This is a genomic window from Aquibium carbonis (assembly GCF_003970795.1).
Taxonomy (GTDB): Bacteria; Pseudomonadota; Alphaproteobacteria; order Rhizobiales; family Rhizobiaceae; genus Aquibium; species Aquibium carbonis.
Genome location: NZ_RWKW01000046.1, coordinates 1 through 49,070, shown reverse-complemented (window position 1 = coordinate 49,070; position 49,070 = coordinate 1). Strand labels below are relative to the sequence as shown.

At 64.1% G+C, this 49,070-nt stretch carries 49 protein-coding genes; 20 read left to right on the top strand and 29 right to left on the bottom strand.

All coding sequences use genetic code 11. From position 1 onward, the window contains the following. The 5 genes from EJC49_RS25670 to pssA all read left to right on the top strand — a co-directional run. Positions 1-521 (top strand): LysM peptidoglycan-binding domain-containing protein (locus tag EJC49_RS25670; protein WP_170314709.1); only part of this gene is annotated, 521 nt, incomplete at its 5' end. Between the two features lie 173 nt (positions 522-694). Continuing rightward, the gene (locus EJC49_RS13415) at positions 695-1,024 is read left to right on the top strand and encodes an ArsR/SmtB family transcription factor (protein ID WP_126700439.1); all 330 of its coding nucleotides are present in this window, start codon (positions 695-697) and stop codon (positions 1,022-1,024) included. A 36-nt stretch (positions 1,025-1,060) separates the two neighbouring features. Beyond that, complete coding sequence (locus EJC49_RS13410; protein ID WP_126700438.1) at positions 1,061-2,950, top strand: ABCB family ABC transporter ATP-binding protein/permease; 1,890 nt, start codon at positions 1,061-1,063, stop codon at positions 2,948-2,950. Positions 2,951-3,302: 352 nt separating this feature from the next. Beyond that, positions 3,303-3,998, top strand: coding sequence for a phosphatidylserine decarboxylase (locus EJC49_RS13405; RefSeq protein WP_126700437.1), 696 nt, complete (start codon positions 3,303-3,305; stop codon positions 3,996-3,998). 3 nt (positions 3,999-4,001) lie between these two features. Next, entirely contained in the window at positions 4,002-4,829 is an 828-nt protein-coding gene (pssA, locus tag EJC49_RS13400; RefSeq protein ID WP_126700436.1) for a CDP-diacylglycerol--serine O-phosphatidyltransferase, read from the top strand. Between the two features lie 17 nt (positions 4,830-4,846). Here pssA and EJC49_RS13395 read toward each other — a convergent pair whose 3' ends face one another. After that, entirely contained in the window at positions 4,847-5,728 is an 882-nt protein-coding gene (locus tag EJC49_RS13395; RefSeq protein ID WP_126700435.1) for a DMT family transporter, read from the bottom strand. A gap of 206 nt (positions 5,729-5,934) precedes the next feature. Here EJC49_RS13395 and EJC49_RS13390 point away from each other — a divergent pair, with 206 nt between their 5' ends. Continuing rightward, positions 5,935-6,279, top strand: coding sequence for a RidA family protein (locus EJC49_RS13390; protein ID WP_126700434.1), 345 nt, complete (start codon positions 5,935-5,937; stop codon positions 6,277-6,279). Between the two features lie 94 nt (positions 6,280-6,373). Here the strand turns inward: EJC49_RS13390 and EJC49_RS13385 are convergent, their stop codons facing one another. Together EJC49_RS13385 and EJC49_RS13380 are read right to left on the bottom strand one after the other, a co-directional pair. Further along, entirely contained in the window at positions 6,374-6,604 is a 231-nt protein-coding gene (locus EJC49_RS13385) for a hypothetical protein (protein ID WP_126700433.1), read from the bottom strand. Between the two features lie 107 nt (positions 6,605-6,711). Further along, positions 6,712-7,473: an SDR family NAD(P)-dependent oxidoreductase gene (locus EJC49_RS13380; RefSeq protein WP_126700432.1), complete on the bottom strand. Its 762-nt coding sequence runs from the start codon at positions 7,471-7,473 to the stop codon at positions 6,712-6,714. Positions 7,474-7,660: 187 nt separating this feature from the next. Here EJC49_RS13380 and sugE point away from each other — a divergent pair, with 187 nt between their 5' ends. Beyond that, on the top strand, positions 7,661-7,978 hold the full coding sequence (gene sugE / locus EJC49_RS13375; protein ID WP_126700431.1) for a quaternary ammonium compound efflux SMR transporter SugE: 318 nt from the start codon (positions 7,661-7,663) through the stop codon (positions 7,976-7,978). Between the two features lie 12 nt (positions 7,979-7,990). On the opposite strand, the gene purF is transcribed toward sugE, so the two are convergent. The 9 genes from purF to EJC49_RS13330 form a co-directional block, all read right to left on the bottom strand. Further along, a complete protein-coding gene (gene purF, locus EJC49_RS13370; RefSeq protein ID WP_126700430.1) occupies positions 7,991-9,490 on the bottom strand; it encodes an amidophosphoribosyltransferase in 1,500 nt (499 codons plus the stop codon). Between the two features lie 54 nt (positions 9,491-9,544). Further along, entirely contained in the window at positions 9,545-10,078 is a 534-nt protein-coding gene (locus tag EJC49_RS13365; protein WP_126700429.1) for a CvpA family protein, read from the bottom strand. A 29-nt stretch (positions 10,079-10,107) separates the two neighbouring features. Then, a complete protein-coding gene (gene radA / locus EJC49_RS13360; protein WP_126700428.1) occupies positions 10,108-11,505 on the bottom strand; it encodes a DNA repair protein RadA in 1,398 nt (465 codons plus the stop codon). 49 nt (positions 11,506-11,554) lie between these two features. After that, positions 11,555-12,730, bottom strand: a complete 1,176-nt coding sequence (gene alr / locus EJC49_RS13355; protein WP_245453393.1) for an alanine racemase — start codon at positions 12,728-12,730, stop codon at positions 11,555-11,557. A gap of 4 nt (positions 12,731-12,734) precedes the next feature. After that, positions 12,735-14,222, bottom strand: a complete 1,488-nt coding sequence (locus EJC49_RS13350; protein ID WP_126700427.1) for a replicative DNA helicase — start codon at positions 14,220-14,222, stop codon at positions 12,735-12,737. A gap of 325 nt (positions 14,223-14,547) precedes the next feature. Continuing rightward, on the bottom strand, positions 14,548-15,123 hold the full coding sequence (gene rplI, locus EJC49_RS13345) for a 50S ribosomal protein L9 (RefSeq protein ID WP_126700426.1): 576 nt from the start codon (positions 15,121-15,123) through the stop codon (positions 14,548-14,550). A gap of 202 nt (positions 15,124-15,325) precedes the next feature. After that, on the bottom strand, positions 15,326-15,574 hold the full coding sequence (rpsR, locus tag EJC49_RS13340) for a 30S ribosomal protein S18 (RefSeq protein ID WP_019170551.1): 249 nt from the start codon (positions 15,572-15,574) through the stop codon (positions 15,326-15,328). After that, positions 15,574-16,059 carry a 30S ribosomal protein S6 gene (gene rpsF, locus EJC49_RS13335; protein ID WP_126700446.1) on the bottom strand — a complete coding sequence of 162 codons (486 nt, stop codon included), beginning with the start codon at positions 16,057-16,059 and terminating at the stop codon, positions 15,574-15,576. The genes rpsR and rpsF overlap by 1 nt, the downstream gene beginning before the upstream one ends. Positions 16,060-16,331: 272 nt before the next feature. Further along, the gene (locus EJC49_RS13330) at positions 16,332-17,246 is read right to left on the bottom strand and encodes a calcium/sodium antiporter (RefSeq protein WP_245453392.1); all 915 of its coding nucleotides are present in this window, start codon (positions 17,244-17,246) and stop codon (positions 16,332-16,334) included. 208 nt (positions 17,247-17,454) lie between these two features. Here EJC49_RS13330 and fabD point away from each other — a divergent pair, with 208 nt between their 5' ends. The 7 genes from fabD to gmk all read left to right on the top strand — a co-directional run bounded on the left by fabD (position 17,455) and on the right by gmk (position 23,930). Continuing rightward, on the top strand, positions 17,455-18,399 hold the full coding sequence (fabD, locus tag EJC49_RS13325; protein WP_126700425.1) for an ACP S-malonyltransferase: 945 nt from the start codon (positions 17,455-17,457) through the stop codon (positions 18,397-18,399). Positions 18,400-18,448: 49 nt separating this feature from the next. Beyond that, positions 18,449-19,186: a 3-oxoacyl-[acyl-carrier-protein] reductase gene (gene fabG, locus EJC49_RS13320; protein WP_126700424.1), complete on the top strand. Its 738-nt coding sequence runs from the start codon at positions 18,449-18,451 to the stop codon at positions 19,184-19,186. A gap of 266 nt (positions 19,187-19,452) precedes the next feature. Continuing rightward, positions 19,453-19,689: an acyl carrier protein gene (locus EJC49_RS13315; RefSeq protein ID WP_126700444.1), complete on the top strand. Its 237-nt coding sequence runs from the start codon at positions 19,453-19,455 to the stop codon at positions 19,687-19,689. A 37-nt stretch (positions 19,690-19,726) separates the two neighbouring features. Beyond that, positions 19,727-20,989: a beta-ketoacyl-ACP synthase II gene (gene fabF, locus EJC49_RS13310; RefSeq protein WP_126700423.1), complete on the top strand. Its 1,263-nt coding sequence runs from the start codon at positions 19,727-19,729 to the stop codon at positions 20,987-20,989. 187 nt (positions 20,990-21,176) lie between these two features. Then, the gene (gene mltG / locus EJC49_RS13305; protein WP_126700422.1) at positions 21,177-22,349 is read left to right on the top strand and encodes an endolytic transglycosylase MltG; all 1,173 of its coding nucleotides are present in this window, start codon (positions 21,177-21,179) and stop codon (positions 22,347-22,349) included. 29 nt (positions 22,350-22,378) lie between these two features. Continuing rightward, on the top strand, positions 22,379-23,269 hold the full coding sequence (locus EJC49_RS13300) for a YicC/YloC family endoribonuclease (protein ID WP_126700421.1): 891 nt from the start codon (positions 22,379-22,381) through the stop codon (positions 23,267-23,269). A 4-nt stretch (positions 23,270-23,273) separates the two neighbouring features. Next, positions 23,274-23,930 carry a guanylate kinase gene (gene gmk / locus EJC49_RS13295; protein ID WP_245453391.1) on the top strand — a complete coding sequence of 219 codons (657 nt, stop codon included), beginning with the start codon at positions 23,274-23,276 and terminating at the stop codon, positions 23,928-23,930. A 12-nt stretch (positions 23,931-23,942) separates the two neighbouring features. Here gmk and rsmA read toward each other — a convergent pair whose 3' ends face one another. From rsmA to EJC49_RS13265, 6 genes are all read right to left on the bottom strand, one after another. Next, positions 23,943-24,779: a 16S rRNA (adenine(1518)-N(6)/adenine(1519)-N(6))-dimethyltransferase RsmA gene (gene rsmA, locus EJC49_RS13290; RefSeq protein WP_126700420.1), complete on the bottom strand. Its 837-nt coding sequence runs from the start codon at positions 24,777-24,779 to the stop codon at positions 23,943-23,945. Continuing rightward, entirely contained in the window at positions 24,776-25,825 is a 1,050-nt protein-coding gene (pdxA, locus tag EJC49_RS13285; protein WP_126700419.1) for a 4-hydroxythreonine-4-phosphate dehydrogenase PdxA, read from the bottom strand. Before pdxA ends, rsmA begins: the two co-directional genes overlap by 4 nt. Next, positions 25,803-26,726 (bottom strand): peptidylprolyl isomerase, encoded by a 924-nt coding sequence (locus tag EJC49_RS13280; protein WP_126700442.1) that lies wholly within the window; start codon positions 26,724-26,726, stop codon positions 25,803-25,805. Before EJC49_RS13280 ends, pdxA begins: the two co-directional genes overlap by 23 nt. Before the next feature lie 95 nt (positions 26,727-26,821). After that, complete coding sequence (locus tag EJC49_RS13275; protein WP_245453395.1) at positions 26,822-29,092, bottom strand: LPS-assembly protein LptD; 2,271 nt, start codon at positions 29,090-29,092, stop codon at positions 26,822-26,824. Positions 29,093-29,241: 149 nt separating this feature from the next. Next, positions 29,242-30,330 carry an LPS export ABC transporter permease LptG gene (gene lptG / locus EJC49_RS13270; RefSeq protein WP_126700418.1) on the bottom strand — a complete coding sequence of 363 codons (1,089 nt, stop codon included), beginning with the start codon at positions 30,328-30,330 and terminating at the stop codon, positions 29,242-29,244. Beyond that, on the bottom strand, positions 30,327-31,523 hold the full coding sequence (locus EJC49_RS13265; RefSeq protein ID WP_126700417.1) for an LptF/LptG family permease: 1,197 nt from the start codon (positions 31,521-31,523) through the stop codon (positions 30,327-30,329). Before EJC49_RS13265 ends, lptG begins: the two co-directional genes overlap by 4 nt. 300 nt (positions 31,524-31,823) lie before the next feature. On the opposite strand from EJC49_RS13265, the gene EJC49_RS13260 reads away from it, so the two are divergent. From EJC49_RS13260 to EJC49_RS13250, 3 genes are all read left to right on the top strand, one after another. Continuing rightward, on the top strand, positions 31,824-33,335 hold the full coding sequence (locus EJC49_RS13260; protein ID WP_126700416.1) for a leucyl aminopeptidase: 1,512 nt from the start codon (positions 31,824-31,826) through the stop codon (positions 33,333-33,335). After that, positions 33,332-33,781 carry a DNA polymerase III subunit chi gene (locus EJC49_RS13255; RefSeq protein WP_126700415.1) on the top strand — a complete coding sequence of 150 codons (450 nt, stop codon included), beginning with the start codon at positions 33,332-33,334 and terminating at the stop codon, positions 33,779-33,781. The genes EJC49_RS13260 and EJC49_RS13255 overlap by 4 nt, the downstream gene beginning before the upstream one ends. Positions 33,782-33,905: 124 nt before the next feature. Continuing rightward, positions 33,906-34,514, top strand: coding sequence for a hypothetical protein (locus EJC49_RS13250; protein ID WP_126700414.1), 609 nt, complete (start codon positions 33,906-33,908; stop codon positions 34,512-34,514). A gap of 18 nt (positions 34,515-34,532) precedes the next feature. Here EJC49_RS13250 and EJC49_RS13245 read toward each other — a convergent pair whose 3' ends face one another. The 3 genes from EJC49_RS13245 to EJC49_RS13230 form a co-directional block, all read right to left on the bottom strand. Next, the gene (locus tag EJC49_RS13245; protein WP_126700413.1) at positions 34,533-35,339 is read right to left on the bottom strand and encodes a crotonase/enoyl-CoA hydratase family protein; all 807 of its coding nucleotides are present in this window, start codon (positions 35,337-35,339) and stop codon (positions 34,533-34,535) included. Beyond that, positions 35,336-37,213, bottom strand: coding sequence for an ABC-F family ATP-binding cassette domain-containing protein (locus tag EJC49_RS13240; RefSeq protein ID WP_126700412.1), 1,878 nt, complete (start codon positions 37,211-37,213; stop codon positions 35,336-35,338). The genes EJC49_RS13245 and EJC49_RS13240 overlap by 4 nt, the downstream gene beginning before the upstream one ends. 929 nt (positions 37,214-38,142) lie before the next feature. Continuing rightward, the gene (locus tag EJC49_RS13230; RefSeq protein ID WP_126700440.1) at positions 38,143-38,655 is read right to left on the bottom strand and encodes a DinB family protein; all 513 of its coding nucleotides are present in this window, start codon (positions 38,653-38,655) and stop codon (positions 38,143-38,145) included. A 70-nt stretch (positions 38,656-38,725) separates the two neighbouring features. Between EJC49_RS13230 and EJC49_RS13225 the strand changes: the two genes are divergently transcribed. Continuing rightward, positions 38,726-39,418 (top strand): glutathione S-transferase family protein, encoded by a 693-nt coding sequence (locus EJC49_RS13225; protein WP_126700410.1) that lies wholly within the window; start codon positions 38,726-38,728, stop codon positions 39,416-39,418. Positions 39,419-39,524: 106 nt separating this feature from the next. After that, positions 39,525-39,947: a nucleoside-diphosphate kinase gene (ndk, locus tag EJC49_RS13220; RefSeq protein ID WP_126700409.1), complete on the top strand. Its 423-nt coding sequence runs from the start codon at positions 39,525-39,527 to the stop codon at positions 39,945-39,947. Between the two features lie 87 nt (positions 39,948-40,034). Here the strand turns inward: ndk and EJC49_RS13215 are convergent, their stop codons facing one another. The 6 genes from EJC49_RS13215 to EJC49_RS13190 all read right to left on the bottom strand — a co-directional run bounded on the left by EJC49_RS13215 (position 40,035) and on the right by EJC49_RS13190 (position 46,652). Further along, a complete protein-coding gene (locus EJC49_RS13215; RefSeq protein WP_126700408.1) occupies positions 40,035-42,278 on the bottom strand; it encodes a putative bifunctional diguanylate cyclase/phosphodiesterase in 2,244 nt (747 codons plus the stop codon). A gap of 93 nt (positions 42,279-42,371) precedes the next feature. Then, a complete protein-coding gene (locus EJC49_RS13210) occupies positions 42,372-42,854 on the bottom strand; it encodes a molybdenum cofactor biosynthesis protein MoaE (RefSeq protein WP_126700407.1) in 483 nt (160 codons plus the stop codon). 2 nt (positions 42,855-42,856) lie between these two features. Continuing rightward, positions 42,857-43,108, bottom strand: coding sequence for a molybdopterin converting factor subunit 1 (moaD, locus tag EJC49_RS13205; RefSeq protein ID WP_126700406.1), 252 nt, complete (start codon positions 43,106-43,108; stop codon positions 42,857-42,859). Positions 43,109-43,119: 11 nt separating this feature from the next. Further along, the gene (pgsA, locus tag EJC49_RS13200) at positions 43,120-43,704 is read right to left on the bottom strand and encodes a CDP-diacylglycerol--glycerol-3-phosphate 3-phosphatidyltransferase (RefSeq protein WP_126700405.1); all 585 of its coding nucleotides are present in this window, start codon (positions 43,702-43,704) and stop codon (positions 43,120-43,122) included. A gap of 96 nt (positions 43,705-43,800) precedes the next feature. Then, the gene (uvrC, locus tag EJC49_RS13195; protein ID WP_126700404.1) at positions 43,801-45,891 is read right to left on the bottom strand and encodes an excinuclease ABC subunit UvrC; all 2,091 of its coding nucleotides are present in this window, start codon (positions 45,889-45,891) and stop codon (positions 43,801-43,803) included. Further along, positions 45,888-46,652, bottom strand: coding sequence for an SDR family oxidoreductase (locus tag EJC49_RS13190; RefSeq protein ID WP_126700403.1), 765 nt, complete (start codon positions 46,650-46,652; stop codon positions 45,888-45,890). Before EJC49_RS13190 ends, uvrC begins: the two co-directional genes overlap by 4 nt. Before the next feature lie 376 nt (positions 46,653-47,028). On the opposite strand from EJC49_RS13190, the gene EJC49_RS13185 reads away from it, so the two are divergent. After that, positions 47,029-47,703 (top strand): outer membrane protein, encoded by a 675-nt coding sequence (locus tag EJC49_RS13185; RefSeq protein WP_126700402.1) that lies wholly within the window; start codon positions 47,029-47,031, stop codon positions 47,701-47,703. Between the two features lie 108 nt (positions 47,704-47,811). Here EJC49_RS13185 and EJC49_RS13180 read toward each other — a convergent pair whose 3' ends face one another. Continuing rightward, positions 47,812-48,408, bottom strand: coding sequence for a glutathione S-transferase family protein (locus EJC49_RS13180; protein ID WP_126700401.1), 597 nt, complete (start codon positions 48,406-48,408; stop codon positions 47,812-47,814). 69 nt (positions 48,409-48,477) lie between these two features. After that, on the bottom strand, positions 48,478-48,918 hold the full coding sequence (locus EJC49_RS13175) for a hypothetical protein (protein ID WP_126700400.1): 441 nt from the start codon (positions 48,916-48,918) through the stop codon (positions 48,478-48,480). Between the last annotated feature and the right edge of the window lie 152 nt (positions 48,919-49,070).

The window sequence follows — 49,070 nt, the reverse complement described above, 5'->3', positions numbered from 1 at the left end:
AGGCCGCCGCCGCCAGCGAACCCGCGCCCCAGCCGGCCGAAGCTCAACCCGAAACGCCGGCCGTCGCGGAACAGCCCAACACGGACGCCGCCGCGCCGCAGGTCGCGGCCTCGGAGAGAGCCGCGCAACCGACCGCCGAAAAGCCCGCCGCGCCTGCCGAGCAGATCGTCGCCGCCGCGCCGGCATCCACCCAGCCGACCGCCGGGCAGGCGGACAGCGACATGGCGGCCGACGACGACGGCATCGTCACGGTTACGGCGTCTCCCCTCCAGTCGGTCGACAGTGCGGTCATCATCCGTCGCGGCGATACGTTGTGGCGCATCTCGCGACGCGTCTATGGTCGCGGCGTCCGTTACTCCACCCTCTATCTGGCTAACCAGGAGCAGATCGAGGATCCCGACCGCATCTGGCCGGGGCAGGTGTTCCGCGTCCCCGACAAGACCAACGAGGGCGAGACCGCCGATCTCGACCCCATTCGAGCGCAGGTCACCACCATCGATCCGGCCGCCACCGCGCAGTAGGCGAGGCGCCGCGCCGCTCGCCGTCCCCGGCTAAATTCACCGTCGCCCCCGGTCCTCCCCCGATTTCGGGGGAGGGGGACCACGCGAAGCGTGGTGGAGGGGGCGTCGCGCTGCCCGTGTGCGTCCGCTTTCCCCTTGCGCCTCGGCAATCCATCGTATATCGACGATCTACGATGAACATCTCGACCAACATCCTTGCCGCTTCGGACACGCGCGACGCCGATCTGGCGGCGGCGCTCGGCGCGCTGGCCCATCCGGCGCGCATCTCGATCCTTCGCCATCTGGCCCAGCATGAGGCCTGCTGCTGCCGCGACGTGGTCGAGCGCATCGATCTCGCCCAGTCCACCGTCTCGCAGCATCTCAAGGTGCTGGTGTCGGCCGGGCTGGTGCTCTACGAGCCACAGAACCGCCGCTCGCGCTATTCGGTGAACCGGCCCGTGCTCGACCGGCTGTCGCGTCAGGTGGGCGCTCTGCTCACCTCCTGCTGCGCGACGCCGGCATAAAAAGACTGAACTCGAGGAAGAAACCAGGGAGCCATCGTGGCTGACAAGACCGTTTCCGCCGATTCCGGCTCGATGTTCTCGACGCTCGCGAACCTGTGGCCCTACATGTGGCCGGCCGACCGCGCCGACCTCAAGCTGCGCGTCGTCTGGGCGACGGCCTTTCTCGTCGTCGCCAAACTGGTGCTGGTGCTGGTGCCCTATTTCTTCAAATGGGCAACGGACGCGCTTTCGGGAGAGGGGGGCGCGCCCGGCTGGATGCCTGCCATTCTCGCTGGCCCGGTGATGCTGGTCGTAGCCTACAACGTCGTGCGGGTGGTCCAGCTCGGCTTCAACCAGTTGCGCGACGCACTGTTTGCGCGCGTTGGCCAGCACGCCGTGCGGCAACTGGCTTTCCGCACCTTTGTGCACCTGCACGCGCTATCGCTGCGCTTCCATCTCGAGCGCCGCACGGGCGGCCTGTCGCGCGTCATCGAACGCGGCGTCAAGGGCATCGAGACCATCGTCCGCTTCACCATTCTCAACACGCTGCCCACCGTCATCGAGTTCGCGCTGGTGGCCGTCATCTTCGCGGTCGCCTATGGCTGGATCTACGTCGGGGTCATCGCGGTCACCGTCTGGCTCTACACCTGGTTCACGGTCAAGGCGAGCGACTGGCGCATCTCCATCCGCCGCGAGATGAACGACAGCGACACCGACGCCAACACCAAGGCGGTCGATTCGCTTCTGAACTTCGAGACGGTGAAATACTTCAACAACGAGGATATGGAGGCGCGCCGCTTCGATCGCTCCATGGAGCGCTATGAGGACGCCGCCACGAAGACCTGGACCTCGCTCGGCTGGCTCAATTTCGGCCAGGGCGTCATCTTCGGCGTCGGCATGGCGATCGTCATGGCGCTATCGGCCTGGGAGGTCACGCAGGGCACCCAGACCATTGGCGACTTCGTCTTCGTCAACGCCATGCTGATGCAACTCTCTGTCCCGCTCAACTTCATCGGTTTCATCTACCGCGAGATCCGGCAGGGCCTCACCGACATCGAAAACATGTTCGACCTGCTCGACGTCGATCAAGAGGTCAAGGACAAGCCCGGCGCCACCGCGCTCCAGGTCGCCGAAGGTGCAATCCGCTTCCACGACGTGCACTTTTCCTACGATCCGGCGCGGCCCATCCTCAAGGGCATCTCCTTCGAGGTCCCGGCGGGCAAGACGGTGGCCATCGTCGGCCCCTCGGGGGCGGGCAAGTCCACACTGTCGCGTCTGCTGTTCCGCTTCTACGACATCCAGTCGGGCGCAATCACCATCGACGGGCAGGATGTCCGCGACGTCACCCAGAAGAGCCTGCGCGGCGCCATCGGCATGGTGCCGCAGGACACGGTGCTCTTCAACGACACCATCTTCTACAACATCCGCTACGGCCGCTTCGACGCGAGCGAGGACGAGATCCGCAAGGCCGCCGAACTAGCTCAGATCGGCCCCTTCATCGAGGCGCTTCCAGAGGGTTACCGCTCCATGGTGGGTGAGCGCGGGTTGAAGCTCTCAGGCGGCGAAAAGCAGCGCGTGGCAATCGCCCGCACCATCCTCAAGGCGCCGCCGATCCTCATCCTCGACGAGGCCACCTCGGCGCTCGACACCCACACCGAGCAGGAGATCCAGGCAGCGCTCGATCTCGTCAGCCGTGGACGCACGACGCTGGTCATCGCCCACCGCCTGTCCACCGTCATTTCCGCCGACGAGATCATCGTGCTGAAGGACGGCCGCATCGCCGAGAAGGGCACACACCGCGATCTGCTGGATGCGAAGGGCCTCTACGCCGACATGTGGGACCGCCAGCGCGAGGCCACCGAGGCGGAGGAGCGCTTGCGGATTGCCCGCGAGACCGACGAACTCGGCGTCGTCACCCGCCGCCGCACGCCGGAGGTGGGGGTGTAGGCGGGCCACGTCTGCTTCCCGCAAAAACCGGCCACAAGCCGATGAGGCGCGGACATCGGCATGCGTCCGTCGGGACCTGGCCGCCCTCGTCTGCGCCCATGTCGACCGCCGGAGGTCTGGCAGTCGGGATCAGGACCGCGAGCGGGTTCTACAGCGCAAGCCGACCCTGGATATGGCGGGGGAGGAAGGGGCGATCGGCTTTCCGCATCGGGATTGGCGGCCCGGGAGCAACCTCGTCATCCCCCACGAAGGATAACCCGCGTTCCGGAACACCCTCCACCACCCGCGCGTTGCGGCCACGACCCCTTTCCGATAATCATCGGCCGCACCATCACAGGATCAGCCGCCCCGCATGAGTATTCAGGATTCGATCAGAAACGCCTTCGTGCCCGTGCACCGGGAAGGATGGCCTTTCATCGCCGCCTTTGCCGGCGCCTCCATCATCCTCGGCGTCTTTTCCACCAGCCTGTTCTGGATCGGCGCGATCCTGACCATGTGGTGCGCCTACTTCTTCCGCGATCCCGAGCGCGTCACGCCGGTCGACGACCGGTTGGTGATCAGCCCGGCCGACGGCATCGTCTCGGCCGTCGGACTGGCCGTGCCACCACGCGAGCTGAACCTCGGCGAGGCCGAGATGCTGCGCATCTCGGTTTTCATGAACGTCTTCTCCTGCCACGTGAACCGGGCGCCGGTGCGCGGCCGCATTGCCCGCATCGAGCACCGCGCTGGCAAGTTCCTGAATGCCGAACTCGACAAGGCCAGCCAGGAGAACGAGCGCAATGGCCTCGTCATCGACAGTCCGCATGGTCCTGTCGCCACCGTGCAGATTGCCGGTCTCGTGGCGCGCCGCATCCTGTGTTTCGTCGAGGAGGCGACCAACATCTCGGTCGGCGACCGCATTGGCCTCATCCGTTTCGGATCGCGCGTCGACGTGTTCCTGCCTGCGGGCGCCGTCGCCAAGGTGTTCCATGGTCAGACCGCGGTGGCCGGCGAAACGATCCTGGCCGAGTTCGGCGGCGTCGCAACGCCGCTGATGCGGGTCACCTGAGCGATGGTCGACAATCTCCAGCCCGGCCATCCCGTCCGCCCGCCCGACCCACGCGGGCCGCGCATCCGCGAGATTCCGTTGCGCATGGTATTGCCCAACCTCGTCACGGTGCTGGCCATCTGCGCCGGCCTGACCGGCATCCGGCTCGCCTTCGAAGGCCGCATCGAACTTGCAGTGGCCATGGTACTGCTGGCGGCCTTCCTCGACGGGCTCGACGGTCGCGTGGCGCGAGCGCTGAAGGCGACGTCGCGATTCGGCGCCGAGATGGATTCGCTGGCCGACATCGTCAATTTCGGCGTCGCCCCCGGTCTCGTGCTCTATGCCTACCTGCTCGACGGTGCAGGGGATCCGGGCTGGATCGCGGCGCTTCTCTTCGCCATTGCCTGCGGCTTGAGGCTCGCCCGCTTCAACGTGATGTCCCATGATCCCGAGCGCGACAACTGGCGCTCCGGTTTTTTCACAGGCGTACCGGCCCCGGCCGGCGCGATGCTGGTGCTTCTGCCGGCCTATCTCGGCTTTCTCGGCTTTCAGCAGGGTCCGGGCTTCGCCTGGTTCTCCACCATCTTCACCGTGCTCGTCGCCTTCCTGCTGGTCAGCCGCATTCCGATCTGGTCTGGCAAGAACATGGGCCGCATCCGCAGCGATCTGATGCTGCCGCTGATGCTGGTGATCGTCCTCTACGTCCTCTTGCTCATCAACTATCCCTGGCACACCATGACGGTGACGGCGCTCGGCTACCTCGCCTTCATTCCGCTGAGCTGGATTGCCTATCGCCGCCGTGAAAGGGCGGAGGAAGCGGACTTGCCGGAGCAAGAGCCTGCGTCGGACTGATCGCCGCTTCGTTCGCTTTACTGGCGGCGCCTCTCGGCCAGGATGATCATCAGCCCGGCTGAAAAGATCAGCACCGCCCCGATCACCACGCCCGGCCTGGGAACGTCGCCCCAGATCAGGAAGCCCAGGGCGAAGGACCAGACCAGCGACGTATACTCGAACGGCGCGACGACGGAGGCTTCGGCCTTGCGCATGCCCTCGAACAGGCAGAACTGCGCCAGTCCCCCGCAGATGCCGGTGCCGATCAAGAGTGCCAGCTGAGACCCGCTCGGTGTCTGCCACAAAAAGAATGTCGGCACTCCGGCGATGACCAGGAAGAACCCGTTATTGAGCAGGAGTTGTACTAAGGTCCGCTCGCCGAGCGCGATCTTGCGGATCAGGACGATCGAGAAACCCCACAGCGCCGCAGCTGCCAGGACCATCAGAACCGGCAGCGACAGGCCGATGGCTAGCGGGTTGCAGGCGATGAACACGCCGACGAAGCCGGTGAACACCGCCACCCACCGGACCGGCGGAACGACCTCCTTGAGCAGCCACACCGACAGGACCGTCACGATGATGGGAGCGGCGAAGTAGATCGTCGTCAGCTCGGCCAACTGCAGGTCCCTTGCGGCGGTATAGAAGCACAGCCACGCCGCCAGGATCACGAAGCTGCGCAGGAACATCGCGCCCAGCACAGGGGAGTTTGCGGCATCGTTCACCGCCTTTCGACCGCCGATGGCAAGCGCGATCGCAACGATCGTGGCAGATCTGAACAGCAGAATCTGCCACACGGAGAAGCCCACCACCATCAGCTTGATGGCGGCGTCCTGGAGCGAGAACAGGAAGTAGCCGACGCTGGTCAGCAGGATGCCAGCGAAGACCTGCTCGCGCGTGCTGACGGCTGCCGTGACGGCCATGCCTGTATGTCCTCCGCTGCTCCCCTGCTGTAGAGACAGCGCCGAAAACGGCCCTGCGCCACGGCGCGCCATGCATGGGGCCAGCAGGCGCCTTGCCGTGTTCCGGAGGGGGCGCAAGGGCAAGGGCGATCGGCTTGGGGCCTGTCATCGCGCCGCCCGATCCGCTATGCAGCCGGCGGATCCATTTGCAACAAGGAGAACCGACCATGACCATCCGCCGCATCGAGCCAGGCAAGCGCATGAGCCAGGCCGTCGTCCATGGCAACACCGTCTATCTCGCCGGCCAGGTGGGAACGCCCGGCAAGACCGTGAAGGAGCAGACGCAGGAGGTGCTGGATTCCATCGATCGACTGCTCGCGGAAGCTGGTTCGGACAAGTCGAAGCTGCTCTCGGCCACCATCTGGCTGGGCGACATGCGCGACTTCGCCGACATGAATTCGGTCTGGGACGCCTGGGTCGATCCGGCAAACCCGCCGGCCCGCGCGACCGGCGAGGCGCGGCTCGCAACGGCCCAGCATCTCGTCGAGATCATCGTGGTCGCTGCGATCTGATCCGGACGAGGGAATTGGCATGGTGGGCGAATGCGCCTGCCATACTCGTCCGATCACGGACAGCCGGAGGCAAGGCTTCGTTGTGCGGCAGCGCCTACTCCGACGCCGGCGGAACGGCCTGCATGCCGGGGTCGGAATCGTCTGAATAGAAGGCCGCCCCGGACGGAACGCATTGCAGCTGCCAGCCGGCGCCAGGCTGCTTCTGGTACTCGACGATGGCCTCCTGGCATTGCTCCCGCGTGTCGAAGCCGCTCGGCATGACGACCAGGCCGCCTTGCGGTCCCGAGACGACGAGGTACCAGACGAACGCAGAGAAGAGTTGCATGATGAGCCTCGACGACGGCGCATGCCGGTTTCGCAGACCATACAGTTGCGCGGTGCGATCGGGAAGCGTGCCTTTCAGGCTGGCGGCTCCGTCTCGAGGGAAACTGGTCAGTCAGGCATGCGATATCGTTGAAATGCATCGGCGCGAGCGTCGAAGATGAGACCGGTGTGGGCGAGCGCAGCTCCGGCCAAGGGTACGATTCGCGTCGCGATCTCGGACGGATGGGGCAAGGTCGCCGGATCCTCTCCTGGCATCGCCTGGGCGCGCATGGCTGTCCGCGTCGCACCGGGATTGACGATTGCGATCTTCAGCGATGTATTTTTCGTCTCGTCGGCCCAGGAGCGTGCCATGGCTTCGACAGCGGCCTTGGAGGCGGCGTAGGGCCCCCAATAGGCGCGCGCCGAATGGGCCGCACCCGACGACATGATGATCGCGCGACCGGCCTCGGAAAGCCTCAGAAGCGGGTCGACGGTGCGGATCAGCCGCCAGGTGCCGGTGACGTTCACCGCCATCACCTTGTCGAATACCTTCGCCTCGATATGGGCGAGAGGACCGATGACGCCCAGAACGCCGGCATTGGCCACGAGCACGTCGAGCTTGCCCCAGCGCTCGTGGATCGCCCCGCCCAGGCGGTCTATGCCGGTCATGTCGGTCAGGTCGAGCGGAACCAGCGTCGCCTCACCTTTGCCCGTCCTCGCCCGTTCGGCCTTGATCTCGTCATCCAGTTCTTCGAGCCCGCCCACGGTCCGGGCAACGGCAATGACATGGGCGCCGGCCGCCGCCATCTGCCTGGCGATGAAATAGCCGATGCCGCGAGAAGCGCCGGTGACGAGGGCGATGCGCCCCGTGAGGTCGGGTGTGTCGGTCATGTCGCTTCCCGTTGACGATAGCAGCGCGGCCGAAAACCGCCGCGGATGCCGGCTTACCCGAACTGGGGTTTGAGGAAAACCCCGCTTGACCCCGGGCCGAGGGTGTCCCAGATTCATGGTGCCGGGACGACCCGGAATTCGCCGAAGATCGGTGGGGACGACCCCATCTCCATCGGAGACACGGGTCATGGCCTGGATTTACCTTTTCGCTGCTGGATTGTTTGAAATCGGCTGGGCTATCGGATTGAAGTATACGCAGGGCTTCAGTCGGCTCGTTCCGACGGTCCTCACACTCGCCTCGATGGCGGTCAGCCTCGGCCTTCTCGGCCTTGCCCTGAAGACGCTGCCGCTCGGTACGGCCTATGCGATCTGGACCGGTATCGGCACGGTCGGAACGGTCGTCCTCGGCATCGTGCTGTTCGCGGAGCCGACCGAGGCATTCCGGCTCGCCTGCATCGGCCTCATCGTCGCCGGCATCGTCGGCTTGAAGATCGTTTCGCCCTGAACGATGTAGGCTCTACTGCCCACCGTTTGCGAGCAGCGAGAGCGTCCGAACGTTGTCCGTGCCCTCCATGTCGAGCAGCCGCGTGGGATAGTCGCCGGTGAAACAGGCGTCGCAGAACTGCGGCGCATCATTGTCGCGAGCGGCTTCTCCGACGGCTCGGTAGAGCCCGTCGATCGAGAGAAATCCGAGGGAGTTCACCCGGATGAACTCCGCCATCTCGCCCACAGACATGCGCGAAGCGAGGAGCTTGGCTTTCTCCGGCGTGTCGACGCCATAGAAGCAGGACGCGCGCGTCGGCGGCGATGCGATGCGCATGTGCACCTCCTTCGCGCCAGCGTCCCGCACCATCTGCACGATCTTTTGGCTTGTCGTGCCGCGCACGATCGAATCGTCGACCAGCACGACGCGCTTGCCCTCGATGATCTTGCGGTTGGCGTTGTGCTTCAGCCGCACGCCCATGTGGCGGATCGAATCACCGGGCGAGATGAACGTTCTGCCGACATAGTGGTTTCGAATGATCCCGAGTTCGAAGGGCAGGCCCGCTTCCTGAGCGAATCCGATCGCCGCTGGCGTGCCGGAATCGGGAACCGGCACGACGATGTCTGCCTCGACCGGCTCTTCGCGGGCGAGTTCCATGCCGATCTTCTTGCGCACCTCGTAGACGTTGCGGCCTTCGACCGAGGAATCCGGGCGGGCGAAGTAGACATATTCGAAAACGCAGAAACGCGACTTCATTGGTTCGAACGGAAAGTGGCTCTCGATCCCCTTGGATGTCACGACCACCATCTCGCCGGGCTTCAGGTCCCGCACGAACCGCGCGCCGATGATGTCGAGCGCGCAGGTTTCCGACGCCAGGATCCAGGCGCCGTCGAGATCGCCGAGCACCAGTGGACGAATGCCGAGCGGATCGCGACATCCGATCATCTTCTTCGACGTCAGCGCAACAAGCGAGAAGGCCCCTTCGATCTGGCGTATGGCATCGATGAATCGGGCGTTCAGGTCCCGTTCCTTGCTGGTGGCGACCAGATGCATGATCGTCTCGGTGTCGGAGGTCGACGAGAAGATCGCGCCCTGCTTCTGCAGCACGCGCTGCACGGTCATGGCATTGGTGATGTTGCCGTTGTGCGCGACCGCCAGGCCGCCGTCTGCAAGTTCTGCGAAAAAGGGCTGCACGTTGCGCAAGCCCGCGCCCCCTGTCGTGGCATAGCGCGTATGGCCGATCGCGCGGTTGCCCTGCAGCCGGTCGATGACCGATTGCTTGGTGAAGGTGTCGCCGATCAGCCCGACATGCCGCTCCACGTGGAACTGCGTGCCGTCATAGGAGACGATGCCGGCTGCTTCCTGGCCCCGGTGCTGAAGCGAATGCAATCCGAGTGTGACGATGGCCGCAGCGTCCTGACGGCCGAAAATGCCGAAAACCCCGCACTCGTCGTGGAAATGGTCGTCGGCCTCTGCCGCCAGCCCGCCGTCGCGGGCGAATGCGGAAGAGGTAGGGCCGGCATGCTCTGCCATTGCAAATCGCCTTTCGCGCCAATCGTTTCCCGTCTGGAAACGGATGGGGTCGAGTCAGTTGCTCGTGTCGCCGTCACCGTCCTCGGTCAGGCGCTTGATGATCGAATTCTCCGGGTCGTCCGGAAGGAAATCCTGCAGCTTCTCGCCAATACCCTCGAGCAGGGGAAGCGATTTCGCCTCCGCCACCCATGTGGGTCGATTGTTGCCCACCAGCCAGTTGAAGAACATCAACGCGACCGCGACCACCAGCACGCCGCGCGCCGCGCCATAGACGAAGCCCAGCGTGCGATCGAGCGCGCCGATGCGGGAGTCGATGATGAAGTCGGCGATCTTCATGGTGACGAGCGTGACGATCACCAGGGCGACGAAGAACACGATGCCGGCTGCGGCCACCAGCGCCAGCTTGTCGTTGTCGATATAGGGCGTCACGTAGGGAACCACCAACGGGTGGAGGAAGAACGCCGCAGCCGCGGCCGCCCCCCAGGATGCGATCGAGAGGAGCTCGCGCGACAAACCGCGCACCATCGCGAGGGTCGCCGAGACCAGGGCGAAGCCGACGAGAATTCCGTCAAGCAGCGTAATCGGCATTGTGGAGCCACTCCGTTCCAAGCACTGCGTCAGTCTGCGTCCCGGCTGCGTTTCGTCCCAGCGATCTTGGCGACCAGATCGACGAGTGCGCCCGGCAGGAACGACCTTGATGCCATCGCTCCCGCGATCTCGCCGCTACCGGTCGGCAGGACAGCCTGCCCGAAACCCAGTTTCTCCGCCTCTTTCAACCGCTGCTGTGCATGAGCGACAGGTCTGACGGCGCCCGAAAGGCTGATTTCGCCGAAATAGACACAATCGGCAGGCAGAGCAAGTCCGGTGAGGGAGGAAACCAGCGCCGCCGCCACGGCAAGGTCAGCGGCCGGCTCTGAAATGCGATAGCCGCCCGCGACATTCAGGTAGACGTCGTGCTGCGCGAACCGGATGCCGCAATGGGCCTCCAGCACGGCGAGGATCATCGACAGCCGCGACGAGTCCCATCCCACCACGGCTCGCCGGGGCGTACCGAGCGGTGATGGCGCCACGAGCGCCTGTATCTCCACCAGCACCGGCCGCGTGCCTTCCATGCCGGCGAAAACCGCAGCCCCCGGGGCTTTGGTGCTGCGTTCGCCCAGGAACAGTTCGGATGGATTGGAGACTTCCCGCAGTCCCTTGTCCGACATCTCGAAGACGCCGATCTCGTCGGTCGGGCCGAAGCGGTTCTTCACCGTGCGCAGGATGCGGTAGTGATGTCCGCCTTCGCCTTCGAAATACAATACGCCGTCGACCATGTGCTCCACCACGCGGGGGCCCGCGATCTGGCCTTCCTTGGTGACGTGGCCAACGAGCACGATCGCCGCTCCGGTGGACTTGGCATAGCGGATCATGGCCTGGGCGGAGGCGCGCACCTGCGTCACCGTGCCGGGGGCCGAATCGGCCATGTCCGTCCACAGTGTCTGGATCGAATCGAGGATCAGCAGGTCAGGCCGCCGGCCTTCGGCGATGGTAGCGAGGATGTCCTCGACATTCGTTTCGGCAGCGAGTTCAACCGGTGAATCCGCGACGCCCAGCCGCTGCGCACGCAGGCGGATCTGCGCGACCGCCTCCTCGCCCGACACGTAGACGATGCGGTGTCCCTGTCTGGCCAATGCAGCGGCGGCCTGGGTGAGCAGCGTCGACTTGCCGATACCGGGGTCGCCGCCGACGAGCAACGCCGAACCACGCACGAAGCCGCCGCCGGTGGCGCGGTCGAGTTCGCCGATGCCGCTGGCGATGCGCGGCGCGTCCTCGATGTCGCCCGACAGCGAGGTCAGCACCACCGCCCGGCCTTTGCGGGCACTGCGCGTGGAGGCCGGGCCCGCGCCGATGCCTCCCGACGTGCCCTCCTCGATCAGCGTGTTCCACTCGCCGCACGCGTCGCATTTTCCGGCCCAGCGCGTGTGCACCGAGCCACAGTTCTGGCAGATGAACTGGACGCGCGATTTGGCCATCAGTTTGTCCTTGCCGGCCGCCAGAGCGGCTTGGAACGGTGCAAGGCGATCATGCGCCCGTCGCCTCGTCGATACCGACGTGGAATCGGGTATAGCGGCGCGATAGACCCGTCAGCAGTTCGTAGGCGATCGTGCCGGCAGCTGACGCGGCTTCGTCGATGGGCAAATCGGGTCCGAACAACTGGATGAAGTTTCCAGGCAAGACCGTATCCGGACCAAGGTCGGTGACGTCGAACATGGTCAAGTCCATCGTGACCCGGCCGAGGATCGGTACGCGTTGCCCCCTGATCGCGCCGAAGCCGCCCGGCCGAAGGGCCCGCATCGGTACGCCGCTGCCGGAGGACGACCGCAGCAGGCCGTCCGCATAGCCCACGGCCGCGATGGCGATCAGGCTGTCGCGTTCGAGCACCTGGGTCGCTCCGTAACTCACCACATCGCCGGCCTGCGCGCGGCGCACCTGAAGGATGCGAGCCTCGGCTGTCACCACGGTCTTCATGGTGACGCTCGACGATGGAGCGCCTCCATAAACGGCGATACCGGGCCGGACCAGATCGAGATGAAACTCGCGGCCGAGCAGGAGGCCGGACGAGTTGGCGAGGCTCGCGGCGACACCCGGGAACGCTGCCCGCACCGCGTTGAAGGCGGCCAGCTGTTTCCGGTTCAGCGGATGGTCCCGCTCGTCGCCGCAGGCGAGGTGGCTCATCAGCAGCACCGGCTCGATCGCGCGTGTCAGCGCGTTGTCAGCGGCGTAGGCGATGGCTTGCGGCACTGTCAGGCCGAGCCGGTTCAGTCCGGTGTCGACCTGTATCGCGCAAGACTTGTCCGTTCCCGGTTTGGCGCAATGCCGCTCCCAGAGCGCGATGTCCGTGGCGCCGTTGAGCACCGGTGTGAGGCGCTGGGAGGCGAACAGGGCGGCCGCGTCTTCGCTGAACAGGCTGTTGAGCACGAAGATGCGGGCGTCCGGTGCCGCCCGGCGCGTGGCCATGCCCTCGTCGGCCGTCGCCACGAAAAACGTATCGCATCCTTCCGCCGTCAGGGCCGGCACCACCTGCGCGATGCCAAGCCCGTAGGCATCGGCCTTGACGATGCCGGCTACCCGCGCACGCCCGACGACCTTCGCGAGCGCGCGATAATTCGAACGCAGGGCGCGGAGGTCCACCATGATCAGGCCGCCGGCAAGATCGGATCGTGGTCCGCTCTCGCGGATATGGACGGGCTTGCTCACGAGGCTACTCGAGCCGCTCCGGCATGCGGTCTTCCTCGGCGAGGTCCGAGAACCGCGTGAACTGGCCTTCGAAGGCAAGTTCCACCGTGCCGGTCGGGCCGTGCCGCTGCTTGGCGATGATCAGTTCGGCCTTGCCCTTCACGCGCTCGAACTTGAGGCGCCATTCCTCGTATTCGGGCGTGCCTTCCTCCGGCTGCTTGTTCTGCAGATAGTATTCATCTCGATAGACGAAGAGCACGACGTCGGCGTCCTGCTCGATCGAACCCGATTCGCGCAGGTCCGAAAGCTGCGGGCGCTTGTCGTCGCGGCTTTCCACCTGGCGCGAAAGCTGGGACAGCGCGATGATGGGGACATGCAGTTCCTTGGCCAGCGCCTTCAGGCCGGTGGTGATCTCGGTGATTTCCTGCACGCGGTTCTGGCTCGACTTTGAAGAACCCTGCATCAGCTGAACATAGTCGATGACGATCACGTCGAGGCCGCGCTGGCGCTTCAACCGGCGGGCCCGGGCGGCTAGCTGCGCGATCGAGATGCCGCCCGTCTGGTCGATGAACAGCGGCGTCTTCTGCATCATCTGCGCGCAGGCGACGAGCTTTTCGAAGTCCGTCTCCGAGATTTCGCCGCGGCGGATCTTCGATGACGAGATTTCCGTCTGCTCGGAGATGATGCGGGTGGCGAGCTGTTCGGCCGACATTTCCAGCGAGAAAAAGCCCACCACGCCTCCGCGCTCGGCCTTGAACGAGCCGTCCGCCTGCTGTGCGGGCTTGTAGGCAGCCGCAATGTTGAAGGCGATGTTGGTGGCCAGCGACGTCTTGCCCATCGCGGGGCGACCGGCGAGGATCACGAGATCCGACGATTGCAGGCCCCCAAGCTTGCGGTCGACGTCGCGAAGTCCGGTGGAGACGCCCGACAGGTGGCCGTCGCGCATGTAGGCGGCATTGGCGACGTCGATCGCCGTCGTCACCGCGTCGGAAAAGCTTTGGAAGCCGCCATCGTAGCGGCCGGTTTCGGCCAGTTCGAAAAGTCGCCGCTCCGCATCCTCGATTTGCTCCGCGGGCGACATGTCGACCGGCGCATCATAGGCGATGTTGACCATGTCCTCGCCGACGGTGATGAGTGCGCGCCGCGTGGCAAGGTCGTAGATCGCGCGGCCATAGTCTGCGGCGTTGATGATCGTGACCGCCTCGGCCGCCAGTCTTGCCAGGTAGTGGGCGACCGTCATGTCGCCGACCTTCTCGTCGGCCGGCAGGAACGTCTTCATGGTGACGGGATTGGCCGACTTGCCCATGCGGATGAGTTCGCCCGCGATCTCGAAGATCTTGCGGTGAAGCGGCTCGTAGAAGTGGGTCGGCTTCAGGAAATCCGAAACGCGGTAGAAGGCATCATTGTTGACGAGAATCGCGCCGAGCAAGGCCTGCTCGGCCTCGATGTTGTTGGGCGCTTCGCGATAGAGCGGGGTCTCCGCCACGCCGAATTTGCGGACTGCTTCTGCCATGGTCGTTCCGTCTGGTCCCTGCCGGCAAAAGGCCTATCAGAACTTCGCGAGGCTTGGGTCGGGAATAACGCTCCCAACCCGTAATTCACACCTCGTCCACACCCAAGGTGTCGATGTCGGGTCGGTCGCGGAGATTCCGGTTGACGCGAATCGAAACCTCAAGATAGCGAGCGTGATGCTGGAACAAAACAAGAAATGGTGCAGCTGTCGCGCATCCTGCGCCGGGAAGCAGGCGCCACCCGCACCAAACGAAATACCCGGGAAAGCTCCCGGGTATCGATCTGGATCGCGCAGTAGAGGCGATCGGGACAGGTGACGTCCTTGCTCAAGCCTCTTCGTCTTCTTCGTCGCCGCCATCGAAGAACGCGTCCGGACGGGCGTTCTCGTTGATGTCGTCACCATAGATCGCCTCGAGCGAATCGAGCTTCTCGCCCTTCGCCTGCCGCTCGGCTTCGTCGGCCGACCGAGCGATGTTGAGAGTGATCGTAACCTCGACTTCCGGATGAAGCGCAATCACCACGTTGGTGAGACCGATCGCCTTGATCGGATTGTTCAGTTCGACCTGGTTGCGGCCGACCGTGAAACCTTCCTCGGTGAGCAGTTCCGAAATGTCGCGGGTCGACACCGAACCGTAGAGCTGGCCGGTTTCGCCGGCGGAGCGCACGACGATGAAGCTCTGGCTGTCGAGCTTTTCGGCCACGGCTTCGGCCTCGCTCTTGCGCTCGAGATTGCGGGCTTCGAGCTGCGCGCGCTGGCCTTCGAACTTCTTCTTGTTGGCTTCGTTAGCGCGAAGCGCCTTGCCCTGCGGCAGCAGGAAATTGCGCGCGAAACCGTCCTTGACCTTGACGGTATCGCCCATCTGGCCGAGGCGAGAGATGCGTTCGAGGAGAATGACTTCCATGGTCCTGATCCTTGTCGTCGGGCTGCCACGGCAGCCGCAATGTCGAATGGACGGTCAGGAACAAAAAGCGGAACGTGGTCCGCCGGTCGCTGTCCTGCCCGTCATGGCAGTTAGGGCCTCGTTTGGCCCAACTCGGGGTTTTCGGTTCTTTCTCCGCACCCGAAGCGGGGAAAGGGCCGGGCGCTGGCGCCCGGCTTGGAGATCACTTCACCACGTAGGGCAGCAGGCCGAGGAAGCGGGCGCGCTTGATCGCCTTGGCGAGCTCGCGCTGCTTCTTCTGGCTGACGGCGGTGATGCGCGACGGCACGATCTTGCCGCGCTCGGAGATGTAGCGCTGCAGCAGGCGCACGTCCTTGTAATCGATCTTCGGGGCGTTGGCGCCGGAGAAGGGGCAGGTCTTGCGACGGCGGTGGAAGGGACGGCGCGTCGGGATCTGGTTGATGTCGACCATTACTGCGCTCCTCCTTCAGCCTGCTCGCGCGGACGGCGCGGGCCACGATCGTCGCGATCGCCACGCGGGGGACGGTCGCCCCGGTCACCACGGTCGCCGCGATCGCGGTCGCCGAAACGGGGACGGTCGCCGAAGCGGTCGCCGCCGCGTTCGCTGCGCTCTTCGCGCTTCTGCATCATCGCGGAAACGCCTTCCTCGTGCTTCTCGACGCGAACGGTCATGAAGCGGAGAACGTCCTCCGACAGGCCCATCTGGCGTTCCATCTCCTGGATCGCAGCCGCCGGAGCGGTGATGTCCATGAGCGTGTAGTACGCCTTGCGGTTCTTGTTGATGCGGTAGGTGAGGGACTTCAATCCCCAGTTCTCGACCCGGCCGATGCTTCCGCCATTCGCTTCGATGACGCCCTTGTAGGTTTCCACAAGCGCGTCGACCTGTTGCGAAGACAGATCCTGGCGGGCGAGAAATACATGTTCGTAGAGAGCCATGCTCATTCTTGCCTTTCTTCGTTTCACTGCCCGGCGCCCGATGGCTAAGCCTCTGCGACTGCCTTGACCCGGAACCGGGAGAAGAAAGACGCATCGATGAGACGGTCGAGAGCGGAGACACGGGAGGCGGAAGGACCCTTGCCTTCACACACGCATCGTTCGGAACGGTCCGAAAACGCGCGAGCCCTCCGTTCAGCCCCCAATCGGAACCGGCAGAGTGCGGGCGCTATACCGGAGGTGCCGCGCATTGGCAAGGCCGGTTGGGATGAACGTCATCCCGGCAGCACGAACAAGGCGGCGGTGTAGGCCAGATAGGCAGCGAGCATGATCGCTCCGCTTCGACGCCCCAGGCCATTGCGCACGACGACGGCAGCCGAAAAGAGGATGCTGATCGCCAGCATCAGCGGCACGTCGAACCAAAGGAACCGGCTGGCTATGTCCAGCGGTTCGATCATAGCGGTCACGCCCAGAATGCCGAGGATGTTGAAGATATTGGAGCCGATCACATTGCCGACGGCCACTTCGCTGCGGCCGCGCCACGCCGCAACGATGGAAGTCGCGAGTTCGGGCAGGCTGGTGCCGAGCGCGACGACCGTCAGGCCGATGACCGCTTCCGAGACGCCGACCGCGCGCGCGATCGACGAGGCGCCGTCGACCAGCCAGTCCGCACCGATCGCGAGCATGGCGAGCCCGGCCGACAGCACCATGAGCGACCGCCACGCCGGTGCGGCGCCCGCCATGTCGGGGCGCCTCAGCTCGCCGGCGGCGTGCGATTGCCGAGCCGCACGGAAATGCATGGCGAGATAGAAGGCCAGCAGGAGGAAGAGCGCCAGACCGGCGAGACGCGGAATGGCGCCCCACGCCGATGCGATGAGCAACAGCATCGATGCGCCCAGCATGATACCCAGTTCTCGGCGGATTCCGCGTTCGAGGGGCACGCGGGAGGCGAGCAGCGCAGTAAAGCCGCCGATCAGCAGGATGTTGGCGATGTTGGAGCCGACGACGTTGCCGACCGCGATCTCGGGCACGCCTTTGAGCGCGGCCTTGACAGACACCAGCAACTCGGGCGTCGACGTGGCGAAGCCCACGATGGTGAGACCGATTACCAGCTCCGATACGCCAAACCGTCGCGCAAGGCCGACCGCACCCCTGACCAGAAACTCACCGCCGCCGAACAGCAGCCCCATGCCGACGATGACGAGGAGAAGGTCGGCCCAGGAACCCATGATGACCCATGTTGGCGGCGTAAGGTGGTTGCGCCTAGATGGGTGCATGTCGATCTCGACGCAAGGAGGTGAGCGATGGCGCGAAGCTTCGGCCAGCCTTGACCGCACTTGACTTCCCGCCCGCTCCTGCGTCACAGGCAGGCGAGTTCGATCGAGCGGAGAACAACTGATGGCCATCGCATTCACCTTTCCGGGCCAGGGCAGCCAGTCCGTCGGAATGGGCCGCGATCTGGCGGACGCTTTTCCCGAGGCCCGTTCCGTCTTCGATGAGGTCGATGCAGCGCTTGGCGAAAAGCTCTCCGCCATCATGTGGGAGGGCCCGGAGGACGTTCTGACGCTTACCGCCAACGCCCAGCCGGCGTTGATGGCGGTTTCGATCGCGGCGCTGCGTGTCATGGAGGCACGCGGCCTCGTGCTGAAGGACAAGGTGGCCTATGTCGCTGGCCATTCGCTCGGCGAGTATTCCGCGCTCTGTGCTGCCGGCGTCTTCTCGCTCGCCGATACGGCCCGGCTCCTGCGAATCCGCGGCAACGCCATGCAGGCGGCAGTCCCTGCAGGCGAAGGCGCCATGGCGGCCATTCTTGGCCTCGACCAGGGAAAGGTGGAGGAGGCCTGCGCGATGGCAGAAGGCGGCGTCTGCCAGATCGCCAATGACAATGGAGGCGGTCAGCTCGTCATCTCTGGTTCGAAGGCCGCCGTCGATCACGCCGCGCGCCTGTGCACGGAAATGGGCGCGAAGCGCGCATTGATGCTGTCGGTGTCCGCCCCGTTCCACTCCGCCTTGATGGCGCCAGCGGCCGACGCGATGCGTGATGCGTTGGCGGCGGTCGAGATGAAGGCGCCAGTCGTGCCGGTTGTCGCCAACGTCACGGTCAGCCCGATCAAGGATCCCGCCGAGATCCGCCAGCGGCTCGTCGAGCAGGTGACCGGCCGCGTGCGCTGGCGCGAAACCGTCGAATGGTTCGCTGGCAACGGCGTCGGCACGCTCTACGAAGTCGGCTCAGGCAAGGTTCTTTGCGGGCTCGCGCGTCGCATCAGCCGTGACACCGCCACGGCCGCCGTCAACACACCTGCCGACGTCGAGGCCGCGCTCGCGACCCTCGTCCAAGGCTAAACCCTGTCGCGGCTCGCCGTCGCGCGTGAATTCGGGAAAGGATAGCGACATGTTCGATCTGACCGGCCGCAAGGCTCTCGTGACCGGCGCCTCCGGGGGCATCGGCGAGGCGGTTGCGCGCGCCTTGCATGGACAGGGGGCGACCGTCGGTCTGCACGGCACGCGCGTCGAAAAGCTCGAAGCGCTCGCGGCCGATCTCGGCGACCGGGTGAAAATCTTCCCGGCCGATCTGTCCAACCGCGACGACGTGAAAGCGCTTGGGCAGAAGGCGGAGGCGGAACTCGAGGGTGTAGACATTCTCGTCAACAATGCCGGTGTCACGCGCGACGGTCTTTTCGTCCGGATGTCCGATGCCGACTGGGATGCCGTGATCGAGGTCAACCTGACCTCCACCTTCCGACTGACGCGTGAACTGACCCACCCGATGATGCGCCGCCGCTACGGCCGCATCATCAACATGGCGTCGGTGGTCGGCGTCACCGGCAATCCGGGACAGGCCAATTACTGTGCTTCGAAGGCCGGCATGATCGGCTTTTCGAAGTCGCTCGCGCAGGAGATCGCCTCCCGCAACGTGACCGTCAACTGCATCGCGCCGGGCTTCATCGAATCGTCCATGACCGAAAAGCTCAATGACAAGCAGAAGGACGCCATCATGGGGGCCATCCCGATGCGCCGAATGGGCACCGGACTGGAGATTGCGACAGCCGTCGTCTACCTTGCTTCGGCGGAAGCCGCCTACGTGACTGGGCAGACGCTGCACGTCAACGGCGGCATGGCGATGGTCTAGCCAAGCCGGAGTCTCCGGGAGCGCGCGGACCAATCTGGCCGCGACGCTGCCCGAATCCGGCTTTGCGGGGCCACGGCTTCGTGATATGCGCCGCGCGAGCCGGCATTTCCGTCAAGGCGTCACCGTCGGACAGTGCCAATCGAAAGGAAAACGCAGTCCGGAGTATCCACGTTGGACCGACCTGGAATGCGCCATCTTTCAGCTTGATTAGCGGCAATCCTGCCGCTAACGAAGACAAACTTGAACCGAAGTCGAGGGTTTCCCTAATGAGCGATACCGCAGAGCGCGTCAAAAAGATCGTTGTCGAACATCTTGGCGTCGAAGAAGCGAAGGTTACCGAGGGCGCGAGCTTCATTGACGATCTGGGCGCTGACAGCCTGGACACCGTCGAGCTCGTGATGGCCTTCGAGGAAGAGTTTGGCGTCGAGATTCCCGACGACGCGGCCGAGACGATCCTGACTGTCGGCGACGCGGTCAAGTTCATCGAGAAGGCTTCGGCCTGAGTTTGGCCGGCGCCTCTTGCGCCGGATGGAACCCGCAATGAGACGTGTCGTCGTTACGGGCCTCGGCCTATTGTCTCCGTTCGGACCTGGCGTGGAGCACTCCTGGAAGCAGTTGCTTTCGGGCAGGAGCGCTGCGCGAAAGATCGAGACATTCGAGACGAGCGACCTTCCCTGCAAGATCGCGAACGTGATCCCTCGCGGGGCAGGCGACGACGGCACGTTCAATCCCGACCATGTGCTGGAGCCGAAGGACCAGCGCAAGGTCGGCGACTTCATCACCTACGGCATTGCCGCTGCCGACGAAGCCTTGAAGGATTCAGGCTGGGAGCCGAAAACCGACGAGGATCAGTGCGCGACCGGGGTCATGATCGGCTCGGGCATCGGCGGCATCGAAGGCATCGCCGAGAACGCGCTGATCCTGCACGAGCGTGGCCCTCGCCGTATCAGTCCATTCTTCATTCCTGGCAATATCATCAACCTCGTCTCCGGACAGGTGTCGATCCGCCATGGATTGAAAGGCCCCAACCATTCCGTCGTCACGGCCTGTTCCACCGGTGCTCATGCCATTGGTGACGCAGCTCGCCTGATCGCTTTCGGTGATGCCGAAGTGATGCTCGCCGGCGGCGCCGAATCACCCATCAACCGGCTGTCGTTGGCTGGCTTTGCGGCTTGCCGCGCCCTCTCGACAGCCTACAACGATGCGCCCGAGAAAGCGTCGCGCCCTTACGACCGCGACCGGGACGGCTTCGTGATGGGCGAGGGCGCCGGTGTCGTGGTGCTGGAAGAACTCGAGCACGCAAAGGCCAGGGGCGCCAAGATCTACGCCGAGGTGGTCGGCTACGGCCTCACCGGCGACGCGCACCACATCACCGCCCCGGCCGAGGATGGTGATGGCGCCTATCGTTGCATGAAGGCTGCGCTGAAGCGTGCCGGACTGTCGCCTGCGGATGTCGACTACATCAACGCGCATGGCACGTCGACGATGGCCGATACGATCGAACTCGGTGCGGTGGAGCGGCTCGTCGGGAATGCTGCGTCAACGATCTCCATGTCGTCGACGAAGTCCTCGATTGGCCATCTCCTTGGGGCGGCCGGTGCGGCGGAGGCGATCTTCTGCCTGTTGGCGATCCGCGACAACATCGCCCCCGCCACCATCAATCTGGACAATCCGTCGACCGAGACTGCGCTCGATCTCGTGCCGAACACGCCACGGGAGCGCCGGATCGACGTGGCACTGTCGAATTCGTTCGGCTTCGGTGGAACGAACGCCTCGCTTGTCTTTCGGCGGTATAATGGTTGACTGTCGCGTCCAGGCGTCATTTTTGCCATAATCCTCGATAGTCTTCGCCCGCGACATCGTGACCTGAAAATGGTGTATGTGCGGGCTGTTGCGATTCGACGCAATTCCGTCCGAGGCGACGGCTGGCGCTGGCGTTGCCGCATCGAACGAGAGACGGATGCCGGAGTGAGGGAGCGAGGGTGAACCGATGAGCGATACCGCGAATCAACCGGAGTTCGGACGCCGCCGTGAGGCGGCGAAGCCGATCGTGCCGAAGACCGCCAACGAGGCGCTTCGCCCGGAGATGGGTACGCCTCCGCCCCGCCGCTCTCGCGCCTCGCGCAGCCAGTTCGTCATCTTTCTGAACTTCGTGATGTCGGCCATCTTCCTGGTGACCATCGGTGCCGGGCTGCTTGTGTATTTTGGCAAGGGCGAGTTCGAAGGTCCTGGGCCTTCCACGACCGGCGATGTCGTGATGATTCGGCCCAATACCGGCGTTCGCGAGATCGCCGCCCAGTTGGAGCGCACCGGACTGATCAGTGATGCGCGCATTTTCGCCCTTGGCGTGCGTGCCTATGGCGCCGATTCCGAATTGAAGGCAGGCGAATATGAGGTCAGGCCGCGCGCGTCCATGCATGACATCATGGAACTCCTGAAAAGCGGTCGATCCGTGCTGTACTCTCTGACGATTCCGGAAGGGCTCACGGTCGAACAGGCATTTCAGCGCATCGCCGAACACGAAGCGCTCGTCGGCGACATGCCGGCCGACATGCCGCCGGAAGGCAGCCTGGTCGCCGACACGCAGCGGTTCACGCGCGGGACGCAGCGCAAGGATCTGATCGAGCGCATGATCGCGGCGCAGTCCCGCCTCGTCGAAAGCATCTGGGCGCGGCGTGTCGAAGGGCTGCCACTCAAGGACATCAACGAATTCGTTACGCTCGCCTCGATCGTCGAGAAGGAAACCGGACAGGCCGAGGAACGCTCGCGCGTGGCTGCGGTTTTCATCAACCGGCTGAACAAGGGCATGCGCCTGCAGTCGGATCCCACGATCATTTACGGTTTGTTCGGCGGCAAGGGCAAACCGGCAGACCGGCCAATCTACCGCTCCGACATCGACAAGCCCACTCCGTACAACACGTACACCATTAACGGCCTGCCTCCTGGTCCGATCGCATCTCCTGGCCGCGCGTCGCTCGAGGCCGTGGCGAATCCGTCGAAGACCAACGACTTCTATTTCGTTGCCGACGGGACGGGCGGGCACGTCTTCGCGGCGACGCTGGCCGAGCACAACGAGAATGTCTCGCGCTGGCGCGAGATCGAGCGCAAGCGCCGTGAAGCGGCGGCGGCAACTGAGGTATCCGCGCCGGCGGTTGCCGACTGAGCGCCTGCGCTCGAGCGGGGGGAACATCCATGGCTGTTCAGAGCATGACGGGCTTCGCTCGCGCGTCGGCGGAACTGGCTGGTGCGTCGATCGCTTGGGAACTGCGCTCGGTGAACGGCAAGGGGCTCGAGGCGCGCCTGCGTCTTCCGCCCGGCCTTGAAAGGCTCGAGCAGGCCGCCAAGCAGATCATTCAGAAGCGGTTCTCGCGCGGTAACGTCCAGGCGTCGCTCACGCTTTCCCGCAACAATTCGGCGGTGCGGCCGGTCGTCAACGAGGTCCTGCTCGAGGAAGCGGCCCATCTGGCCAAGCGCCTGCAGGAACGTTTTGGCTGCGCCCCCGCCACGGCCGATGGCCTGCTCGCCTTGCGCGGTGTCCTTGAAATTCCCGAACTCGCCGAAGACGAGGAGATGCGCAATACGCTCGATTCAGCGAGTTTGTCGGTGCTCGAAGAGGCGGCGGCCGGTCTCGAGCAATCGAGGCGTTCGGAAGGGGCGGCGTTGGCGGCCATTTTGCTGGGGCACCTTTCGACCATCGAGCATCTTGTGTTGCGCGCTGAGGCTGATCCATCGCGCAACCCCGCTGTCATCCGCGAGCGGATCGGCGGGCAGGTGAGGATCCTGATGGAAGCCGCCGGGACCGCGCTTGATGAGACGAGGCTGCATATGGAGGCCGCTCTGCTGGCCACCAAGGCGGACATCCGCGAAGAGATCGACCGACTGAAAGCCCATGTGCGAGCGGCCCGCGGCATGATCGAGGAGGGGGGCGCAATTGGGCGTCGGCTCGATTTTCTGGCGCAGGAATTCAATCGCGAATCGAATACGCTGTGTTCGAAGTCGAATGCGACAACCGTTACGGCGATTGGCCTGGAACTGAAGGTCGTCGTCGACCAGTTCCGGGAACAGCTGCAAAATCTGGAGTAGAGGCATGGCCGACAATTCTCAACTGGAGGGGGTTCGTCGGCGCGGCTTGATGCTCGTCCTGTCCTCGCCGTCCGGCGCGGGCAAGTCGACCATCGCGCGTAATCTCCTCGAGAATGACAAGGGCTTCGAACTGTCCGTCAGCGTCACGACGCGGCCACGGCGGTCGAGCGAGATCGACGGCGTTCACTACCATTTCCGCTCGCGCCGGGAATTCGACAATCTGCGAGCCAATGACGAACTCCTCGAATGGGCCGAGGTACACGGAAATTTCTATGCCACGCCGCGCGAACCGGCCGAACGCGCAATGAACGAGGGCCGCGACATGCTCTTCGACATCGACTGGCAGGGCGCCGAACAGTTGCGCGAGAAGATGCAGGGCGACATCGTCTCGGTGTTCATTCTGCCGCCCTCCATGCGCGAACTGAAGGTTCGGCTGCAACGGCGAGCCGAAGACGACGCCGAAACCATTTCGCGCCGCCTGGCCAACGCCCGCAACGAGATCGAGCACTGGCGCGATTACGATTATGTGGTTATCAACCGAGACCTCGATCGCGCCTATCAGCAGGTGCTGTCCATCGTTGCGGCGGAGCGGCTGCGCCGCGACCGCAGTCTCGGCCTTTTCGATTATGTGACGAGGCTGCTCGACGAACAGGTCGATTGAGAACGCTGGGTCTCAGGCCGACGGTGTGATGCCGTTGGCAAGGCGCACGAACTCCTCGACGCTCAGCGTTTCGGCCCGGCGCGTCCCATCGATACCAGCGTACGACAGCAAGGTTTCGCCGCCCACCCTCTTGAGGCTCTGGCGCAGCATCTTGCGGCGTTGTCCAAACGCCGCTTCGGTTACGCGTTCCAGGAGCTTCAGCTCCGCGCGCATCGGTGCGGCTCGGGGTGTCAGGTGAACCACCGATGAGGTAACCTTCGGTGGTGGTGTGAAGGCCTGGCGAGGCACGTCGAAGGCGATGCGGGCATCCGTCCGCCAACCAGCGAGAACGCCAAGTCGGCCATAGGCATCGGCACCGGGCGCTGCTACGATCCGCTCGGCCACTTCCTTCTGGAACATCAATGTCATCGATGTCCAGAAAGGTGGCCAGTCCGGTGTGGTCAGCCAGCGCACGAGCAGTTCGGTGCCGATGTTGTACGGCAGGTTCGCGACGATCCGGACGGTCTCTCCGGTGGCGAGCGCAGCGAAATCGGTTTTGAGCGCGTCACCCGATATCACCTCCAACCGCCCCGGATAGTGATCACGGATCTGTGCCAGAGCAGAGAGGCACCGCTCGTCACGTTCGATCGCAATAACCCGTCGCGCGCCTGAAGACAGAAGCGCCCGCGTCAGCCCGCCGGGACCCGGTCCGACCTCGATCACGGTGCATTGCGTCAGGTCCCCCGCAGCGCGGGCGATCTTGCCCGTCAGGTTCAGATCGAGAAGAAAATTCTGCCCGAGCGACTTCTTCGCATCGAGCCCGTGTGTGGCGATCACCTCGCGAAGCGGAGGCAGCCCATCGGTCGTCATGCCGCGGCACGCAGAGAGACTTGTGCCAGCGTCGCCGCCAGCCGCAGCGCGGCGATCAGGCTGTCGGGCCGCGCCACGCCCTTGCCGGCGATGTCGAAGGCGGTACCGTGGTCCGGTGAGGTGCGTACGAAGGGAAGGCCCAGCGTCACGTTCACGGCTTCGTCGAATGCGAGCGTCTTGGCCGGTATCAGCGCCTGGTCGTGATACATGCACAGCGCCACGTCGTAGCCCTCCCGTGCACGCGCATGGAACAGGGTGTCGGCGGGTAGCGGCCCACGCGCATCGATGCCCTCACGCTGGAGCGCCTCGACGGCGGGCCGCACGATTGCTTCGTCCTCGATTCCCATCGCGCCGTTTTCGCCGGCGTGCGGGTTGAGCCCGGCAATCGCCAGGCGCGGGCGCGCGATGCCGAAACGTTGCGTCAGATCGTGGGCCGCAATCCGCGCCGTTTCCACGATCATGTCGACGGAAAGCAGGCCCGGGACGTCGCGCAGCGCGACATGGATCGTCACCGGGATGGTCCGCAAGTCCGGCCCCGCCAGCATCATGACCGGGCGCACCGGCTGTAGGGTGGCCTGTTGCGCCAGATGGCCGAGGTACTCGGTATGGCCAGGAAAGCCAAAGCCCGCCTCATAAAGCGGCTTCTTCGAAATCGGATTGGTCACGACAGCGGCCGCTCGCCCGGCAAGCGTGTCGGCGACTGCCCGATCAATCGCCTCGACGACACCCGCAGCGTTGTCTCGAACGGGCTCTCCCGGTTTGTCCGCAAGTCGTCCGTCGAGCCTGACGATGGGAAGGGCACGCGCGAAGGTCTCTCGGGCCTGTCCTGGAAGGACGGCTTGCATCGGCACGTCCAGTCCGAGCCCGCGTGCCCGGGCCGCCAGGAGAGCAGGGTCGGACAGGACGTAGAAGGGAGGCAGGCGCAGCGAATGACGCTGCATCCAGGCGATGATCGTCAGTTCCGGACCGATCCCTGAGGGATCGCCCGAGGTCAACGCCAGGGGTAGGGACAGCGGCGGGACCTCAGCGGTTGACGATACGCGCATTCTTTCGCAGTTCGTCCATGTACTTCTTGGCCAGTTCGTCGACCTTGCCGTCTTCGGCAGCCTCGTTCTGGAAAACCATGCGTGCCACGCGGTCGTCGGACACCTCGCGCGTGCTGCAGATGCCGATGAACTCGACGCCGCGGTCGGTTTCGCGCACCGGCGTTGCCTTTCCGGGTTGGGTCGCCTTGATGGGCGCTTCCCAATCCGGCGGCAGTTCCGGCGCCACGATCCGTCCGAGATCGCGCACGGTCACGTCGATGAGACCCCTGGCGAACTCGCGCGTGGTATCGCAGCCGCTGAAGCGGGCCCGCATTGCCTCAGCTTCGCGCTTGCGCGTGGCCATCCGTGCGTTCCGCTCGCTTGCGGGCAGCACGAAGATCACCTGTTGCAGCATGTATTCGGTTGCCGTGGGCTTCTGGCCGCCCTTTTGCAGCATGCGCTGAACGGCATCCTGCTCGCTGATCCGTCCCTCGGAGCGCGCACGCGCGCCAAGAGCCTGATTCCAACCGATCTGGGCGCGAATGTAATCCTTGAAGTGCTGCTTGGTCACGCCGGACTGAGCGAGGATCTGGTCGAGCTGGGCTACGCCGAGCTTGTTGCCGGACGCGAAGCGGGCATAGGCGTCGTCAACCTGCTTGTCGGGGATGTTGATCCGCAAGCGCGCGACTTCCGACATCTGCAGAGCCTGCTCGATCATCGCCTCGGAAGCGCTGCCATTGCGGCGCTGCAGCTTCATGAATGCGCTGCGGCGAGCGATGTCGTAGCTCGTGACCGGAATGTTGTTGACCACATGCTTGATTTCGCTGGCATGTGCGGCGGTGACAAGCGAAACGGCGGCGAAAGGCGCGACCATGCCGCCGGACAGAAGGGCAGGGATCGCGAGGCGTCGTAGGATCGACATCATGGAAAAGGTTTCCCCCGTGTAGGTCTTCGGACGGTCGGTCACCGCCTCTTCTCGCATTGATGCGGCGAAACCATGACTTCGCGCCGAATCGATTATCGATTGACGGTGGTGAACTCCGGAAAACTCGTTTCCGCGGATCCGAAATCGCCGATCGTCCGGAAGCCGATCCGGAAACCGAAATTGAAATCGACGTCGCCTTCGTCGATGGTTTCGGTGCGCGTCACCGCCATGGCGTAGGTGAAGCACTCGTCGGCATAAGCGAAGTTGATGCCGCTTTTCACCAGTGTCTCGGATTCGAAATCGTATGCTCCGCGGCCGGTGACCGACCAGTTCTCCGTCAGTCTGACCCGGCTGGCCAGGGAGATCTCGCGCCGATCATTGTCGAAGCCGTAGAGAGGCTGGCTTTCGATGAAAGTGTAGGTCGCAACCAGATCGACCTGTCCAACCGTTGCCTGTGCTCCAAAGTCGGTGCGGCGCACCGCGAGGGTCTTTTCGTCGAACCGCCCGCCAGCCGAAAGCGTGAGGCTCCCCGGCGTCTGGACGCTGACCATACCCACGAAGTCGGACACGTCCGTTTCCAATCCCGAAAACGCGCCTGCATTGACGAGATTCGGCTGGGCGAAGGGATTGTCGCCCGCGATATGATAGGATTGACCGAATACGGCGTTCGCTGTCCAGCCGCCACCGAAATCGCCCGAATAGCGAAGACCAAGATTGGCGCGCGTCCCGCCTTCGATCAGGTCGTACCCGGAAAACTTGTCGTGCTCGAACAGGTTGGTGGCATCGAACACCAGGCTCTGGGCGTCCTCGTTGGGGATCGACAGGGAACCACCGTAAGCGGCATCCGGCCGGACCAGGAGTTGCCCGATGGGCTCGAGGATGTGGGATGCGCTGGTCGTCGAAAAAAGCACCGGCCAACGGACCTCCATGCCGGCGGTCGCCATACCCCGATAGTAGGATGAACGAATGTCGGCGGCGACAGCGCCATAGGAACTGCCGTCATGCGAATAATCCAGGCCGGCGAGATTTGTCGCCATGTCGGAATAGGCGCCGAGGGACGCGGCCGACAAATCCGTACCGATCATGTCGCCACGAGCTGCAAGCAAGGGCGTCAGCACGACGCCGCCGTCGGTGATGAAGTTGCGCTTCCACTCCGCGGCAACGGTCAGTCGTCCCGAGGTGCCTTCGGCTCCCCCGAAGCGGGGCGAAAGCGGGTCCAGGACATTGTAGGCTCGGTAGTCGAGGTCACTCCGGTGCACCACGGCCAGGTTCACATCGAATGCGAGCTCCCCGCCGGCCACGGGGTTGTCGAGCGTATAGGCATAGTCGAGCGATGGCAGCACCCAGGGCTGGAACGGATCCCGTTCGTCGCGAACCCGGTCCTGAACCCTGAACTTGAGGAACCGGACATCAAAGTAATTCCGATCGTCGAGGCCGGTCAGATTGATGGTGTCGACGCGCCTTGTCTGAGAATAGCCTTCGATACCGTAGGTCCGTGAAAAACTCGGGTCACTCTGGATCAACGCATCCCATCCGAAGACCCAGCGCGGATTGATCTTGAACGATCCCTTCGTTCCCACCATCCAGCGCGTCTTCTCCTCCGCGTCGATGTAGTCGGCACGAAACGCGTCGGGGTTCTGCTGAATGATGCCCGCGGCCTTGAGCGAATAGAAGCCGTTGTCAAAACGCTGGCGCCACTCGGCCTCGCCGAGAAATCCCTGCCGGGTATAGGTGTGGGCGGTCAGGGTCAGGTCGTAGGTGGGCGACAACGCGATGAAATAGGGCTGAGAAAGACGCGCGCCGAGTTCCCTCGAATAGCCGATGGACGGGATCAGGAAGCCCGTCTTGCGCGTCACCGAAGGGTCGGCGATCTCGAAGGCAGGCAGGCGAGCGAGCGGCATGCCGAAGAACTCGAACTGGGCGGACTCGAACCGAACGGTTCGTGACTGGCCATTCCAGATGATCTTGCGCGATTTCACGCGCCAGATCGGCGCCCTGTCCGGATTTGCCTCGCACGGTGCGCAGGCGGTGTAGACGCCATTGTTGAAGATCGTCAGCAACCCGCCGCGGCGTTCCGCGCTCTCTGCGGCGAAATAGGTATCGTCCACGGTTTCGACGCGCAGCGCATTGACGAAGCCGTCGGCGAAATCATCCGTGACGTCGATGTCGTCCGAAAAGATCCGCGTCCCGTCCCGGTAGATGATCTCGACGTTGCCGGACGCTACGATGCGGCCAGTCTGCTGGTTGTAGGTGATGCGGCGAGCAACGAGACGATTGCCGTCGTACTCGATCCGCACGTCCCCGGCCGCCGTTACGGTCTGCTTGTCATTGTCGTAGATGAGGTTGTCTGCTTCGAGCAGCATCGGCCCATCGCTCGTGGCCATGCTGAGGTCGCCGAACTCCTGCGCATGAACCGACGCTGCGCCGAACGCGCAGAGCAAGGCCAGGGCCGTCGCGCCGCAGAGCGCGCGCGCATGCGCTGCCACCCCGCCGCTACTCCACACCAACTGCACTAACCGTCCTCCTTGTACAGCAGGAATGTCACGCCAAAGAACATCGCGATGACAACCGGAACCCACGCTGCCACGACCGGCGGCACGATCCCCGAACTGCCGAACGCCTTCACGAGAGTCGTGACGACATAAAGCAGAAACCCGGCTGCTATGCCACCCAGAATGAGCGTACCCGACTGCCCCAGCCTCACGAATCCCATCGATACCGTCGCCGCGATCAGTGTCATTGCCACCATGAGCACGGGCAGGGCGATGAGCGAGTGATACTGCATCGAAAACGCGTTGGTGGCAAAGCCGAAGGCCTTCGCTGTTTCGATCTTTTCGCTCAGTTCGAAAAAGGGTGTCGCCTCGGGACGAGCGAGGCGCTGCTGAACGAATTCGGGCCGCAGATTCGTCGGAATGCGCGCGCTCTCCGCTAGCGTCGGCATCTCGCCCGACATGAAGCCACGCACGTTGCTCAGGATCCATTCGCCCTGGGCGAGTTCTGCTCGTCGGGCATCCTGGCGTTCGGTGATCTGGCCTTCCTTGTCGACGTGGATGAACACCGCGTCCGACAGAACGAGCCCCCCGTCGAGCACTGCGCGCGCGCCGATGATGATGTCGCCATCGTCGCCGCGCTGCCGAAGCCAATGCGCGGATGAACTCGATACCTTGTTAGACCGGCCCGAACGGATCTCGCTTTCCATGCGCTCGACACGCGAGAAGCCATGCGCGGCAATCGGATTGAGAACGAAGACGGAGGCGAGGCCGAATACCATGGCGCCCACACACAAAGGCAGGAGAAACTGCCAGGCCGAAATGCCGGCGGACCGGGCGATCACGAGTTCGTATTTCCGGTTCAGCACGATCAGCGTGGCCATGGCGGCAAACAGGGCGATGAACGGAACCGTGATCTGGAGCACCATAGGCGCCCGGAGGCTCGTCATCAGAAGGCCGATGGGCAGGCTGTAGCCAGGCAGGCCGCTGAACCGGTTGGACTGCTCGGTAAAGTCGATGATGAAGATCAGCGAAAAGATTCCGATCAGGAACCAGATCACGATGCTGATGTAGCGGCGGAAGAAATAGCGCCCCAGTGTCCAGCCAATCATGACCGCCCCTGTGCCGCGCCGGCGCGGACGTCGCCAAACCGATCCGTTCGACGGCCGGTCAAGGTTGCAAACGCATTGGTGATCGCCGCGAGCCAACCGGCCGGCGGGGTCATTGCGCGACCAGTCATGATGAAAAAGAGCGCAAACATCATGTTGCCCGCGATGGAGGCGTAGACCCACGGAACGTAGGCGGCAGAGTCCTCGATGTTCTCCGTGAGGTAATAGCCTTGCCAGCGCGCGACCAGTCCGCAGGCGATCGCGGTGATCATGGGGTGGATCCGCGCTTCGCGATGAGAGCGGACGTCGCCGGCCGCCGCGATCGCAAACAGGCCGAAGACGATCGGATAGAGCCACTCCGAGAATATGCGGTGGATTTCAGCGGTATAGCGCCGGGGCGACTGCTGCATGATGCGGTCGTCGGGCGGAGGGTCGAGCAGATAGGCGAGCGATCGGTCCTTGGCCGACAGGTAGACTTCGCCCGATCTCGACGCGAAGCCTGAGAGATCGAAGGCGTAGGATACGAAGCGGATGACCGAAACGTCGCCGCCTGGTGCCTTGCGATGAACCTCGCCGTCTCGCATCAGCAGAACCTGGCCGCCGTCGACCTCCTGGATGTCGCCGTCCTTGGCATAGAACAGCAGGTCGATGTTCTCCTGCCGCGAATCGGCGACGACGATGCCGCCCAGCCTGCCGTCGGGCAGCCTGTCGCTCACCTGGACGTAGAGACCGTCTTCGATTCTGCGGAACGTGCCTTCCTGGATGACCGTGGAGAGAAGATCGGCATGCGAAGTCGAGAGGATCATGCGCACGCGTTGCCGCGCGGAAGGCTCCAGTGCGACGTCGACGAAGAGCGCAAAAAGGGCCGTCAGCACAGCGAGCAGCATGATTGGGCGCACGATGGTCATGCGGCCGGCCCCGGACGCGGCAATGACGGACAATTCGGAATCCTGGTTCATCGCCGAGAGGGTCTGCGTGGCGCCAATGATGACTGCGAAAGGCGCAACGACCGGGATGACGGTGGGCAGCAGCAGGGTTGCCAGCGTGAGGAAGGTCACCGCGGTTTGCCCATTGTCGGTGACGAGATTGATTCGGGACAGGACCTGCGTCGTCCAGACGATTGCCACCGCGATGGCGAGCGTCGTCGCCGAAACCTTCAGCGCGCGCAGGAAAATGTACTGTTCGACGAGCTTCATCAGCCTAGCTGTCGGTGTCCCTATGCGCGGTCCCGCCACGGTGGCAGATTACGCTTTGGCGTCATGTGCCTCAAGCGTCGATCGTGCCGCTTCTCTTCACGTGCCCGCCGTCCAATAGCGGATTGTGCGCAAGCACGGCTAAAAAAGGGCGAAGGGACGAGGTTAATCTTTCGTGAACGCGTCCGATCTCCGTCGGCCAATTCCGCGCCGCCGCCCGCTGGACGATTCCAATCGATCGTTCGATGTTCTAGACAGATATGCATCTTGCCGGCCAATGCCGGCTCAAAAACCGGATAAGCCATGCACAAGCCACCGTCCATCGCCTTCGCCAAACTTTCAGCCGCTCCGAAGAAGGGCGCAGTCGCGATCCTCGTTGCGCAAGATGCATCAATGGCCGGCTCGGTAAGTCCGCTGGATCCCACGGGCTCGATCGCCAAGGCGATCGCGGCGGCGAAGTTCAAGGGCGGGTTCGCAACGACGCTGGACATCTGGGCGCCCGATGGAACAGACCTCGATCGGTTTGCTCTGCTCGGGGCTGGCACCCCGGACAAGCGCGACGAAAACGGCTGGATGCGTCTTGGCGGGTCCGCCTGGCCGCTGTTGCGCAAGGCCGATACTGCCGCCGTTGTCCTCGATCTTGCCGAGGGCGCACCCGACGAGAATGCGGCTGCGGCCTTCGCGCTCGGACTGTTGCTGCGCTCCTATGTCTTCGACAAGTACAAGTCCAGGAAGGATGCCAAGGGCAAGGGCAGCGATGAGGACAATGGCAAGCCCAAGCTCTCCAAGCTGACCATCCATTGCGCCGATCCGTCGGCGGCAAAGAAAGCCTTTGGCGACATCGAGGCCGTGATGGGCGGTGTCTTCCTCGCGCGCGACCTTGTCAACGAGCCCGCAAACACGCTGGGGCCGGTGGAATTCGCCGACCGGGCAAAGGAGCTCGAGGGTCTTGGGGTCACCGTCGAGGTGCTCGCGGAAAAGGAAATGAAGAAGCTGGGAATGGGTGCGCTGCTCGGCGTCGCCCAAGGGTCTCCCCGCGGCGCCCGGCTCGTCGTCATGCATTGGAACGGCGGCAAGGGAAAAGACAAGCCGATTGCCTTCGTCGGGAAGGGCGTGACCTTCGACACGGGCGGCAACTCCATGAAGCCGGCCTCGGGAATGGAGGACATGAAGGGCGACATGGGCGGTGCGGCTGCCGTCACCGGCCTGGTGCACGCGCTCGCGTCTCGCAAGGCGAAGGCCAATGTCGTCGGCATCATCGGCCTGGTCGAGAACGCGGTCGATGGCCATGCCCAACGCCCCGGCGACATCGTCACCTCCATGTCGGGCCAGACGATCGAGGTCCTGAACACCGATGCCGAGGGCCGTCTCGTGCTCGCCGATGCGCTCTGGTACTGCAACGAGCGCTTCGAGCCGCAGTTCATGGTCAACCTCGCCACGCTCACCGGAGCCATCATGGTGGCGCTCGGCCAGCATCATGCGGGCCTGTTCTCGAATGACGACGATCTGGCCGGAAAGCTGGCCGCGGTCGGCATGGCGACCGGCGAGAAGCTCTGGCGAATGCCCCTCGGTGCGGAATACGACAAGCTGATCGACTCCAAGAACGCGGACATGAAGAACATTGGCGGCCGCTATGGCGGGGCGATCATCGCGGCGCAGTTCCTCCAGCGCTTCGTCAAGGAAACGCCTTGGGCGCATCTCGATATTGCCGGTACTGCAATGGGTTCTCCGGCCAGCGACACCAACACCTCGTGGGGGTCGGGTTTCGGCGTGCGGCTGCTCGACCGCCTGGTGCGGGACCACTACGAGGCGTGACGGAAGTCCTCTTCTATCACCTGACCGAGTCGACGCTCGAGGAGGCGCTTCCCGCCCTCGTCGAGCGGTCGCTCGCCCGGGACTGGAAGGTGGTGATACAGACCGGCAGCGAAGAGCGACGCGATGCGCTCGATCAGCATCTTTGGACTTACCGTGAGGACTCCTTCGTGGGCCATGGGGCGGAGCATGAACCACACGCCGCCGACCAGCCCGTGCTTCTCACCATTGGACAGGGCAATGCCAATGGGGCGGAGATCCGCTTCATCGTCGATGGTGCCCGCCCCCCCGATCTCGCTGCCTATCAGCGCGTGGTCTTCATGTTCGACGGCCACGACGAGATGCAGGTGACGTTGGCTCGGCAGGATTGGAAGGCCGTGCGCGCGGCGGGACATCAGGCCACCTACTGGCAGCAGTCGCCAGATCGACGATGGGAGCGCAAGGCCTGAGACGCGTGTCGTGCAGCTGGGCGGCGCACGAAGCGGAAAGGCGTGAGCGCTCGACCTTTCGCTTGGTGGACATGCTGCCGACCGCATGCGACACCCGGCACGTTTTCTCGCGGACAGGTGGCGCATGCGGTTCTTCTTCCTGGTGGTGCTTCTGGCTGGTCTCGCGCTTGGCATCGGTTACCCGCTCGCGGTCAGCAATGTCTCCGGCTACGAGATCGGCACGTTCACGCTGCTCGACGGAGACGGCGAGCGGTCGGCAGAAGTCGCCATCGCGCCATCCGAAGCGCCGGTTCGGATCAGGATCGCGATGCAGGTCGCAGAGCGTTTCGTTCCGACCAGGGACGTCCCGGTCTTGCGCATGACGGTCCGGACCGGCGACCAGATGATCCTCGAACAGGCGGTGACCTTCGACGGGGTCGATCCCGAGGCTGGGCCGGCGGGGAGCTTTCTCTACAAGGACGACGTCGCAACGATCGATCCAGTCGATGGAGGCGACAACTATGTCTTCTCGGTCACCCGGACCGTAGGTGGAGGCAATCTTTCGCCGTCGCGGGTAGAGCTGGTCCTCAATGCCGGTGCGTTCGACCTTCATCCGCGCGCCGTCCCGATCGGCTACATTCTGATCATGACGGGGTTTGTCGGCTTCATCGCCATGGTCCGGCGTCGGCGCAGGCTCGACCGGGCCAACCCGCCTCCTCCGAGATGGGGCAGGGGGGACCGGGAGAAGGAGTAGCGCTTCCGTCGGGGTCGCTCAGATTTCCGAGAAATCCCCCGAGCGCCCCCTGCCGGAGGCGAAGCGCGAGGCTCCGGCACGGCCTTCCGAGCGGAATGCGTCCGTGCTCTTCCATTCGTTGCCAAGGGCCATCGGGACGTCGAGGGACCACTGTGCCAGAGCAGACGAGCGGTCGGCGCGCATGCAGGCTTGCGGGAAGCGCGCAAGCTGGTTTGCCAGTTCGAGGGCGACCTCGATTGCCGAGCCGTCGGGACACAGCCTGCTGGCCAGGCCGATTGCCAGGCATTCCTCGGCATCCACCTGCCGGCCGGTCAGGATGAGATCCATGGCGCGGCCGTGGCCGACGATTCGAGGCAGCCGCACAGTCCCGCCGTCGATCAACGGAACGCCCCAGCGCCGGCAATAGACCCCCATGTAGGCGGAGCGTTCCATCACCCGCATGTCGCACCAGAGCGCCAGCTCCATTCCGCCCGCCACGGCAGGTCCGGAGATCGCCGCGATGACCGGCTTGGTGAGCGTCAATCGGGTCGGTCCCATCGGTCCCTTGCTCGGCTGGGCGTCGAAGCCCTCGACTGATACGCCGATCTCATGCTCGGCGTACCAGGTCTCGTCCATGCCGGCCGACGCCGCCTTCAGGTCGAAGCCGGAGCAGAAGACCCCGTCCACACCGGTGAGGATCGCCACCTTTGCGCTGTCGTCGCGTTCGAAGGCGACGAACGCGCGGAAGAGATCTTCGGCCATCGCGGGGTTGACGGCATTGCGGGCTTCCGGGCGGTCGATCCTTACGATGCGAACCTCGTCTCGATTCTCCACCTGGATGGTCATTCGGCCATTCCGTCCTCGTACTCGCCGGACAATTCCAGCCAGATTTCTTCCTGGCGCGTGACCGTGGCGGCCAGTTCCGAGCGTTCCTTCGCAAGCCGCGTCGCCTTGATCGGATCCTTTTCGTAAAGCACGGGGTTGGCCAGTTCGTCCTCCACGGCGTCGAGCCGCTTGCGCGTCCGTTCGATCAAGCCTTCGGTGGCGCGGATCTGCTTGGCGAGCGGTTCCAGCGCAGCCCTGCGCGCCGCCGCCTCGCGCCGCTTGTCGGCCTTGGACGATTTGTCCGCCTCGCGCTTCTGGCGGCGGTCGGCCGCGCCGCCGGTCACCTCCGTCCGGTAGTCGGACATGTCGCCGTCGAAAGGCGCGACGGTCCCGTCCTTGACCAGCCAGAGTCGGTCCGCCGTCGCCTCGATGAGGTGGCGGTCGTGCGAAATGAGAATGACCGCGCCGGGATAGTCGTTCAATGCATGGATCAGCGCCTCGCGGCTGTCGATGTCGAGGTGATTCGTCGGCTCGTCGAGGATGAAGAGGTTCGGCCCCTCGAAGGATGCGAGGCCCATAAGGAGGCGTGCCTTTTCGCCACCCGACAGATCCTTGGCCGGTGTGTTCATCTTCTCGGTTACCAGCCCCATCTGCGCCACGCGCGCGCGCACCTTGGCCTCCGCAGCGTCCGGCATCAAACGGCGCACGTGCTCGATCGCGTTCTCTTCGGGCCGAAGGTCGTCCAGCTGATGTTGGGCGAACATGGCCACCTTGATTTGGGGGGCGAGCGTGATGGTGCCGCTCCCCACTTCCAGCCGTCCGGCGATCAGCTTGGCGAAGGTCGACTTGCCATTGCCGTTCGAGCCGAGCAGCGCAATGCGATCGTCGGCGTCGATCCTGAGTGTCAGATTTTTCAGCACGGGCTTGCCGGGAAGGTAGCCGACGGTCCCCTGCTGGATCGCGACGATCGGCGAGGCGACGGTCTTGACCGGCTCGGGGAATGAAAAAGGCCTTACCGATTCATCGTTCCAGGCGGCGATCGGCTTCATCCGCTCCAGGGCTTTGATGCGCGACTGCGCCTGTCGTGCCTTCGTGGCCTGGGCTCGGAACCGGTCAACGAAGGATTGCAGGTGCTTCCGCTGAGCTTCCTGTTTGACCCGCGCCTTCTCCTGCAACTCGATCTGCTCCGCGCGCTGGCGCTCGAACTGGTCGTATCCGCCGCGCCAGAAGGTCAGCTTCTGCTGATCGAGATGGACGATGCAGTTCACCGCCCGATTGAGCAGGTCGCGATCGTGGCTGATCAGCAGAACCGTGTGCGGATACTTCGACACGTAGGTCTCGAGCCACAATGTGCCTTCGAGATCGAGATAATTCGTCGGCTCGTCGAGCAGAAGCAGGTCGGGCTCGGAAAACAGCACCGCTGCCAGCGCCACGCGCATGCGCCAGCCGCCGGAAAAAGACGAGGCAGGCCGACGCTGGGCTTCCTCGTCGAAGCCGAGCCCCGCGAGGATGGTCGCTGCACGTGATTCCGCTGAATGCGCGTCGATGTCGGCGAGCCGCATGTGGATTTCGGCAATGCGGTTTGCATCCGTCGCCGTCTTTTCTTCGTCCAGGAGCGAAGATCGCTCCTTGTCCGCCTTGAGCACGATCTCGATCAAGGGTTCTTCAGTGCCGGGCGCTTCTTGCGCCACCTGCCCGATGCGTGCGTTTTTAGGCAGGCCGATGGTACCGGACTCGGTTGCGAGGTCCCCGGTGATGGCGCGAAAGAGCGTGGTCTTGCCGGTGCCGTTGCGACCGACGAGACCCGCCTTCACGCCCGACGGAAGGGCGAGCGAGGCATGGTCGAGGAGCAGGCGTCCCGCGACGCGCAACGAAAGGTCGGTGAGCGTGATCATGGACGCGTGTCTAGGCGCAGGCAGCCCGACGGGCAAGAGGCGGCGTCGTTGGGCCCGACACCATGTGCATCGGTGCTACCGCACTAGGCGGATTTCATGAAAGGCCCATCGTGCGAAGGCGCTGTCTCGACACCGCCTTCGCAGAGATTCTCCGACCATCGAATGCTACCGGGAGGCGGTCTGGTTGATCAGGAGACAAAGTGCGTGGAGGTCCTGATCATATGCCGAGGGAGTGGCGACCACGTCGCCACAGCGCCGCTTGTAGCGGGTAAGTTCTGCGGACGACATCCCTGCGACGACCGCGCCGGGGGTCTGTGGGCCGGGTTGGCCAGGCTGACCGGGCTGGCCGGGCGTGCCAGGAGAAGATCCGCTTCCTCCGCCGATCGAGACACCCACCCCTGCATCGACGCCGCTGCCGACCGACGCTCCCACACCAGCGTTTACGCCGCTGCCGACGGAAGCGCCGAGCCCGGCATTGACGCCGCCCGAGCCACCGACCGACGCTCCGGCGCCGGCATCAATACCGCCGCCGCCGATCGAGGCGCCGGCTCCGGCGCCAATTCCGCTCGAACCTCCGACCGATGCGGCTGCTCCTGCATCCACACCGCCGCCGCCGATCCCGACGCCGGCACCCACGCCTATTCCGCCGATGCCAACACCGACACCCACGCCGGTCCCTTGCGCCTGGACGGGTGCTGTCGAGAGCAATGCTGCGACTGCCGCCGCCGATAGGGTTGCTGTAACTGCTGGTAACCGGATCATGATCTGCTCCTTCCTTGCGAGTGATACAACCGACGGTATGTCCCGTCGGAAGTGCAACCGGCGAGGTCGAGCATGGTTCCGGTGTGAACGGCGAATTCGTTAACGGTTCGCTAAATTAGGGGGTCTGGGGTGGAGGAGCGGGAAGGGGCGGAAATCCGGCCTGCAGTTCAGGCGAAGTCGCGCCCCTCTTCCGTGCGCTGGAAATATATCATGTCGAGGGAAGGTGGAGCTTTGCCCAGCAGCGAGAGGATCGTGTGGGCCTGCCCCCTGTGGTGTGTCTGGTGGTTGAAGAAATGCGTCAGCGCGGGAGCGAGCCGCTGGCTCACCCGTCGCATGTCGGTCACCGTAATGTAGGTGAACCGTCCCGTGAAAGCTGCGTCGTCGAGAGCTTCGATCCAGCCGCAGATCCGTTCATCCTCGGCCTCGCGCGCCAGCCGGAGCGGGCCCAGATTGGGGTGCACGATCGCGTCGAGCGCTCGCGGGGCCTCGCCGTCCGCGGTGAAGCGCTTGAGCCAGATGCGGTCGGCGACGAGAACATGGTTCAACGTCCCCATCATGGAGGTGAAGAAGGCCCCGACGTCTCGTCCGAACTCCTCGTCCGTCAGATTGGCGGCCGCATCGTACAACTGACCATTGGCCCAACGGTTGTAGGCGGCGAGCATCTGGAAATGGCGCTTCATCATCTTTTCATTCGTAGCGAAACCGGGCTCTATCGGTCGCCCTGTTACCATCCACGGAGCGCGTGATCCAATGCCTATTCTCCTCTATGATCTCGTTGGCGCCGACACCGGCCGTCCGTTCAGTCCACACTGCTGGAAAGTGGCGATGGCGCTGGCGCACAAGGGCCTCGAATTCACCTCGATGCCCGCGCCCTTCACGCAGATTCCGGCGCTCGAGGGTGGCGCCACCAAGATCGTGCCGCTGATCCGCGACGGCGAGACACTCGTCTCCGATTCCTTCGACATCGCGCTGTACCTCGAAGAGACCTATCCGGACCGGCCGACGCTTTTTGGCGGGGAAGGCGGCAAGGCGATGGCCCGGTTCGTGGAACGCTGGTCGCAACTGACCATCCATCCGTTTCTGGGCACGGCAATCCTGATGGAGATCCACGATTGCCTGGCTCCCGAGGATCAGGCACATTTTCGTCGCACCCGGGAGCCGCGTTTCGGCAAGCCGATCGAGGAGGTTCCACTCGACCGCGATGACCGGCTTGCCGGATTTCGCGCCTCGCTCGAGCCGCTGCGCAGCATGCTGACCTATCAGCCCTTCATTGGCGGCGCATCACCGTTGTTTTCGGACTACATCGTGTTCGGCGCCTTCCAGTTCGCGCGCGTCGTCTCTCCATACCAGGCCCTTGCAGGGGACGATCCCATCCGCGACTGGTTCGAACGCTGTCTCGCGCTGCATGGCGGGCTGGGGGCTCGGGTGCCAGCGGCGGCCTGACACTCTTCCCCCATCGCCTTCATCAAGCTTTCGCTGACCCTTGGCATTCGTCGGGGCGGACGGTATAGAGCCGCGACTTTCCCAATTGCACACGAAGGAATCCACGATGGCGATCGAACGCACCTTTTCGATGATCAAGCCTGATGCAACCCGGCGCAACCTGACCGGCGCGATCACCAAGATGCTCGAGGATGCAGGCCTGCGGGTCATCGCGTCCAAGCGCGTCTGGATGAGCCTTCGGGAAGCCGAGGGCTTCTATGCCGTGCACAAGGAGCGTCCCTTCTTCCAGGAACTGACCGAGTTCATGTCGTCCGGCCCGACCATCGTGCAGGTGCTCGAGGGCGAGAACGCCATTGCGAAGAATCGCGAAGTGATGGGCGCCACCAACCCGGCCAATGCCGCCGAAGGCACCATCCGCAAGGTTCACGCCCTGTCGATCGGCGAGAACTCCGTCCATGGCTCCGACGCGCCCGAAACGGCGGCCGAGGAAATCAAGTACTGGTTCGCCGATATCGAAATCGTCGGCTGAGCTTCGACCGGCGGTCCTGCTGGGCTGTCACGCAATCCATGCAAGCCGCCCCTTGGGCGGCTTGTTGCGTTTCGGGAGAGATGCCCCTCAGGCTGTCAGGCGGGCCGGTGCCGCGGCGTGGAGCGATCGTTCCGCCCCGTTTTCTCTTGCGAAGCGTTCGAACTCCGCCGCAGTTATCGCGGGAGCGTAGAAATAGCCCTGGAAACGATGGCAACCCGCCGAAAGCAGGAAATCCTGCTGCGCCTTCGTTTCCACGTGCTCGGCCACGACCTTCAGGTCGAGCGTACCCGCGATGGCAAGGATCGTGCGGACCAGCGCCTGATCTTCTTCCGATTTGTCGATGTCGGCGACGAAACTGCCGTCGATTTTCAGTTCGTCGAAGGGCAGCCCCTTCAGTCGCGACAGCGATGAGTAGCCGGTCCCGAAATCGTCGAGCGCGAAGCGAACGCCCAGTGCCTTCAGTCTGCCCATCCTCCGGCCGATCTCGACCTTGTCTCCCGCGGTCACATGCTCGGTGATTTCCAGCGTCAGCAGCGCCGGGTCGATGCCGTATGTCTCGATCAGCTCGATCAGGTGGTCCACGATCGGCCCATTCGCAAAGGACTGCACGCTCACGTTCACCGACAGCCGCAGTCCGGCGGTCGACGGGTCGGTGCTCCAGTCCGCCAGCTGGCGAACGGCCTGGCCGAGGACGAGCCGGCAGATCGAATGGATCATCCCGGACTGTTCGGCCAACGGGATGAAGCGGTCCGGCGCAATCGCGCCAAGCACTGGATGATGCCAGCGCAGCAGGCCTTCGGCGCCGACCACGCGCTGGTGTCGGTCCATCTGCGGCTGGTACCGCAATGACAGCGTTCCCTCGGCGAGCGCCTTGCGCAGCTCTGCCAGAAGCAGGAAGCGTTCCGCCTCGCCATCCAGCCACTCGGCCTGGAACAAAGCCATCGCGTCGCGGCCGGACGCCTTGGCGCGATACATCGCGATGTCGGCTCGCTTGAGAAGTTCGTCGGGAGTTGAAGCCTTGCCGTCGAAGACGAGCATGCCGATGCTGGCCGAGGAATTGTGCCGTAATTCGCCCTGCCTGAATGGCTCGCGGAGGGAACTCATGATCCGGCTGCCGGTGGCGATCGCCAGCGCCGAGGCGACCGCTTCTTCCGTTGACGTGGTTTCGAGGACGATCACGAACTCGTCCCCTCCCATTCGTGCCACGATGTCGTTGGGCCGGACACATGCCTTGAGGCGTCGGGCGACATCGACGAGGTAGGCGTCGCCGACGTCGTGCCCCTGGGTGTCGTTGAGCGACTTGAAATTGTCGAGGTCGACGAACAGGAGGACGCCCTTCGTCTCGCTTCGTTCGCATTGGTGGATCGTCTCGGTCATCCGGTCCACGAACATGCGTCGGTTGGGCAGGCCCGTCAGCGGGTCGAAATAGGCCAGTTTTTCGATCTCCAGGGCTTGTCGCTTGCGCAGGGAGATGTCGGAGATGTAGCCATACCAGGTTCCGCCTTCACCATCGGGGCTGGTCTCCCGTTGGGCGGTCATGCGCAGCCATTTCTCGTTGCCGCGCGGCGTGACGATGCGGAACTCGTGGTCCAGAAGCGTTCCGCCCTCGACCGCCTGGCGGAACCCTTCCATATAGCCCGTGATGTCATCGGGATGGACCAGTTTGGACAGCAGGAAGTCGCCGGAAAGCCCTTCCTCCTGTGATATCTCGACAATGCCGTAGTAGCCGATGCTGACATACTCGACCGCGACCTGTCGCCCGTTCTCGCGCGTCTGGAACTGGAACAAGGCGCCTGGGAGATGGCTTGTCAGCTTTCGAAAGGTTTCCTCGAGCTTCAGGCGGGCGACCGTTTCGGAGATTTCGCGAACGGAGCCTTCATAATAGAGGGGCCTTCCCGTTTGTTTGTGCCGGACGAGACGGGACGACTCGCTGATCCAGATGCGCTCGCGCGTCTTGTGCCGATAGATTTCGGAGACGATGTTCTCGACCCGCCCGTCCCGCTCCAGCAGGGCCCGGATCTCGTCTCGTCTGCGCGGATCGACATACCATTCGCGACCGATGTCGTTGACGCAGGCGAGCATCTCTTCTTCGCTGTCGTAGCCATTCAACCTGACGAGCGCTCGATTGGCGCTGATCTGCCGGCCATCCAGCGAGGAGCGATAGACACCTTCGGAGAGGTTTTCGATGAGCCCCCGCGTATTGGCCCGCTCTTCCATGGCGCTGAGATATTGAGTGCGATAACCCGTCGCCATGACGCCCATGACGATCGCGAGGGCGCATGACAGGATGAGCCCGATGCCTACGAAATCGAATGCGGCGTCTGCGGCCAATCCAAACACCTCGTCATGCTGGTATATTGCTCTCCAGCGTCGTCGAAGGTATTTGCGATTGTGCTAACGGGACATTCCCGTCTCCGGAGAAGGTTAACGATCGCTGATCTTTCCTGATTCCCAGCGTGCGGCCGCTTGATCGTCGACTTCCTTGGCATCCACCCACTGGCCCTCCGTCCCGTCGATCCTATGCTCCTTCTTCCAGAAGGGAGCCCGTGTCTTGAGAAAGTCCATGAGGAAAGAGGCTCCCTCGAACGCGGCCTGGCGGTGAGACGACGCAGCGACGACCAGTACGATGTTCTCGCCAGGCCTGATCTTGCCGTGGCGGTGGATCGCAACGAGCCCCGTCAGGGGCCACCGCTCGGCCGCCTGCCTTGCGATCCTGAGGATCTCCGCTTCCGCCATGCCTGGATAGTGCTCGAGTTCCAGCGCGGAGAGTGTCCCTGCTTCATCGCGGCACAAGCCGGAAAAAGTCACGACCGCACCGATGTCGCCGCGCCCCGTCGTCAGCGCCGATACTTCGGAAGCCAGGTCGAAATCGTCTGCCTGAATGCGCACGATCGGGTCGACCGGCATGATCAGCCTCCGGTCATCGGCGGGAAGAGCGCGATCTCGGTTGCTCCGGCGAGTCGCTCGCCATGGTCGACATGCTCGCGGTCGATCGCGACCCGGATCACATCCGGGTGCCGCAGCGCCGCCTCGTAGGCCTCGCCTCGGCCGCGCAGCCAGGCGAGGAGATCCCTCACGGTCGCCACGTCCGGCGGAAGGGCGAGGTCTTCCTCGGAAACCCCGATGCGTTCGCGTACCCAGGCGAAATAGACGAGCTTCATGGCAGTCTCCGTCACTCGTCGATGATGTGCTTCATCCCGGCACGGAAGTAATCCCAACCGGTATAGAGCGTCACGAGAGCCGACAGCCAGAGCAGCGTGATGCCGACCTCGATGGTCCAAGGGAAGACGAGTTCACCGGCGGGTCCGGCAAGCAGGAAGCCGATTGCCACCAGCTGCATCGTCGTTTTCCATTTGGCCAGCCGAGTGACCGGAACGCTGACCTTCAACTCCGCCAGATATTCGCGCAATCCCGAGACGAGCACCTCGCGGCAGAGGATGATGATGGCTGCCCACAGCGACCACTTGTCGATCGTCCGATCGAAGGCAAGCAGCAGCAGCGCGGCTGCAACCAGCAATTTGTCTGCAATCGGATCGAGCATCTTGCCGATGTTCGACGTCTGCGACCAGATCCGCGCGATGTAGCCGTCGAAATAGTCGGTGATGCTCGCGACCACGAAGATCCAGAACGCAGCCCAGCGCCAGAAGTCGGTCGGCCGAGTCCGCCCTTCGAGATAGAAGCAAACGACGATCAGCGGCACGGCGAGGATGCGCGCGTAGGTCAGGAGATTCGGCAGATTGAAAGCGCGTTTGGCCATGTCGTTCCACGTTGGTCCGTGCCGGGCTAGTCAAACCAGATGGATCGGGTATGGGTCAACCGTTAGACCGGGTCGAACGATGGACCAGACCGGGAATCATCCATTATCGTGGAAATGCTCGTAGATCTGTCGCGCCATGGCGGCGGATATGCCGTCCACCACCATCAGATCCTCGATGGCGGCGCGACCCACCGCCTTTGCAGTACCGAAATGATGCAGGAGTGCGCGCTTGCGCGAAGGTCCTATGCCGCCGATTTCGTCGAGGGGGCTGCGCACCATCTCCTTCTTGCGCTTCGCACGGTGCGAGCCGATCGCGAAGCGGTGGGCTTCATCTCGCAAGCGCTGGATGAAATAGAGCACGGGATCGCGCGGCGGCAGCATGAAGGGCTCCCGTCCCGCCACGAAGAACCGCTCGCGTCCGGCGTCGCGATCCACGCCCTTCGCCACACCGATGGCGGTCACGCGGTTTTCGATGCCGAGTTCCGCGAGCATCTTGCGAACCGCCGACATCTGGCCCGCGCCTCCGTCAATCAGGATCAGGTCGGGCCAGGCGGGAAAGGCGGCGCCGTCTTCGGCCTCGTCGGCGGTCGCAGCGGCAGGTTCACCCTCGGTAGGCGCATGCTCCTTCAGAAGACGTGAGAAGCGACGCTCCATCACCTCGCGCATCATGCCGAAATCGTCGCCCGGTGTGATGTCGGTCGAGCGGATGTTGAACTTGCGATACTGGTTCTTCACGAACCCCTCGACGCCAGCCACGATCATGCCGCCGACGGCATTGGTCCCCATGATGTGCGAATTGTCGTAGACTTCGACGCGGCGCGGCGGTCTGGCCAGTCCGAACGTCTCCGCCACGCCGGCGAGCAGGCGGGTCTGCGACGACGTTTCCGCCAGCCGGCGCCCGAGGGCTTCGCGTGCGTTCTGCAGCACGTGGTCCACGATGCCCTTCTTCTCGCCGCGCTGGGGCACGCCGAGTGTCACCTTGTGACCGGCGCGCGTGGCCAGTGCCTGGGCGAGCAAGGCCTGCTCCTCGACGTCATGCGACAGCAGGATCGACCGTGGGCAGGGCTTGTCGTCGTAAAACTGGGCGAGGAATGCACCAAGCACCTCGGCGGGCTCGAGCGCCGGGTCGGCCTTGGGAAAATAGGCGCGATTGCCCCAATTCTGCCCGGTCCGGAAGAAGAACACCTCGATGCAGTTCTGCCCGCCCTCCTGATGAATGGCGAAGACATCGGCCTCGTCGACGGATTGCGGGTTGATGCCCTGGTGGCTCTGCACGTGGCTGAGCGCGGAAAGACGATCGCGAAACACGGCGGCGCGCTCGAAATCGAGGGCTTCCGATGCCTCCTGCATCGCCCCCGCGATTTCTGATTTGACCTTCTGGCTCCGCCCCGAGAGGAAGTCCTTTGCCTCCTTGACCAGCTCGGCATAATCCGCGCCGTCGATCTCCCCGGTGCACGGGCCCGAGCATCGCTTGATCTGGTAGAGAAGGCAGGGACGCGTGCGCCCATCATAGACGGAATCGGTGCAGCTCCGCAGCAGAAAGGCCCGTTGCAGCGCATTGATCGTACGCCCGACGGCTCCTGCCGACGCAAAGGGACCGAAATAGTCGCCCTTGCGCGAGCGCGCGCCGCGGTGCTTGAAGATGCCTGGCGCGGCATGATCTCCAGTCAGCAGGATGTAAGGGAACGATTTGTCGTCGCGCAGCAGCACGTTGTAGCGCGGCCGCAGCCGCTTGATGAGGTTGGCTTCCAGCAGCAGCGCTTCGATTTCGGTGCGCGTAACGACGAACTCCATAGTCGACGTCTCTCGCACCATGCGCCCGATGCGCTGCGTGTGGAAACGGCCCTGGGCGTAGTTGGTGACGCGCTTCTTCAGGCTCCGCGCCTTGCCGACGTAGAGCACGTCGCCGGCCGCGTTCATCATCCGGTAGACGCCGGGCGCGTTGGGAAGCCGCTTGACGAAATGCGCGATGACCTCGGTGCCCGACTTGCCTTCGGCGTCGACGGACGCGGAATCCCAGACATATCCGCCGAGATCAGGCTCGACAGGCTCTGCTTCGATCTCGTCGTTGTCCTCGTCCTCCGCGACGTCGTCGGGGAGGATGCCGGCGATCTCGTCGCCCGCCGTCGCCGGCGCATCCTTTCGTCCGTCCGGAAGAGAGGCGTTGTGCACGTTCGGTCGATTCATTCACGCATGCCTGTCACATCCGGGGTCTGCCAGGCAAGGTGCTGGCCGCCGTCGAGAGCGATCATCTGGCCGGTGATCGACGGCGTATCCCACAGATAGCGTATGGTGCTGCCAAATTCCGTCAGCAATGGGCCCTTTCGCAAGGGAAGGCCCTCCTGTTGGGCGGCAAGGTCGTCAGGTTGCTGGCGCTCGTTTGCAAGCGTGGGTCCCGGTCCGATGGCGTTGACGCGCACGGTCGGCGCAAATTCCTGTGCCATGGTGCGGGTGGCCGTCCAGAGTGCCGATTTCGACAGCGTATAGGAGAAGAACTGCGGCGTGAGTCGCCAGACGCGTTGGTCGATGATGTTGACGATCAAGCCGGTCTCGCCGGCCGGCAGGTCTCGCACCATCTCGGACGCGAGTTGCACCGGCGCCTTCAGATGGAGGGTGAAATGGGTGTCCCAAAGGGCCCAGTCGGGCGACCGCGCCGAATCGGGCTCGAAAACGGAGGCGTTGTTGACGAGGAGGCACATCGCCCCAAACCTCTCCCGCACCTTGGCAACGAGCGAACTCACGCCGTCGGCATTGGCGAGGTCTGCCTGAAAAACCCCCGCGGTGCCGCCAGCGGCGGCGATTCGGCCAACGAGGGCGTCTGCTTCGAGCGTGGAGCGATTGCAGTGCACGGCCACGGCGAAGCCGTGTGCTGCCAGATCGACGGCAATCGCCGCACCGATACGCCTCGCACCGCCGGTGACCAGCGCGACTCTTTTTTGCCCGTGCATCTCGTGCCCCCGTTTACACTCCAGTCATATATGCGGCGAAATCGAGAAGGAAAGCCGTCGCTGACGCAGCGTCCGGTCGGGGAGATGGCGGTTCGACGGCCGTCGGCGAAGCGGAGACCGAAATTGAAAATTTGAATTAAATCAGCGTTTTGTTGCCGCCGCACATGCGGCCTTGCTGATGCTCCTGGCAAGGTGTTGCAACAAGGTCACGCCTTTTTCCAGCCATATCCGCGCCGGAGGATGACCGTTTTTGCTCTGCGGTTCGGCCGCATTTGGCAACGACATTGGGAACACTTGGGATCGCCATGAATTCCTCCCCGGCGATACGAGGCGAGAAGGGGGGCAAAACCCTTCCAGACTGTGCAAGGAGTAACGCATGTCCATCAGTTTCAACATCAGCCGCTCGGCCGCAGCGGCTTTCGGAATCACCGCGCTGCTGGCCGCAGCACCCGCATTCTCTGCCGACGTGATTGGCATGGAGCCCCCGTCTCCCCAGCCGATCCAGTATGATCAGGTTCCCGTCGCGTCCTGGGCTGGCGGTTATGCCGGTATCATGGGCGGCTACAGCATGGGCGACACCGACATCAACTACCCGCTTGGGACGAACTCGATCGACACCGACGGTTTCAATGGCAGCCTCTTCGGCGGCTGGAACGGCCAGTCGGGCATGTTCGTCTACGGTCTCGAGGGTGACGTCGGCTACGACTGGGCGGATGGCTCCAATGCCGGATCGTCCACCGATCGTGGCTTCAATGGTTCGCTTCGCGCCCGCATGGGTGTGGCTGCAACCGACAACATCCTGATCTACGGCACCGCCGGTGGCGCCGTTGCGCGCATCGAGGCCAGTGACGGGGCCGTCTCCGATTCGAAGACGATGTACGGCTGGACCGCCGGCGTCGGCGCCGACGTGAAGCTCACCGAGCGCGTCTTCGCCCGCGGCGAGTACCGCTACACCGACTACGGCTCGAGCGATTTCGCCCTCTCCGGCGGCGCGACGGAAGTCGACGCGAAGTCGAACAACTTCCTGCTCGGCATCGGCATGAAGTTCTGATTGTTTGGCGCGATGTCGGAGACATCGCAACGAACATGAAAACGAGAGGCCGGAACCCGCAAGGTTCCGGCCTTTTGCATGACCGTCTGGCTTCGGCGCAGCGTCGGTTCAGTGCGGCAGATACGCGCCGATTTCCGGGAAAAGTTCGTCGAAACGCTTGGCCCATCGCTTCAGCTTGGGGCGGCCGCGCTCCCAGTCATTTCCGAACCGGAGCGAGTTGTAGGCCAGCATGCAGCGCAACGCGATGTGGCCGACATGCACCTTCTTGCCGAGACGCGGCAGGTTGCCGTTCAGATGGTCTAGCCCACGCGCTACCTTGGCCGCCTGCCTGTCAATCCAGGGCTGATGCAGCTTTTCCTCCGGCCGGAACCGCTTCTCGTAGACTTGCGCCAAAAGGCAATCGGCGATGCCGTCGGCCAGCGCCTCGAGCTGCTCCGCCTCGCGCCGCTTGGCGGCGTTGCGCGGGAACAGCTGGTTGCCCGCCATGCGGTTCAGTTCCTGCGTGATCGCGCGGCTGTCATGGACCGAACTGCCGTCCTCGAGCACGAGAACCGGGATCTTGCCGAGCGGATTGGCTTCGATCAGCAGCGCGGGATCGGCATTGGTGTCGACGGAAACGGCCTCGAAGGGGATCTTGGCGTAGGCTGCGGCTGCCATCACCTTGTTGGCGAAGGGCGAGGCGCTCGACATCAGGATTTTCGTCATAAGAAGACCGTCCGGCGCGAGTAGGAAATCCTGCGCCGGGGCGCCGCCGCCCGTGCGCCGACGATCGGTTTACTGGGCGACGCGGCAGCGGCCGTTGTAGACGTTCCAGCGGTCGAAGCCGGACACGCAGGCTTCGACGTTGTGGCCGACGCCCGCAAAGCCCATGCCACCCTCGATGAAGTACCAGATCGACCGATCGTGGCCGTCCGAGAGACGAACGGTCCCTTCGCAATAGGTCCGCGCAACCGGCCACAACTCGCGCTGCGGGTGATGGCGGGTCAGGCGCAGGCCGTAATAATCGACGATGTCCACCTGGGGCAGCCCCGGCACGTTGCGAACCTGATGACGGAAGTTGCGGCTGATTCGGCCGAGCACCCAGCTCTCGCTGCAGATGCCGGCGTCGTAGGCGACGGCCGAGCCGTAGTCTGCCGCTGCGGACTGCCCGGAAACGCCAAGGATGGCGCCGAGGCCAAGCGACACGGAAAGAGCGAGAGAGGCGAGGCGGGACATGGCGGACCTGTCGTCTTGCGTTGGTCGGGGGAACTGGTTTGGCACTGTGCGGAGGATGGCCGGCGCGGTCAAGTCTCGCGCGTCTCGCCTGTAGGGCTATCGCATTTGGCCGATGATTGATCTGGCGAAGGCGTCGGACCAGCCTGCTCGCT

What these genes read in the sequence shown, in the direction of transcription:
- EJC49_RS13315 (WP_126700444.1), top strand. Translation starts at nt 19,453, where the DNA reads ATGAGCGATACCGCAGAGCGCGTCAAAAAGATCGTTGTCGAACATCTT.
- EJC49_RS13275 (WP_245453395.1), bottom strand. Translation starts at nt 29,092, where the DNA reads ATGCTGCTCGAAGCAGACAACCTCATCTACGACAATGACAAGCAGACC.
- EJC49_RS13330 (WP_245453392.1), bottom strand. Translation starts at nt 17,246, where the DNA reads ATGGGGCTGCTGTTCGGCGGCGGTGAGTTTCTGGTCAGGGGTGCGGTC.
- EJC49_RS13280 (WP_126700442.1), bottom strand. Translation starts at nt 26,726, where the DNA reads ATGTCGATCCTACGACGCCTCGCGATCCCTGCCCTTCTGTCCGGCGGC.
- EJC49_RS13300 (WP_126700421.1), top strand. Translation starts at nt 22,379, where the DNA reads ATGGCTGTTCAGAGCATGACGGGCTTCGCTCGCGCGTCGGCGGAACTG.
- EJC49_RS13415 (WP_126700439.1), top strand. Translation starts at nt 695, where the DNA reads ATGAACATCTCGACCAACATCCTTGCCGCTTCGGACACGCGCGACGCC.
- EJC49_RS13240 (WP_126700412.1), bottom strand. Translation starts at nt 37,213, where the DNA reads ATGATCACGCTCACCGACCTTTCGTTGCGCGTCGCGGGACGCCTGCTC.
- EJC49_RS13405 (WP_126700437.1), top strand. Translation starts at nt 3,303, where the DNA reads ATGAGTATTCAGGATTCGATCAGAAACGCCTTCGTGCCCGTGCACCGG.
- rpsF (WP_126700446.1), bottom strand. Translation starts at nt 16,059, where the DNA reads ATGGCTCTCTACGAACATGTATTTCTCGCCCGCCAGGATCTGTCTTCG.
- pdxA (WP_126700419.1), bottom strand. Translation starts at nt 25,825, where the DNA reads ATGCGCGTATCGTCAACCGCTGAGGTCCCGCCGCTGTCCCTACCCCTG.
- EJC49_RS13225 (WP_126700410.1), top strand. Translation starts at nt 38,726, where the DNA reads ATGCCTATTCTCCTCTATGATCTCGTTGGCGCCGACACCGGCCGTCCG.
- EJC49_RS13350 (WP_126700427.1), bottom strand. Translation starts at nt 14,222, where the DNA reads ATGGCAGAAGCAGTCCGCAAATTCGGCGTGGCGGAGACCCCGCTCTAT.
- EJC49_RS13380 (WP_126700432.1), bottom strand. Translation starts at nt 7,473, where the DNA reads ATGACCGACACACCCGACCTCACGGGGCGCATCGCCCTCGTCACCGGC.
- EJC49_RS13210 (WP_126700407.1), bottom strand. Translation starts at nt 42,854, where the DNA reads ATGCCGGTCGACCCGATCGTGCGCATTCAGGCAGACGATTTCGACCTG.
- fabD (WP_126700425.1), top strand. Translation starts at nt 17,455, where the DNA reads ATGGCCATCGCATTCACCTTTCCGGGCCAGGGCAGCCAGTCCGTCGGA.
- EJC49_RS13365 (WP_126700429.1), bottom strand. Translation starts at nt 10,078, where the DNA reads ATGCCGATTACGCTGCTTGACGGAATTCTCGTCGGCTTCGCCCTGGTC.
- rpsR (WP_019170551.1), bottom strand. Translation starts at nt 15,574, where the DNA reads ATGGTCGACATCAACCAGATCCCGACGCGCCGTCCCTTCCACCGCCGT.
- rsmA (WP_126700420.1), bottom strand. Translation starts at nt 24,779, where the DNA reads ATGACGACCGATGGGCTGCCTCCGCTTCGCGAGGTGATCGCCACACAC.
- pssA (WP_126700436.1), top strand. Translation starts at nt 4,002, where the DNA reads ATGGTCGACAATCTCCAGCCCGGCCATCCCGTCCGCCCGCCCGACCCA.
- EJC49_RS13190 (WP_126700403.1), bottom strand. Translation starts at nt 46,652, where the DNA reads ATGCACGGGCAAAAAAGAGTCGCGCTGGTCACCGGCGGTGCGAGGCGT.
- EJC49_RS13175 (WP_126700400.1), bottom strand. Translation starts at nt 48,918, where the DNA reads ATGTCCCGCCTCGCCTCTCTCGCTCTTTCCGTGTCGCTTGGCCTCGGC.
- ndk (WP_126700409.1), top strand. Translation starts at nt 39,525, where the DNA reads ATGGCGATCGAACGCACCTTTTCGATGATCAAGCCTGATGCAACCCGG.
- radA (WP_126700428.1), bottom strand. Translation starts at nt 11,505, where the DNA reads ATGGCCAAATCGCGCGTCCAGTTCATCTGCCAGAACTGTGGCTCGGTG.
- uvrC (WP_126700404.1), bottom strand. Translation starts at nt 45,891, where the DNA reads ATGAATCGACCGAACGTGCACAACGCCTCTCTTCCGGACGGACGAAAG.
- fabF (WP_126700423.1), top strand. Translation starts at nt 19,727, where the DNA reads ATGAGACGTGTCGTCGTTACGGGCCTCGGCCTATTGTCTCCGTTCGGA.
- EJC49_RS13390 (WP_126700434.1), top strand. Translation starts at nt 5,935, where the DNA reads ATGACCATCCGCCGCATCGAGCCAGGCAAGCGCATGAGCCAGGCCGTC.
- sugE (WP_126700431.1), top strand. Translation starts at nt 7,661, where the DNA reads ATGGCCTGGATTTACCTTTTCGCTGCTGGATTGTTTGAAATCGGCTGG.
- gmk (WP_245453391.1), top strand. Translation starts at nt 23,274, where the DNA reads ATGGCCGACAATTCTCAACTGGAGGGGGTTCGTCGGCGCGGCTTGATG.
- fabG (WP_126700424.1), top strand. Translation starts at nt 18,449, where the DNA reads ATGTTCGATCTGACCGGCCGCAAGGCTCTCGTGACCGGCGCCTCCGGG.
- EJC49_RS13250 (WP_126700414.1), top strand. Translation starts at nt 33,906, where the DNA reads ATGCGGTTCTTCTTCCTGGTGGTGCTTCTGGCTGGTCTCGCGCTTGGC.
- EJC49_RS13385 (WP_126700433.1), bottom strand. Translation starts at nt 6,604, where the DNA reads ATGCAACTCTTCTCTGCGTTCGTCTGGTACCTCGTCGTCTCGGGACCG.
- pgsA (WP_126700405.1), bottom strand. Translation starts at nt 43,704, where the DNA reads ATGGCCAAACGCGCTTTCAATCTGCCGAATCTCCTGACCTACGCGCGC.
- EJC49_RS13265 (WP_126700417.1), bottom strand. Translation starts at nt 31,523, where the DNA reads ATGAAGCTCGTCGAACAGTACATTTTCCTGCGCGCGCTGAAGGTTTCG.
- EJC49_RS13245 (WP_126700413.1), bottom strand. Translation starts at nt 35,339, where the DNA reads ATGACCATCCAGGTGGAGAATCGAGACGAGGTTCGCATCGTAAGGATC.
- purF (WP_126700430.1), bottom strand. Translation starts at nt 9,490, where the DNA reads ATGGCAGAGCATGCCGGCCCTACCTCTTCCGCATTCGCCCGCGACGGC.
- EJC49_RS13180 (WP_126700401.1), bottom strand. Translation starts at nt 48,408, where the DNA reads ATGACGAAAATCCTGATGTCGAGCGCCTCGCCCTTCGCCAACAAGGTG.
- EJC49_RS13395 (WP_126700435.1), bottom strand. Translation starts at nt 5,728, where the DNA reads ATGGCCGTCACGGCAGCCGTCAGCACGCGCGAGCAGGTCTTCGCTGGC.
- mltG (WP_126700422.1), top strand. Translation starts at nt 21,177, where the DNA reads ATGAGCGATACCGCGAATCAACCGGAGTTCGGACGCCGCCGTGAGGCG.
- lptG (WP_126700418.1), bottom strand. Translation starts at nt 30,330, where the DNA reads ATGATTGGCTGGACACTGGGGCGCTATTTCTTCCGCCGCTACATCAGC.
- rplI (WP_126700426.1), bottom strand. Translation starts at nt 15,123, where the DNA reads ATGGAAGTCATTCTCCTCGAACGCATCTCTCGCCTCGGCCAGATGGGC.
- moaD (WP_126700406.1), bottom strand. Translation starts at nt 43,108, where the DNA reads ATGAAGCTCGTCTATTTCGCCTGGGTACGCGAACGCATCGGGGTTTCC.
- EJC49_RS13230 (WP_126700440.1), bottom strand. Translation starts at nt 38,655, where the DNA reads ATGAAGCGCCATTTCCAGATGCTCGCCGCCTACAACCGTTGGGCCAAT.
- EJC49_RS13260 (WP_126700416.1), top strand. Translation starts at nt 31,824, where the DNA reads ATGCACAAGCCACCGTCCATCGCCTTCGCCAAACTTTCAGCCGCTCCG.
- EJC49_RS13185 (WP_126700402.1), top strand. Translation starts at nt 47,029, where the DNA reads ATGTCCATCAGTTTCAACATCAGCCGCTCGGCCGCAGCGGCTTTCGGA.